Below are 56952 nucleotides of genomic sequence, written 5' to 3'. Positions count from 1 at the left end.
TCCTGCAGCTGCGAGAAGGTGATGTCCCGCGCCTCGGACGAGTCCGGGCCGTCGTCGGGCACGACGTGCAGGGCCACCTTGTCGCCCTTGCCGTTCTCGACGTGCCGGTCGACGCAGTTGTAGCAGGCGTTGAGCTTCCCGCCGACGAACCACTTCGCGTAGGGCAGGTTCCAGTCGAGAACCGTGTCGAAGGGCTCGAACCAGCTGATCTTGTCCTTGGCCTGCTCGCTCCAGAACTCCTGGAGGTCCTGCTCCAGCATCTCCGGCCGCACGTTGGCCGTCTTCGACAGCTCCGAGTCCGGCGGGTAGGTCTTCCCCTCCTGGCTGGTGGTCGCTTCCGACATCCGCGTGTGCCTCCCGGTCGTCGTCACGGGCACCGGTCGGCGCCGTCGACGCCTGGTGCCCCTTGCTGTGTGCGTACCGTCACGCACATCCCTGCCCGAGGCAACGGTGCGATCGGAGAGGTCGCGGCCAGGGTGGCGATGATCGACTGCGGCTGCAGTGTGACGATCACGTGCGTGCCCCGACACGACCTCCCCGAATCGGACATCGCTGTCACGGAGGGTGTCGTCGTTCCTGATGCCCGAATGTGGCGTGGCTTACGCACGGCTTTGGGGCGAATGGGGTTCACGGTGGACCGGGTGGCCGCGCTCCTCGGACCGGCGGCGCGTGCCGCGCTCGACCGCGGCGAGACCACACCGGCCCGCCGCGCGGTCCGGGACGCCGGCGACGCGGGAACGCTGATCCGGCTGTTCCTGCTGGGCGACGCCGTGCCGCGGGACGAGGCAGCGGAGGCGCTGGAGCCCGTGGACGTCGGCGAGGCCGTCTCCGCCGGGCTGCTCAGCGACCGGGACGGGCAGGTCTCCGCTGCGCTGGACCTGCGCCCGCACGGCGACGCGGCCGTTCCGGATGCCGGAACGTGGTGGGTGCTCTCGGACCTCGAGGTCGATCCCGCCGGCCGGACCGCCGACCGCGAACACGTCCTGGGCACCGGCGCGGCGTCGCTGTCACTGGCGCGGGCGACGGTCCGCCGCCCGGTCGACACGCTCCTGGACGTGGGCACGGGGTGCGGGGTGCAGGTGCTGCACTGCTCCGGACACGCGCGCCGGATGACGGGCACGGACGTCTCGGACCGCGCGCTGGACATGGCGCGGGTGACGCTCGCGCTCTCCGGCGTCGACGCCGAGCTCCTCGCCGGCCCGTGGCTCGAGCCGGTGGCCGGGCGCCGGTTCGACCAGATCGTCAGCAACCCGCCGTTCGTACCCGGGCCGCCGCAGGTGGACCACGTCTACCGCGACTCCGGGCTCGGCGGCGACGGGGCGAGCGCCCTGCTGGTGGGCCGGCTGCCCGGCTTCCTGACCGAGGGCGGCGTCGCCCAGCTGCTCGCCTCCTGGCTGATCACCTCCGACGACTGGACCGAGCGCCCGCGCACCTGGCTCGCGGAGGCGGCGGAGGCCGCCGCGCCGGGCGGGCTGGACGCGTGGGTGGTGCAGCGCGACGTCGCGGATCCCGCGCTGCACGTCGGGACCTGGCTGCGCGACGCGGGCGTCGACCCGGCCTCGCCCGAGGGCACGGCGCTCTCGGAGCGGTGGCTGGACTTCCTGGCCGGCGAGGGCGTTCACGCGATCGGGTTCGGGTTCGTGACCCTGCGCCGCACCGCCCCGGACGTCGCGGGCACGGTCGTCTGCGAGGACCTCCGCCAGTCCCACGACGACCCGCTGGGCCCCGAGATCGAGGCGTGGCTCGACCGCACGGCCTGGCTCGCCCGGCACCCCGGCGACACGCTGCTCGACACGCGGCCCCGGGTGCCGGACACCGTCGCCCTCGAGCGCGGGCTCGTCCCCACCGACGAGGGCTGGTCGGAGGTGGCGGCGACGCTGGTGCGCCTCGACGGTCCGCAGTGGCGCCACGACGTCGACGAGCTGGGCGTCGCCCTGCTGGCCGGGTGTCGCGGGTACCTGCCGCTACGCGACCTCCTCGATCTGCTCGCGCTGGCCCACGGCCGTGATGCCGACGAGCTCGCCGAGGCCGCCCTTCCCGTCGTCCGGGACCTGGTCCGGCACGGGATGCTGGTGTGGGAGTGAGGGTGACGTGCGGGCCGTCGTGAGCCGCGTGGCCTGGGCGCGCGTGACCGTCGAGGGCCCCGAGGGCGACGAGGTCGTCGGCGAGCTGGACGCCCCCGGGCTGCTCGTGCTGCTCGGGGTCCACCGCGACGACGGTCCCGACGCCCCGGAGACCATGGCGCGCAAGCTCCACGAGCTGCGCCTGCTCAGGGGCGAGCGCAGCGACGGGGAAAGGAGAGGCGACGAGCGCTCCTGCGCCGAGACCGGGGCCGGCCTGCTCGTCGTCAGCCAGTTCACCCTCTACGGCGACACCCGCAAGGGCCGGCGCCCCTCGTGGTCCGCGGCCGCACCTCCGGCAGTGGCGCGCGCGGCGGTCGAGGGGGTGGTCGAGGCGCTACGCCGGCGCGGGGCGCCCGTCGCGGAGGGGAAGTTCGGGGCCGACATGCGCGTTGTGTCCAGCAACGACGGCCCCTTCACGGTGCTCGTGGAGACGTAGCGCAGCCGCGCTCGGGCCGTCGGGTGGAGATCCGGAAGTCGTTGCCCGCAGGTGGCGCGCGCCATGCGTCGGGCACGCCACAGCGGGCACCCCACTGTTGTATCCCACGACGGGAACGAACGCCGTCCCCGACGCGTTCGACCAGATGTAGCGGCGCCACAGCACCTTCGCGCCGCGCAGGGAGGAAGCAATGACGGCGACACTCGCACCGCAGACCGGCCCCGAGGCGGCCACGCCGACCGGGTCTGCCGAGAGCGACCTCGACGCCCAGGGCCCTGCGGCGGACCTCGTCCGCGTCTACCTCAACGGTATCGGAAAAACCGCGCTGCTGACGGCCGCCGACGAGGTGGACCTGGCACGCCGCATCGAGGCGGGCGTCTACGCGGCGCACCTGCTCGAGCAGTCCGAGGACCTCGACCCCCAGCGCGCCTCCGACCTCCGGGCCGTGGCCCGCGACGGTCGGCGGGCCCGCGCGCACCTGCTCGAGGCGAACCTGCGCCTGGTCGTCTCGCTGGCCAAGCGCTACACGGGACGCGGCATGCCGCTGCTGGACCTGATCCAGGAGGGCAACCTCGGCCTGATCCGCGCCGTGGAGAAGTTCGACTACGCCAAGGGCTTCAAGTTCTCGACGTACGCGACGTGGTGGATCCGCCAGGCCATCACCCGTGGCATGGCCGACCAGGCCCGCACCATCCGTCTGCCCGTCCACCTGGTCGAGCAGGTCAACAAGCTCGCCCGGATCAAGCGCGACCTCCACCAGACCCTCGGCCGCGAGGCCACCCACGAGGAGCTGGCCGAGGAGTCGGGCATCGCGGTGGAGAAGGTCGCGGACCTCCTCGACCACAGCCGCGACCCGGTGAGCCTGGACATGCCGGTCGGCTCCGAGGAGGAGGCCCCGCTCGGGGACTTCATCGAGGACGCCGAGGCCACCGACGCCGAGTCGACGGTCATCTCCGGCCTGCTCCACGACGACATGCGCCGCGTCATCGCGACGCTCGACGAGCGGGAGCAGAACGTCATCCGGCTGCGCTACGGCCTGGACGACGGCCAGCCGCGCACGCTCGACCAGATCGGCCGGCAGTTCGGGCTCTCCCGCGAGCGGGTGCGCCAGATCGAGCGCGAGGTCATGGTCAAGCTCCGCGACGGCGACCGTGCCAGCCGGCTCAAGGCCTACGCCGCGAGCTGACCGCGCGACCCCGGTTCGGCGACGCACCGTGTCGGGATCGTTCCGGTCGGTGGCCCGAACTGCGCATTGACGGTGACTGGCCGGTAACGGCAGTCTGAGGCGCACGGGCCGGGTGTGATCCCACTCACGTGGGGTCCACCGGCTCGGCCACAATCCACGACGGCAGGTCGCAACCCGACCTCGCCTCGCGACGGGAGACCGGGACGGTCGGGGGCCGGCCCGGTCTTCCGGCTTTCCGGGGTCCGGGCTCCCACCGCCCTCAGGGCACCTGCCCGGTGAGCACCACCGGACGCCGGTCCAACGGGGCGTCGAGGGTCACTTCGAGCGGCGGGTAGAGCAGCTCGCGCGTGCACGGCCCGGGGCCGGTCGTGAACTGGACGACCCGCAGGACGACGCGCTCCGCGCCCTGCTCGACGACCTCCAGCCGCGCGTCCGTGCACCCACCCGCGCGTCCGTAGACGCCGAGGGTGCGGTCCCCTCGGGTCCAGACGAGCGTCGGCAGCCCCGCCGGCAGCGCCCCGGCGTCGACCCGCTCGACGGGGAGCACCGTCGTGCCCGCGGGCGGTGTCGCCACCAGCGGGTCCGGGGTCGCCGGGACGGGGCGGTTCGCCGGCGGCGCGCCGGTGGGGATCGTGGCCGCGGTCGGGGGGGCCGGCGTCTCCCCCGCCTCACCGCAGCCGGCGGCGAGCAGGACGACGGCCGCGAGCAGACCGAGGCGCAGGACCGGCGGGATCGCGAATGCGTGGCGCATGGTGCGTCCGACGGTAGGGCGCCGTCGTCCGCGGTGTGCTGCGCTCCCGTGAGCACTTTCGGGTGCTCTGGCTCGGAGGACGCGCTAGCGCAACCGGCGCGGCCCGGCGTCGCTGGGACCCGGCGGAGGGCCGAGCACCACGGTGACGCCGGTGGCGTGCGCCCCGCGCTCGGCGGCGAGCACCGGGTCGAGCACGAGCGAGCGGATCTCGGGAACGGCGTCGGCGAGCACGCCGATCCGGAGCACGAGGTCCTCGAGGGCGGGCAGGTCCGCCCGGCGGGCGCCCCGGTAGCCGTCGAGCAGCGGGGCGGCCCGGGGGGCGCGCACGAGCGTCGCCGCGTCCATCGTCGACAGCGGCGTGGCGCGGTAGGCGCGGTCGCCGAGCAGCTCCCCCACCACCCCGGCGAGCCCGAACGACACGAGCGAGCCGAACGACGGGTCGTCGCGCACCTCCACCACGCACGGGATCCCCGGCGGGGCCTGCACCTGGACGTACACCTCGTCGGAGCCCGAGAGCTCGACGAGCTGCTCGTAGGCGCTCGCGATGGCGGTGGACTCGGTGAGCCCCACGTGCACCCCGCGCAGGTCGGTGCGGTGTCGCCAGCTGCGATCGGCGGTCTTGAGCACCACCGCGCCGCCCAGCTCCCGCGCCACGGCGACCGCGTCGTCGGCCGAGCGCACCCGGCGGAACGGCGCCACGATCACCCCGACGCAGCGCAGCAGCGCGTCGGCCTGCTCGTCGGTGAGCAACGTGCGCGGGCCGGGCTCGATCGCCGCGACGAGCGTCTGCGCCGCCTCGAGGTCGACTCCGGACGGGACGACGAAGTCGCCGACCGGCCGCGAGCGCCACTGCGTGTAGCGCACCGCGCGGGCCAGCGCGAGCACCGCGCGCTCGGGGCTCGGGTACGACGGGATGCTGCCGCGCTGCGGTCCGCCGCCCTCGCCGTCGGAGACCGTGAGCACCTCGGGGACACCCTCGGAGGCCAGGAACGTCGAGACCACGGGCTTCTCGGCGCCGCGGACCGCGTCGGCGAGGGCCCGGGCGTGGTCGGTGGGGTCGGTGGTGATCGCCGGCACGAAGACGACGACCAGGGCGTCGCACTGGTCGTCGGCGAGGAGGTCGGCCACCGCCGCGCGCAGCTCCTCGGCGCCGCTGGACGTCCCCAGGTCGACCGGGTCCCGGGCGAGGAACAGGCCCTGGGCGAGCACGACGTCCGCGGCCAGCACGCCCAGCGCCGTGGAGTTGCCGACGATCCCGATCCGCGGGCCGGGCGGCAGGGGTTGGTGGGCGAGCAGCTGGGCGGCGTCGAAGAGCTCGTCGACCGAGTCGACACGGATCACCCCGGACTGGTCGAACACCGCGCCCACGGCGGCCTCGTCGATGGGCTGCGCGCTGCCCGCGAGGCCCGGCGCGGCGGCGACGTGGCGCCCGCTCTTCACCGCGATCACGGGCTTCGTCCGGGCGAGCCGGCGCGCGACCCGGGCGAACTTGCGCGGATTGCCGAACGTCTCGAGGTAGAGCAGGACGACGTCGGTGTCGGGATCGGTGTCCCAGTACTGCATGAGGTCGTTGCCCGAGAGGTCGGCGCGGTTGCCCGCCGAGACGAACGACGACAGCCCGAGGCGACGCTCGGCCGCGGCGGCGAGGATCTGGATGCCGAGCGCACCGGACTGACAGAAGAAGCCCACCCGGCCCGGCGGGGGCAGCCGCGGCGCGAGCGAGGCGTTGAGCGACACGTCCGCGGCGAGGTTGACGACGCCGAGCGCGCTCGGGCCCACCACCCGCATGCCGTTCGCGCGGGCGGCGGTGACCAGCTCGCGCTGCGCGGCGAGCCCCGTCGGGCCGGTCTCGCCGAAGCCCGAGGTGATGACGACGAGCCCCCGCACCCCCTTCTCGAGGCACGCGTCGAAGACGCCCGGAACCTCGTCCGGAGGGACCGCCAGGACCGCGAGGTCCACGTCGTCGGGGATGTCGGTGACGCTCGGGTACGCGCGCACCCCGCGCACCGACCGCGCCTCCGGGTGCACCGGGTAGACGGGGCCGGTGAAGCCGCCGCGCAGCAGGTTCGCGAGGACGACGTGGCCGATCTTCGTCTCGTCGGGCGAGGCGCCCACGACGGCCACCGAGCGCGGCGAGAGCACGTTGGCGACGCTGCGGGCCTCGGCGCGCTGCTCCCGCGCGAGCTGCACCTCGCGGGCCCGCGAGGTGGACGCGACGTCGAACTCCAGGTGCAGGGTCGACCCCTCGAGCGCGCGGCTGACCTCGAACCCGGCATCGCGGAAGACGCGGACCATCTGGTGGTTCTCGGTGAGCACCTCGGCGACGAAACGCGTGAGGCCGCACTCGCGGGCGGCCGCGGCGAGGTGCTCGAGCAGGATCGATCCGAGACCCCGGCCCTGGTGGTCGTCGCGCACGACGAACGCGACCTCGGCCGCCGTGGTCTGCGCGAGCCGCACGTAGCGCCCGATGGCGATGATCTCGCGACCGAGCCAGAGCACGAGGGCCACGCGGTCGTGGTGGTCGACCTCGACGAAGTTCTTGAGGTCGCGCTCGGGGATGTGCGGGTAGGGGCTGAAGTACCGGAAGTAGCGGGTGCGGTCCGACAGCCGGCCGTGGAACGCGACCACGTCGTCCGCGTCATCGGCCGAGATCGGGCGCAGGTGTGCCGTCGCGCCGTCGGAGGCCACGACGTCGGCCTCCCAGTGCGCGGGGTAGGGCGCGTCGGGCACCGCCCGGACCTCTGCGGTCGTGGCGTCGGGGTCGGCGATCTCGGTCATCCTCGCCCTCGTCGGGGTGTCAGTCGCGGGTGTCCGCCGGGTCCAGGCCGTGCAGGGGGAACACCGCGCGGCGGGTCTCGAGCAGGAACGGGTCGACCTCGACCTCGGTGAAGCCGCCCCAGCGCTCGAAGTCGGTGGGCGCTTCCTCGGTCATCGACGTCGGCAGCGGGCGCCGGGTCTTCTCGGTGGCGTACGACGTCCAGTCCGCAGGGATCGGGCGGTGCGGCTCGACGTCGCGGTCGAGGACGGTGGCCAGCAGGTGGGTCCAGGACCGGGGCACGGCGCGGAAGAGCCCGTACCCGCCCCCGCCGAGGGCGAGCCACTTGCCGTCGGAGTACTCGGCCGCGAGCTCCCGCAGCCGGCTGTAGATCGCGCGGTGGCCGTCGACGGTGAGCGACAGCTCGGCCAGTGGGTCCTCGTGGTGGGTGTCCACCCCGCACTGGGTGACGAGGATCTGCGGCCGGAAGGCGCCCAGCAGCGACGGGACGACGGCGCTGAACGCCCGCAGCCAGCCCTGGTCGCGGGTGCCGGGCGGCAGTGCGAGGTTGACCGCGGTGCCCGACGCCCGGCCGCTGCCGAGCTCGGAGGCGAACCCGGTGCCGGGCCACAACGTCCGCGGGTGCTGGTGCATCGAGATCGTCAGCACGCGGTCGTCGTCGTAGAACGCGGCCTGGACGCCGTCGCCGTGGTGGACGTCGGTGTCCAGGTAGCAGATGCGCTCGTAGCCGTGGTCGAGCAGCCACGAGATCGCGACCGCGCAGTCGTTGTAGACGCAGAAACCCCACGCGTGGTCGGCCATGGCGTGGTGCAGGCCGCCGGCGATGTTGATCGCGCGGTCGGCGCGGCCCTCGGCGATCTCCCGGGCCGCGGCGATCGAGGCCCCGGTGGCCAGGGCGCTCGCCTCGTGCATGCCCTCGAAGATCGGGTTGTCGGACGTCCCGAGCTGGTGGGCCATGTCCTCGCCGCGCTCCGGGGCGACCCGCACCGCGTCGAGGTAGCTGGCCACGTGGATGCGGCGCAGCTCCTCGTCGGGTGCCATCGTCGGGGCCAGCAGGTCGATGCCGTCGAGCACGCCCAGCGAACGCGCGAGACGCATCGTGAGGTCGAGGCGGACCGGGTGCAGCGGGTGCGACTCCGAGAGCTTGTAGCCCAGGAGGCTCTCGTCCCAGACCACGGCCACGCGGGCCGGGTCCACCGTCGGCGCTCCGGAGCTGGTCACGTGGCGACGGTACCGGGGCCGGTCTCGACGGGCCGTCCCGTCCCGCACCAGTGTGACCAGCTCCCGACGTAGAGCCCGGCGGGATCCGCGGGTGTCCGCAGGCCGGCGTGCTCGAGACCGAGCACGAGCATCGCCGCGCTGACCCCGGAGCCGCAGTAGGCGCCGACCGTCCCCGCGTCCTCGACCAGCGGGCGCAGCACCGACGCCGCGTCGTCGGCCGCGCGCCAGTGGCCGTCGTCGCCGATGAGCGCGGCGGCCGGCAGGTTCTCGGCGCCGGGCACGTGGCCCGCGACCGGGTCGATCGGCTCGGTCTCGCCCCGGAATCGCTCGGCGGAGCGCCCGTCGAGCAGGACGGCGTCGCGCGCCGCGGCGACGTCGGCCGCGCCGGAGGCGGTGAGCACCGGCATTGCGCCGGCGTCGACGCGCAGCGTGCCGGGGCGGCGCACGCCCCCGCCGACCGTCGAGACCTCACCGCCCGCGGCCACCCACGCCGGCCATCCGCCGTCGAGCACCGCGACCCGGTCGGGCCGGATGCCCGCCCAGCGAAGCACCCACCAGGCCCGCGACGACGCCATCCCGTCGCCGCCGTCGTAGACGACGATCTCGGAGTCGTCCACGGCGCCGGCGCGCTGCAGGGTCTCCTCGAGCACGTCGGGGTCGGGCAGCGGGTGGCGCCCCGCGGGGCCCGGCGGGCCGGCGAGCTCGGTGTCGAGGTCGACGTAGACGGCGCCGGGGATGTGCCCGGCGTCGTGCTCGACGAGGCCCGGCGGGTCCTCGCGGGCGGCGGCCTTGCGCTCCTTGGCGTTGCGGGGTGGCGGCCGCAGCGTCCACCGCACGTCGAGCACGACCGGGCGCCCCGCAGGGCGCTCGAGGGCGTCCCGGAGCCAGCCGACTCCGACGACGGGGGTGGGCAGGGGACCCGACTCGGTGTCCATGCGTCGATCGTGCCCTGTGGCACCACCTCGCCGCCGTATCGGTGTCGGACACCGTCGGTACTATTGGTGAGCGGAAAGGGGTGTGCATGAACGACCTCATCGACACCACCGAGATGTATCTCCGGACGATCTACGAGCTCGAGGAGGAAGGGGTCGTCCCCCTCCGAGCCCGCATCGCCGAGCGCCTGGAGCAGAGCGGTCCCACCGTCAGCCAGACCGTCGCCCGCATGGAGCGCGACGGTCTGGTCCACGTCGCGGGCGATCGTCATCTCGAGCTCACCCCCGGCGGCCGCGCCAAGGCGGTGGCCGTCATGCGGAAGCACCGCCTCGCCGAGCTGCTGCTCGTCAACGTCATCGGGCTCGAGTGGGAGCACGTGCACGTCGAGGCGTGCCGCTGGGAGCACGTCATGAGCGACGCCGTCGAGCGCAAGCTCTTCACGCTGCTCGGCGAGCCCTCGGTGTCGCCGTACGGCAACCCGATCCCCGGTCTCGAGACCCTCCGCACCAGCGACGGCGAGGAGCCCGCGGCCCCGACGCGCACCCCCACCCCCGACGAGGCGGGTCTCGTGCGGCTCGACGAGTTCGCCCGCGGCGGCGGCGGCAAGGTCGAGGTGCGCCGCATCGCCGAGCACATCCAGCTCAACGAGCAGCTCATGGCCGAGCTCAAGAGCGCAGGCGTCCTGCCGGGCAGCGACGTCGACGTCGTGGCCATCCCCCGCTTCGGCGACGCCGTGGGCGTCGGCCACAAGGGCTCGAGCGCGCAGGTCGACCCGCTGGTGGCCCACGCCGTGCTGGTGCGCGCCCAGTAGCTCCTCCCCCCGCCGGGCCCACGCCGGGGGCCCGGCACACTGGCCGTCATGACGCTGGTGGTCACGGGGGGCGCGGGGTACGTGGGCAGCGTGTGCGCCCGGTACCTGCTGGACGCGGGCAACGACGTGGTGGTGGTCGACGACCTGTCGACGGGGCACCGGGACGCGGTGCCCGAGGGCGCGCGCCTCGTGGTGGGCGACGTCGCGGAGGTCGCCGACGAGGTGCTCGGCGGGGGTGACGTCGACGGCGTCGTGCACTGCGCGGCGCGCTCGCTGGTGGGCGAGTCGGCCGAGAAGCCCGCGAAGTACTGGCACGGCAACGTCGTGACCACCGTCGCGCTGCTCGACGCCCTGCGGCGCCACGACGTGCCGCGGCTGGTGTTCTCCTCGACCGCGGCCACCTACGGCGAGCCCGAGGGCTCCCCGATCACCGAGGACGCGCCGACGCGCCCGACCAACACCTACGGCGCGACGAAGCTCGCCGTCGACCTCGCGATCGGCAACTACGCCGCGGCCTCGGGCGGCGCGCTCCGCGCGGTGAGCCTGCGCTACTTCAACGTCGCCGGGGCCCACGGCACCGACGGCGGCGCCGACGGTGGCGGCAGCACCGCCGCGCTGGGCGAGCGGCACACCGTCGAGACCCACCTCATCCCCCTCGTCCTCCAGGTCGCCCTCGGGCAGCGCGACGAGATCGCGATCTACGGCGACGACTGGCCCACCCCCGACGGCACCTGCGTGCGCGACTACATCCACGTCGACGACCTCGCCGAGGCCCACGTGCTCGCACTGGACCTGCTGGCCCGCGGCGACGGCGGGACGGGCGGGCACCTCGTGTGCAACCTGGGCAACGGGCAGGGCTTCTCCGTGCTCGAGGTGATCGAGGCCTGCCGCCGGGTGACCGGCCACGCCATCCCGGCGCGCGTGGCGCCGCGGCGCGCCGGCGATCCGGGCGTGCTCGTGGCGTCCTCGGCCCGGGCCCGCGCCGAGCTGGGCTGGAAGCCCACCCACACCGACCTCGACGGCATCGTCGCCGACGCCTGGGCCTTCGCCCGGGCGCGGGCCTGAGACGGCCTCACTCCGTCCGACCTCTCAGCCGCGCTCCCGACTCGGCGCTGGCCTCGCGGATGATCGTGCGCACCGCGTCCGGCCCCGCGCCCGACGCGAGCAGGGCCTCGACGAGCCCGGTGAGCCGGTGGCCCGGGTCGGCGCGGCGCGCGCGCTCGAGCGCCACCCCCACGAGCGCCGAGCCGCCGCGCGCGAGCAGCCCGCAGGCCAGCAGGATCGCGGGCTCGGCGACCTCGGGCGCCGGGACGGCGCGCACGAGCAGCGTCCAGAGCTGCTCGGCGGCCGCGGCGATCGCCTCGTCGGGGTCGAGCGCCCAGCCCATCACGGTGTCCCGGACGTCCGGGTCGGTGAGGGCCACCGCGGCGCGCGCCATCTCCGCGTCGCCGAGCACCCGGCCGGCGGCCACCTCGTCGCGTGCGGCGACGACCGCGTCGAGATCCCGGCGTGCGGCCGCCGGGCCGCCGAGCTCCCGGTCGAGCGCGGCGGCCTCGAACTCCGCGGCGAGCAGCTCGGGCATCCGGTGGTGCGATCCCGCCGGCGCCAGCGACGCCTCGAGCTCGTCGCGCGACGCGTAGGTGACCTGCCCGAGCCAGGCCGCCGCGGCCGCGAGCGGGGAGTCCTCGGTGGGCGCGACGGCCCCCCGGCAGTCGCACGGCGTGTAGCACCGCCACGGCGCCCCGGCGGCGATCTGCGGCACCCACAGCCGTGAGGGCACGGCGACCCCGCGCCGGGTGAAGGCCTCCCGGACGGCGTCGGCGACGTCGAGCCGGGGTGGCTCGCCGTCGCCCGGGCCGGAGGCGACGACGATCACCGCGATCTCGACGGGCCCGGTGGGCACCACCCGGGCCGCGCACCCCTCGACGACGACCTCCACGTCGTCGGGAGCGGGCAGGTCGGCCCGGGCGACGACGCCGAGCCGTCGCCGCCGTCCGCCCCCGTGGACGGCGACGATCACCACGGACTCCACGGGGCGGAAGCCGAGCAGGTGCGGGACGGCGGCGATGAGCTCGCCGGGTTCGTGCAGGCGGAGTCGGAGGGGGCCCGGGGCGTCGGGCGGGGCGTCGGATCGAGGGCGGCCGGGGCGGTGGTCGGTGCTCACAAGGGTTCGGACGCAGCGGCGGTTCCGCCGGATCCATCGGGTTCCCGGGGCCTGTGGACAACTGCTCTTCTCCGGACCGTCACGCGATCCGCTTGCCGGGGCCCCGGGCGGCGGCGAGGGTGGGGCCGTGCACCCCGTGGATCCCCCGACGGACGTCTCGCCCGACGTGACCGCGGGGCCCGACACCTCCCACGACTACGACCTGCTCGTGATCGGCTCCGGTCCTGGCGGGCAGAAGGCGGCGATCGCGGCCGCCAAGCTCGGCAAGCGGGTCGCGGTCGTCGAACGGCGCGGCATGATCGGCGGCGTCTGCACGCAGACCGGCACGATCCCGTCGAAGACCCTCCGTGAGGCGGTCCTCTACCTCACCGGCTACGCGATGCGCGGGCTCTACGGGGAGAGCTACCGGGTCAAGCAGGACATCACCGTCCAGGACCTGCTCGCGCGCACCAACTTCGTCATCGGCCGCGAGGAGGAGGTGATCCGCGCGCAGCTGCAGCGCAACCGGGTCGACCTGCTCAGCGGCGCCGCCCGGTTCGTCGACGAGCACGCCGTCGAGGTCGTCGGGGACCCGCGGGGCGAGCGCAGCGACGGGAGGAGATTCCGCGGGGAGCACCAGACGGTCACCGCCGCGAAGATCGTCGTCGCCACCGGCACCCGGCCCGCGCGACCCCCGCAGGTCGAGTTCGACGAGCGCCGCGTCGTCGACTCCGACGGCATCCTCGCGATGGAGCAGATCCCGGCCAGCATGGTCGTCGTCGGCGCCGGGGTGATCGGCATCGAGTACGCCTCGATGTTCGCCGCGCTCGGGACCCGCGTGACCGTCGTCGAACGCCGGCCCCAGATGCTCGACTTCTGCGACGCCGAGGTCGTCGAGTCGCTGAAGTTCCACCTGCGCGACCTCGCGGTGACCTTCCGGTTCGGCGAGGAGGTCTCCGGGGTCTCGGTGTCCGAGCGCGGCACCGTGACGACACTCGCGAGCGGCAAGAAGATCCCGGCCGAGACGGTCATGTACTCGGCGGGCCGGCAGGGCGTCACCGATCAGCTCGCGGTGGAGCGCGCCGGGCTCGAGGTGGACGACCGCGGCCGGCTCAAGGTCGACGAGCACTTCCGCACCGCGGCGCCACACATCTACGCCGTCGGCGACGTCATCGGCTTCCCCGCGCTCGCCGCGACGTCGATGGAGCAGGGCCGGCAGGCCGCGTACCACGCGTTCGGCGAGCCCGTGCCGTCGACGAGCGCGGTCTCGCCGTTCGGGATCTACACGATCCCGGAGGTCAGCTACTGCGGGGCCACCGAGGCCGAGCTCACCGAGCAGTCCGTCCCCTACGAGGTGGGCATCTCGCGCTACCGCGAGCTCGCGCGCGGCCAGATCGTGGGCGACGACTACGGCATGCTCAAGCTGCTGGTCTCCCCCGACACCCACGCGCTGCTCGGCGTGCACGTGTTCGGTACCTCGGCCACCGAGCTCGTCCACATCGGCCAGGCGATCATGGGCTGTGGCGGCACGGTCGACTACCTCGTCGACGCGGTCCTGAACTTCCCGACGCTCTCGGAGGCCTACAAGGTCGCCGCCCTCGACGCCACGAACAAGATCCGTGCCCTCGAACAGTTCGCCTGAGCCCGGCTTCGCGCGCCACGCCTTCGTCCTCCCCCGCGCCCCCGACGGCGGCGACGCGGTCTACCTCGCCGGCAACTCCCTCGGTGCCCAGCCGCGCGCGGCGCGGGACGCGGTGCTCGCGGCGGTGGACGAGCAGTGGGCGCGGGTCGGGGTCGCGGGCTGGGAGGACAGCGGCTGGTGGGCGACGCCGCAGCGCCTCGGCGACCGGGTGGGCGCGCTGGTCGGCGCCGCACCCGGGCAGACGGTGGTCGGCGACTCGACGTCGGTGCAGCTCTTCGGGGCGCTGATCGCCGCGGCCCGGCTCCGGCCGGGACGCTCGGTGCTGCTCTCCGACGCCGGCCACTTCCCCACCGACCGCTACCTCGCGACGTCGGTGGCGCGACTGACGGGGCTGACGCTCGTCACCGCGTCGCCGGACGCGATGGCCCCGGACGCCGACACCGCCGTCGTGGCCGTGCCCGCCGTCGACTTCCGGACCGGTGAACGGTGGGACCTCGCCGCGATCGTCGACCGTGCGCACGCGGCCGGCGCGGTGGTGGTGGCCGACCTGTCGCACGCCGTCGGCGTCCTGCCCGTGGACCTCGACGGCCTCGGCGTCGACCTGGCCGTCGGCTGCACCTACAAGTACCTCAACGGCGGCCCGGGCGCGCCTGCCTTCGCCTACGTGGCCGCCCGGCACCACGACGTCCTCGACCCGCCGCTGACGGGCTGGACCGGGCACGCCGAGCCGTTCGCGATGACCGAGGCGTGGACCCCGGCACCCGGGGTCGGGCGCCTGCGCGTGGGCACGCCGCCGATGCTCTCGATGCTCGCCCTCGACGGCGCGCTGTCGGTCTTCGACGGCTCCGACAGCCCTGCCCTCCCGGGCGTCCACGCCGCGTCCCTGGCGCTCGGCGACGCCTTCCTCGAAGCGCTGCCGGCCGGGGTCGACGTGGTGACCCCGCGGGAGCACGGGCGCCGGGGCGGGCACGTCGCCGTGCGCGTCCCCGACGCCGAGGGCCGGTGCGCGGCGCTGGCCCGGCGGGGGGTCGTCGTCGACGCCCGCCCGCCGGACCTGCTGCGCTTCGGCTTCGCCGCCCCCTACGTCACGCTCGACGACGCCCGCGTCGCGGCGCGGGAGCTCGCGGCGCTGCTGTGAGGCGGGGCCGTCAGCTCCCGGTCGGGAACCGCAGGATCGCGCCGACGCCGTCCTGCAGCGACGTGCCGCCGCCGAGGACCTGCACCTGGCCGCCGAGGGCGCCGACGGCGCGCAGCAGGACCTGCTCCGCGGGCCGGGCGACGGGCTCGGTGTCCGAGATCTCGGCAAGGTTCGCCGGATCGGTGGAGATGGCCTCCGGCGACGACCCCGCGTAGAGCTCGCCGGGCACCTCCTGACCGTCGACCAGCAGGAGCGTGTCCACCGCGCCGGTCCGCGCGGCCTCGAGCACCGGCTCGAGGCCCTCGACCGCGTTGGCGTGGCCCTTGCCCTCCTCGAAGCGCTGACGCACGCCGGACTCGCGCTCGGTGGCGATCTCCCCGGTGACGGTCAGCAGGGCGTCCTCGAGCGCGTCCTCGGAGGCGCCGGCGGCACGGCTGCCGGCCTCGATCTCGCGGGTGATGCCCGCGAGGTCGCCGGTCAGCTCCTGGCGCACCGACGAGCGCCCCTGGATCTCGCCCGCGATGACGATGACCTCGGGCCGGAACTGCGAGGCGGCGCTGCGCAGCCCCTTCACGACCGCATCCGCGTTCTCGTAGGACGCCATCTCGTGGCGGTTCTGGCGGGTCCGGTTGCCGGGGCCGCCGCCGCGGGCCTTGTGGACGGTCTCGATCGCCTGACCCTGGACGGTCTCCTCGGAGAGCTCGCGCGCGCCCTCGCTGTTGTCGGCGATCACCTGGTAGATGTCGCCGCCGGTCTGGTCGACCACGGCGAGCAGCACGCGCACCGAACCGGTCTGGCTGCGGTAGTACCGGCCGAGCTCGGGCAGCGGCGACCACACGGCGATGTCGCCGGCGGCGTCGACGGCCTCGACCTCGTCGTCGAAGAGGATGCCGTCCGCCGAGGCCACGAGGACGCGGCCGACCTCGGTGATCGAGCCGGCGCGCTCGCCGCCGAGCTCGTCGTCCAGCGCGGCGAGGGTCTTGTCGTCGGCGCCGGCCTGCTGGAGCTGCTTCGACAGGTCGCGCCAGCGCAGCTCGACCTGCTTGGCCGAGTTCTCGCCGGCCTGCACGGCCTCCAGGTAGACCGTCGCGAACGGCCCCGGCCGCTCGAAGATGTCTCGAGTACGCGACAGGTCCATCCGGTGTTCCTCCTGCTCCACCCCGCCCTGTCAGGGGTCGGGGACATCGATTGCGTTACCTCCCGACCTACCCTCTCGACCCTTCCGCCATGCGTGCTCGCGGGCCGTGCGGTAAGCCCTGCGGCGTGCGGGAGATTCCGGTCGACGAGGTGGCCGACATCGTCCGGCGATTGTGCATCGAGGCCAACCACGAGCTGCGCGGCGACCAGGTCGATGCGCTGCGGCGGGCGCGGTCGCGGGAGGAGTCGCCGATCGGGAAGGAGGTCCTCGACCGGCTGCTCGCCAACGCCGAGGTGTCCGCCCGCGAGCGGATCGCGTTCTGCCAGGACACCGGCTATGCGGTCTGCTTCCTCGAGATCGGGCAGGACGTGCACTTCACCGGCGGCTCCCTGGCCGCGGCGCTCGATCGCGGCGTCGCCGAGGGCTACCGCGACGGCTACCTGCGCGCCTCGCTCGTCCGCTCGCCGGTCGACCGCACCAACACCGGCGACAACACCCCGGCGATGGTCCACTACGACCTCGTGCCCGGTGCCGACGTGCGCCTGACCCTGCTGGTCAAGGGCGCGGGCTGCGACAACATGTCGGCGCTGCGGATGCTCACCCCCGCCGCCGGGGTCGAGGGCATGAAGCGCTTCGTCGTCGAGACGATCGAGGCAGCGGGCCCGAGTGCGTCGCCGCCGGTGACCGTCGGGATCGGGATGGGCGGCACGTTCGACCGCGCCGCGGTGCTGGCGAAGAAGGCGCTCACCCGTGAGCCCACCGGCTCCCCCTCCCCCGACCCGCGCCTGGCCGAGCTGGAGGCCGAGCTCGTCGACGCGATCGACGCCACCGGGATCGGACCGGCCGGTTTCGGGGGCACGGTGACGACCCTCGCCGTGCACGTCGAGGCCTACCCCACCCACATCGCCGCCTTCCCCGTCGCGATCAACCTCGACTGCCACTCCCACCGCGTACGGACGGTGACCCTGTGACGGACGCCGACGGTGCCGGCGTGGGGGCCACGCCGACGTCAGACGCCAGGAGATCCCCCACCTCGATCTCCCTGCCCCTCGCCGCCGACACGGTCCGTGAGCTGCGCAGCGGGGACTCGGTGCTCCTCTCGGGCCCGCTGGTGACCGGCCGGGACGCCGCGCACGCCCGGTTCGCCGCCGCGATCGAGGCGGGCGAGGACCTCCCGTTCGACCCGGCCGGCGAGACCCTCTACTTCGTCGGCCCCACCCCGGCCCGTCCCGGCCACGCGATCGGCGCCGCCGGGCCGACGACCGCGTCGCGGATGGACGCCTGGTCGCCGCTGCTCGTCGAGCGCGGGCTGCGCGCGATGATCGGGAAGGGCCGGCGCTCCGACGCGGTCAAGGTCGCGATGCGCGAGCACGGCTGCGTCTACCTCGGCGCGATCGAGGGCACCGCGGCCCTGCTCTCGCAGTGCGTCACGTCGTCGGAGGTGATCGCGTACTCCGACCTCGGCGCCGAGGCGGTGCACCGGCTCGAGGTTCGCGACTTCCCCGCGCTCGTCGTCAACGACCTCCACGACGGCGACCTGTACGTCGACGGACCCGCCCGGTGGCGCCGCGCGAGCTCATGATCGTGGGGGCTTTCCTGACGTCGAACGCCAGCATGGCCCCCAGGCTGACAACGACGAGAGAGGTGGCGCAGCATGCAGTACGACGCGGTCCTGGCCGAGACGATCGGCATCCGGGGGCACGCCGACGACGAGATCGAGGCCTACACGGCGCGGCCGATGGACGGCAGGCCCCGCGGCGGCATGATCGTCATCCACCACATGCCCGGGTACGACGCCGCCACCAAGGAGATCACGCGGCGGTTCGCGACCATGGGCTACCACGCGATCTGCCCGAACCTCTACACGCGCGAGGCCCCGGGCGCCGCTCCCGACGACGCCGCCGCCACCGCGCGCGCCCAGGGCGGGGTGCCCGACGAGCGCTTCGTCGGTGACGCCGCCGGCGCCGCGCGCTGGCTGCGCTCGCTGCCCACGAGCAACGGAAGGGTCGGCGCGATCGGGTTCTGCTCCGGCGGGCGCCAGGCCGTCCTCGCCGGTATCGAGGTCGACCTCCAGGCCGCGATCGACTGCTACGGCGCCTTCGTCGTCGGCGCGCCCCCCGAGGGGTTCCCGTTGCAGGTCAGCCCGTTCGGCCACCGCATCCCCGAGCTGCGCGCGCCGCTGCTCGGCCTGTTCGGCAACGAGGACGCGCACCCCTCCCCCGACCAGGTCGACGAGCTCGAGAAGCTGCTCCAGGAGGCCGGCAGGACCTACGAGTTCCACCGCTACGACGACGCCGGGCACGCGTTCTTCTCCGTCGACCGCCCCAGCTACCGGGTCGCCGCCGCCGTCGACGGCTGGGAGCGCATCCGCGACTTCCTCGCACGACACCTCACCCCTGCGGGGGCGTGAGCCGCATGTGCACCTACAGCACCGAGAAGCTCGCGCTGGCGAAGTCCAGCGGCAAGGGGCCCGACGGCTGGTTCCCGCTCGAGACCGCCACCGTCTACTACGACCATCCCGTCCACGCGCCCGACGAGCACACCGTGAACATCGACTTCCTCAACCCCGGCCGTGGTCCGGGAGCGCGGGTCGCGGTGGAGCTGAGCCTGGACTCGGCGAAGGAGCTGCTCGCCGCCCTCGCGGTCACGGTGGAGCGCGCCGCCGAGCACTAGGACCCTTCCGTCCCTTCTCGAGCGCCTTGCGCTGCCGACAGTCGCGATATATCGTTAGTGTGTCGCGATCGAACACTGAAGGAGGAGCGACACGATGACCCACGAGACGCCCGGCGACAGCTGGAACGAGGGAGAACGCGGGCACGGCCCGCACGGACACCGGAGCCATGGTGGGCACGGTCCCCACGGCCGCGAGCGGCGTCGCCACGGCGGGTTCGCCCGTGCGGCGATGTTCGGTGGAGACGCGGGCGACCCCCGCGAGCGGTTCCGCCGCGGGAAGCGCGGAGGCCCCTTCGGTCGGCCGGGCTTCGGCCCCGGGGGCTTCGGAGGCCCCGGGGGCGGACCGGGTGGTGGCTTCGGCGGCCCCGGCGGCTTCGGCGGCCCGCGCGGCGGCGGCCGTGGACGACGAGCGCGCGGTGACGTGCGCACGGCGGTCCTCGCACTGCTCGCCGAGGAGTCGATGCACGGCTACCAGATCATCCAGGAGATCGCCGAGCGCTCCGGCGGGGCATGGCGCCCCAGCCCGGGCTCGGTGTACCCGACGGTGTCGCAGCTGGCCGACGAGGGCCTGGTGCGCACCGAGAAGGCCGAGGGCCGGTCGGTGATCCACCTGACCGACGCGGGCCGCACCTACGTCGACGAGCACCGCGAGGAGCTCGACGCCGTGTGGAACACCGCCGCGGCCGAGGACGGCTTCGGCGCACTGCGCGAGTCGGTCGGCCTCGTCATGGGCGCCGTCTCGCAGGTCGCCCAGGTCGGCCGTGAGGAGCAGGTGACCGAGGCGGTCCGCCTGCTCGACGACACCCGTCGCCGGCTCTACCTGCTCCTCGCCGGTGAACCAGCCGGCGAACCCGCGGGCGAGCCGACCACTCCGGGCGGCGACGCCGACCCGAGCGGGAGCGAGACGGGCACGGCCGGGTGACCGTCACACGGCCGCAACACGGGGGTGACGTCGCGTCACACCGCGGCCCTAGGCTTCCGGTCCCGCTGACGACGAGACCGAGGAGGTCGGAGGACCGGCCGTGTTGCTCCGCCGCCCACCGTCCGGCCCCCCCCTCGCCCGGCCCCGTCCTGCGGGACGTGCCGGGCGAGCGATGGGCCCTGCAGTACCGGACCGTGCACGGGTACCGCCGTGCGTTCCGGATGGCCGGCTCCGGTCCGGTGCTGCTGCTCATCCACGGGATCGGCGACGACTCGTCGACGTGGGGTCCCCTGCTCGACGACCTCGCCCGCGACCACACCGTCCTCGCCCCGGACCTGCTCGGGCACGGCGGCTCGGACAAGCCGCGCGGCGACTACTCGGTCGCGGCGTACGCGAACGGGATGCGCGACCTGCTCGGCGTCCTCGACGTCGACCGCGCCACCCTCGTCGGGCACTCGCTCGGCGGCGGGGTGGCCATGCAGTTCGCCTACCAGTACCCCGAGCGCACCGAACGGATCGTGCTCATCGGCGCCGGCGGGGTCTCCCAGTCCGTGAGCCCGGCCCTGCGCGCGGCCTCGTTGCCCGGCGCGCAGCTCGTGCTCGGGATGCTCGGGCTGCCCGGCATGCGCACCCAGACCGAGGCGGTGATGTGGGCGCTCGCCCGCCTCCACCATCCGCTGGGCCACGACGCCGAGGACCTCGTCCGGCTCGTCGACGCCCTCCCCGACGCCACCAGCCGCAGCGCGTTCCTGCGCACCCTGCGGGCCGTCGTCGACTGGCGAGGCCAGGTGGTCACCATGCTCGACCGGTGCTACCTCACCGCGGGGATGCCGACGCTCCTGCTGTGGGGTTCCGACGACATGGTCGTCCCGGTCGAGCACGCGCAGCTCGCGCACGACGCCATGCCCGGCAGCGAGCTGCAGGTGTTCGAGGGCGCCGGGCACTTCCCGTTCCACACCCACCCGGGCGAGGTCCTGCGCGCGATGCGCACGTTCCTCGACGGCACCGCCCCCGCCCACTGGAGCGCCGCCGAGTGGCGCGAGCTCCTGCGCCACGGCCGGAACGACTGACCCTCGGGCTCCTCCCCCGTCCTCTCTCGGAGAACATCAGATCACCCACGAGCGTCGGGGTCCGGCGATGGGTGAGGATGGTCGCGTGAGCTCCCCCGCGACCACGGCCAGCCCGGACGGGACCCCCGACGACCCCTACCTGTGGCTCGAGGATGTCACCGGCGACGAGGCCCTGACCTGGGTGAAGGAGCGCAACGCCGAGTCGTTGGACGTCCTCACCGGGGGCGAGCGCTTCGCCGAGCTGCGCGACGGTCTGCGCGCGGTGCTCGACGCCGACGACCGCATCCCCTACGTGCGACGCCGAGGCGCGCTGCTCTACAACTTCTGGCAGGACGCCGACCACTCCCGCGGGCTCTGGCGGCGCACCACGCTCGAGAGCTACCGCAGCGGCGACCCCGATTGGGAGCTGCTGCTCGACCTCGACGCCCTCGGGGCGGACGAGGACGAGAACTGGGTCTGGGCGGGCGCCGCCGTCCGCTACCCGGACTACGACCGCGCCCTCGTCCAGCTCTCCCGCGGCGGCGCCGACGCCACGGTGGTGCGCGAGTTCGACCTCGCCTCGAAGACCTGGGTCCCCGACGGGTTCACGCTGCCCGAGGCGAAGAGCCGCGTGGGGTGGATCGACGCCGACACCGTCTTCGTCGGCACCGACCTCGGACCCGGTTCGCAGACGACGTCGGGCTATCCGCGGGTGATGCGCCGGTGGCGACGCGGTCAGCCCGTCGCCGAGGCCGAGATCGTGTTCACCGCCGACGAGACCGACGTGTCGGCCTTCGCCTCGCACGACCACACCCCGGGCTTCGAGCGCGACTTCGTCGGGCGCAGCCCCGACTTCCACACCACCGAGGAGTTCCTGCTGCGCCCCGACGGGTCGCGGGAGCTCATCGATGTGCCGCCGGACGCCGACACCGACATCGAGCGCGAATGGCTGGTGGTGCGGACGCGCTCGCCGTGGGAGGTGGGGGGCGTCGAGCACGCGGCGGGCTCGCTGCTGTGCTTCGACTTCGAGGGCTACCTCGCCGGCGACCGGTCGGCGCGGGTGCTCTTCGCCCCCACCCCCAGCCGCTCGCTGAGCTACCACGCCTGGACGAAGAACCACCTCGTCCTCGCCGTCCTCACCGACGTCGTCACGCGTCTCGAGGTGCTCACCCCCGACCAGGACTGGGCGCGCCGCGAGCTGCCCGCCGGGCCCGCTCTCGGCTCGGTCGACCTCATCGGTGTCGACCCCGACCAGAGCGACGAGTACTTCCTCGACACCGACGGCTACACGCAGCCCTCGACGTTCCTGCGCGGCGAGCTGGGGCGCGACACCGACCCGGAGCCCGAGGTCCTGCGCACGGCGCCCGCGCGCTTCGACGCGAGCGGGCTCGAGGTCCGGCAGTTCTTCGCGACCTCGGACGACGGCACCCAGGTGCCGTACTTCGTGGTCGGCCGGGTCGCCGACACCCCCGGCCCCGCGCTGATGACCGGCTACGGCGGCTTCGAGATCGCCCTGACGCCGGGCTACAGCGGGATCATCGGACGGGGCTGGCTCTCCCGCGGCGGCACGTACGTCGTCGCGAACATCCGCGGCGGCGGCGAGTACGGGCCGACGTGGCACACCTCGGCGCTCGGCGAGCACCGCCACCGGGCGTACGAGGACTTCGCGGCGGTCGCCCGCGACCTCGTCGAGCGCGGGATCACGACCGCGTCGCAGCTGGCGATCCACGGCGGCAGCAACGGCGGCCTGCTCATGGGCGTGATGCTGACCCGCTACCCGGAGCTGTTCGGGGCGATCGTGGTGATGGTGCCGCTGTTCGACATGCGCCGGTTCCACCTGCTGCTGGCCGGGGCGTCGTGGATGGCCGAGTACGGCGACCCGGACAAGCCCGAGGAATGGGCGTGGATCGCGCGGTACTCGCCGTACCAGAACCTGCGCGCCGACGAGGCCTACCCGCCGGTGCTCGTCACGACCTCGACCCGCGACGACCGCGTCCACCCCGCCCACGCGCGCAAGGCCGTGGCCCGGATGCGCGAGCAGGGCCACGACGTCGAGTACTACGAGAACATCGAGGGCGGCCACGGCGGCGCGGCCGACAACGCCCAGCGCGCGTTCCAGTGGGCGCTCGTCTTCGAGTTCTGCTGGCGGCAGGTGGGGTGAGGGTCCCGATCCTCAGCGGTCCCGCTCACCAGAGGTCGCGCGTGTACCAGTGGGCGGCGTAGGGGTTGGCGTTGTAGGGCTCGGTCTCGACGAAGCCCTCACGGGCGTAGAGCGCGCGGGCCTCGAGGAGGTCGTCGGCGGTGTCGAGGACCAGCCGGCGCAGCCCGGCCTCCCGCGCGAGTTCGGTGAGGTGGTGCAGCAGGCGCGTGGCCAGGCCCTGGCCGCGCACCTCGGGGTCGACCCACATGCGCTTGATCTCGCCCGCGCCCGGCGGGACGTCGGCCCCCTCGAACCGCAGGCCGGCGCAGCCGACGACCCGCTCGCCCTGCTTCGCGACGACGAGGACGCCCGACGGCGGGGCCAGCACCAGGGGGTCGTCGGCGAGGAACTGCTGCGACCACGACGGCTCGGGCGCCTTCTCCGGCCAGCGGCGGGCGAGCTCGTCGGCGTAGGCGCGCAGGGCGATCAGCCCGTCGGGCGAGTCGGGGCGCACGGCCGTCAGGACGATCTCCACGTCCCCATGCTGGCGCACGTGAGTGATCCGGGTCGTCGGGGCGGCCCGGATCACTCACGTGGCGTCAGCCCTCCCAGTCGACCAGCTGCACGATCACGCGGTTGGGGTCGCGCACCTGGAAGGCGCGCTCGCCCCACGGCTCGACGGTCAGGGGCATCGTGATCGTCACGCCCTCGGACTCGAGCCGGGCCAGCTCGCCCTCGAGGTCGTCGACGACGAACGCGAGGATGAGCCCCGCGGCGTGCTCGTCGCGCTGATCGGTGGGCAGGGACTCCAGCCCGGTGCGCAGGAAGACGACGGACATGCCGGCGTCCTCCCGGGCCAGCGACACGAAGCCGTCGGCGGTCATGACCTGCTCGAAACCGAAGTGCTCGACGAGGAAGGCCCCCGAGGCCTCGGGATCGGCGACGTTGAGGGAGACGGCGGACGCACTGATCTTCATGGACCCTCTTTCTCCGTACGCTGTACACCGTACGTTGTACACGAAGAAGTGAGAGGGTGTCGCCGATGAGCGCCGACCCCGCCCGCACGCTCGCGCTGCTGTGGCGCACCGAGCCCCCGGCCACCCGCGGTCCCCGGCGCGGCCTGGATCTCGACGCGGTCGTGCGCGCCGCCACGGCGCTCGCCGACGCCGGCGGCGCGGACGGGCTGGCGCGCCTGACGATCCGCGCCCTGGCCACCGAGCTCGGCGTCGCCCCGATGACGATCTACACCTACGTCCCCGGGCGCGACGAGCTCGCCGACCTCGTCGTCGACGCCGCCTACGCCGCCATGCCGCGCGAGGACACCGCCGGCCGCCCCTGGCGCGCGCGCCTCACGGCGGTGGCCGAGGAGAACCGTGCGCTCTACCGCGCGCACCCGTGGGCGGCGCGTGTCGACCCCCGTCGTCCCGTGCTCGGGCCCGGCGAGACCGCGAAGTACGAGCACGAGCTGGCGGCCTTCGACGGCCTGGAGGACCTCGACGACGTCGACCGCGACGCCGCGCTGACCTTCCTGCTCGACGTCACCCGCGCCGCGGCACTCCCGGACGACGGAACCTCCGACGACGCCGCCTGGTGGGCCGCGCGGGCCCCGGTGCTCGCCGAGGTGCTCGACCCCGAGCGCTACCCCCGCGCCACCCGGGTCGGCACCGCCGCCGGCGCCGCGCAGGGCTCGGCCCGCGATCCCGACCGCGCCTGGCGGTTCGGGCTCGCCCGCGCGCTCGACGGGCTGGCCGCCGTGATCGAGTGACGGGGCTCAGGGCGTGAGCACGTGCCGGTCCCGGCCGGCGCCGATGCCCATGAGGACCGTCGGCACCACGAGCACCGCCATCACCACGAGCGGGACCGTCCACCCGTCGGTGAGGTCGTGCAGCGCGCCCAGACCGAAGGGGCCGACGGCCGCGAGCGTGTACCCGATGCCCTGCGCCATGGCCGAGAGCTCGGCGGTGTGTGCGGTGTCCGGCGAGCGCAGGGTGATCAGGAGCAGCCCGAGGGCGATGTTCGAGCCCTGCGCCACCCCGAGCAGCACCATCCAGAGCGCAGCGAGCGTGCCAGGCGCGAGGATCAGCCCCGCGTAGCCGGCGACGTAGAACAGGCAGGTCGCCGTGACGAGCGCACTCTGGCTGGGGCGGCGCATCGCCAGCGAGGGCATCGTCGCCGAGAAGACGAGGCCCACGATCCCGGCCAGCGAGAGCAGCAGGCCGGCCTCGGCCGGACTCCGCCCGGCGTCGACGTAGATCGTCGGGATCCATGCCGACGTCGCGTAGAACTGCAGCGACTGCAGACCCATGAACAGCGTGACCTGCCACGCCAGCGGGTCGCGCAGCAGCCCGCGACGCATCGCCGCGGCCTCCCCCAGCGGGCTCGACGGCACCGTGCGACGGCGAGCGCGGGGGACCCAGACCGCCAGCGTCACCAGCGCGAGCAGGCCCCACAGCCCGAGCGTGTACCGCCAGTCGAGGCCGGTGACCCGCTGCAGGGGGACGGTGACGGCCGCGGCCAGCGCGCCGCCGCCGGTCAGGACCATCGAGTACGCGCCGGTCATCGCGCCGGTGCGGTGCGGGAAGTCGCGCTTGACCAGCGTCGGCAACGACACGTTGCCCACCGCGATGGCCGTCCCGACGAGCACGCTCCCGACGAGGATGACGGCGAGCACGTCCACCAGGCGCAGCGCGATGCCCGCGGTGAGCACGAGCAGCGCCGCCACCATCAGGCGCTCGAGTCCCCAGCGACGCGCGAGGCGCGGCGCGATCGGCGCGAGCAGACCGAAGCAGAGGACCGGGAGGCTGGTCAGGAGCCCCGCGACGCCGCTCGAGACGCCGAGATCGTCGCGCGCCTGGTCCACCAGCGGCGCCACCCCGACCACGGGCGGCCGCAGGTTCGCCGCGAGCAGGAGGACGGCGAAGGCGGCGAAGGCGCCGCCGCGCCGTGCCGTCGTCGCGGTCGCGACGGGCGCGCTCACGACCAGCGCCGGGCGACCTCGTCGGCCCACGCCTGCCCCTGCGCCCGTCCGGCCCGCGCCGAGGCCGGCATGGCGGACGGGTCGAGGACGTTGGTGCCGAACGCCGCCAGGGACGTCTCGTCGGCGAGGATCGCGAGCGCGTCGGTGTCGGGGTGGCTCTCCTGCCGGCGCTCGACCTCCTGGGTCACCGAGGGGAACGGGCCACCCGCCGGCGGGTCGAGCGGGGCGACGACGAGGACGCGGTCGGCGGCGCCCTGGATCTCGAAGCCGTCGTCGTCGGCCCGGGCCACGTGCACGATCGACGCGATACCACCGTCGATGTAGCGCCGCTTCGCCGCCGTCATCGGCGGCCACACGCCGGGCACGGCGCAGCTCGCCGCGACGGCGTCGACCAGCTCGACACGGGCGTCGCAGGTGAAGACGGCCAGCTCACCGGTCTCCGCGTCGACCGCGGAGATCCGCAGGTCCGTCTTCGGCCACTTCTTCACCGGCAGGCGGGCGTCGATGATCGCGCGCCGCTCGGACTCGGGCGGGGTGTCCGCCGCGAGCGCCCAGGCGCCCATCCGCGCCCGCATCTCCCCCGCGTCGCGGGCGCCGTCCATCGCGGCGACGAGCTGGGCGCCGAGGGCCTCCATGTCCAGCGTCGCGGGCGGGCCGGAGGTGCCTGACGCCTCTCCGGCGAGGTGCTCCTCGTGCACGGCTGCGAGGTCCACGCCCGTGGTGAGGAGGGTCCCGACGATGGAGCCGGCGGAGGTGCCGACGACCCGGTCGGCCAGCGACAGGTCGACACCGCCCTCGGCGAGGCCGACGAGGACGCCCACCTCCCAGGCGATCCCGGCGAGTCCCCCTCCCCCGAGGACGAGGGCGCGGATGGGGCCGGGGTGAGCGTCGTCGGTCACGGCGACACCCTCCACCGCGTAGCGCCGACGCGCACGAGAGGGTTCCGGAGATCACGCCGGCGGCAGCTGCACCTCGAGGTCGTAGAGCCGGGTCGTCTGGTCGGTGTTCTGGTTGTCGTCGCTGACCAGGAGCACCCGCAGGGCCCCGTCGAGCGTGCGCCCGAGCACCGTCATCCCCTCGACGTTGTCGAGCAGCGGGTTCGCCTGGGCCTGCTGTGCCGGCGCACCGAGGGTCGGGCAAGCGCCGAGGTCGGCGAGCGGCGTCCGGACGAGGGTGTCGCCGCGCGGGGTGGCGAGGGCGAGGTGCACGGTGTTGCCGACCCCCGGGGTGAAGGACCGTTCGACGACGAGCAGCCGGCCGTCGCCGGTGGCCGCGAGCTCGGCGCCGACGTGACGAGACGCGTGCCGTCGGCGTCGACGGCGAGGGCCTCGGCGTCGAGCGGGCGCCCGTCCTCGTCGAAGAGCGGCACGGCGCCCGTCGGCTCGCGGCTCCGCGGGTCGAGCGTGAACAGCACCGATCGGTCGCTCAGCACGAGCAGGTCGCCGTCCCGGTCGACGGCCAGCCCGGACAGCCCGGTGGGCGGGTAGGTCCGCCGCGTGCCGTAGGACGCGCCGTCGAGGGCGTCCGAGAAGCCGGTGATCGCGACGGCGGGCGAGCAGGGCTGCGGCGCGACCTGAGCGGCGGGCGCCCCGGGCGCACCCCGCGAGCAGGAACAGCAGGACCGCGAGTGCCGCCGCTCTGGCCATGCGTGCACCGTGCTGCACCGGCGTGAGCGCCGCGTGGCCGCCGGTGATCGAAGAACCGATACGGACACTCAACGTCTGCGACGGCACTTCGCTGACATTCCTCAGCCCCCGTCGCGCTTCGACTCCGCCTCCGCGACGCGCTCGATCACCGTCAGGACGCTGTCGGGGTTGAGCGACATCGAGTCGATGCCCTGCTCGACGAGGAACTCGGCGAGGTCGGGGTGGTCGCTCGGGCCCTGGCCGCAGATGCCGACGTAGCGGTCCTTGACGTGGGCGGCCTCGATCAGCATCGTGATCATCTTCTTGACCGCGGGGCTGCGCTCGTCGAACAGGTGCGTGAGCCGGTCGTCGTCACGGCCGATCCCGAGGGTGAGCTGGGTGAGGTCGTTCGACCCGATGGAGAAGCCGTCGAAGCGGTCGGCGAACTCGTCGGCCTGCAGGATGTTCGACGGGATCTCCGCCATCACGTACACCTGCAGGTCGTCGCGGCCCCGCTCGAGCCCGAACTCCGCCATGGTCTCCAGGACCCGGTCGGCCTCCTCCGGCGTGCGGCAGAACGGGACCATGACGATGACGTTGGTGAAGCCCATGGACGTGCGGACGCGGTCCAGGGCGCGGCACTCCAGCGCGAAAGCCTCGCGGTAGTCGTCGCTGTAGTAGCGCGAGGCCCCGCGCCACCCGAGCATCGGGTTCTCCTCCTCGGGCTCGAACTGCGTCCCGCCGAGGAGCCCCGCGTACTCGTTGGTCTTGAAGTCCGAGAGGCGCACGACCACCGGCTCGGGGTACTGCGACGCGGCGATCGTCGCGATCCCGCGGGCGAGGTGGTCGACGAAGTACTCGGCCTTGTCCGGCCAGCCCGCGGTCAGCTCCTCGATCTGCTGCCGCGCGTCGTCGTCCTCCACCTGGTCGAGGTGCAGCAGGGCCAGCGGGTGGGCCTGGATGACGTTGTTGACCAGGTACTCCATGCGCGCGAGGCCGATGCCGTGCGCGGGCAGGCGCCACCACTGCATCGCCGCGGCGGGGCTGCCGATGTTCATCATCACGCGCGTGCTCGTCTCCGGCACGGCCTCGAGGTCCAGCTCGCGCTCGGAGAACGCGAGGATCCCGTCGTAGACGTGCCCCTCGTCGCCCTCGACGCACGACAGCGTGACCTCGCGGCCCGCGGCGAGCCGCTCGGTGGCGTCCTGGGTCCCGACAATGGCGGGCACTCCGAGCTCGCGGCTGACGATGGCGGCGTGCGAGGTGCGGCCACCGCGATCGGTGACGATCCCGGCGGCTCGCTTCATGATCGGCACCCAGTCCGGGTCGGTCATCTCGGTGACCAGCACCTTGCCGTCCTCGAACGAGTCCACGTCATCGGCCGACGCGATCACCTGGACCTCGCCCGCGGCGATCGCCTGGCCGATCGCGAGCCCGGAGACGAGCACCTCGCCGGTCTCGTCGAGGTGGAACGTCGACAGCGTCCCGGCGCCGGCGCGCGACTGCACGGTCTCGGGGCGGGCCTGGACGACGTACAGCTCGCCGGTGCGCCCGTCCTTCGCCCACTCGACGTCCATCGGGCGCTCGTAGTGCTTCTCGATCGTCACGCCCCAGCGGGCCAGCGTGAGCACCTCGTCGTCGTCGAGGACGAGCGCACGGCGCTCCTCGTCGTCGGTGTCGACGTTGGTGGTGGGCTCGTCCCCCGAGTCGGTGTAGACGAGCTTGCGCTCCTTGGCCCCGACGGTCCGGGCGAGGATCGGCGTCAGCTCCTCGCGGTCGAGGAACGGCTTGTAGACCGTCCACTGGTCCGGGGTGACCTCGCCGCCGACGACGTTCTCGCCGAGGCCCCAGGCGCCGTTGATGATCGCGGTGTCGGGGAAGCCGGTGTCGGAGTCGATCGTGAACATGACCCCGGCGGACCCGAGGTCGGAGCGCACCATCTTCTGCACGCCGATGGACAGCGCGACGTCGGTGTGCTCGAAGCCCTGCTCGACGCGGTAGCTGATGGCGCGGTCGGTGAACAGCGACGCGTAGCAGTCCTTGCAGGCCGCGAGCAGCGCGTCCGCCCCGGTGATGTTGAGGTAGGTGTCCTGCTGGCCGGCGAAGCTGGCGTCGGGCAGGTCCTCGGCGGTGGCGCTCGAGCGCACGGCCACGTCGACGTCGTCGGTCTCGTGGCGCGTGCCCAGCTCGGCGTAGGCCGACCGGATCGCCTCGGCCGTGGCGTCGGGGAACTCGGCGGCGTCGAAGAGCCCGCGGATCGCCGCCCCGGCGTCCGCGAGCTCGCGCTTGCCCTCCGAGAGCTCGCCGAGGACGGTCGCGATCTGCTCGTCCAGGCCGTTGGCCTCGAGGAACGCGCGATAGGCCGACGCCGTCGTCGCGAAGCCACCGGGCACGCGGATGCCCACCTCGGCGAGGTTGCCGATGAGCTCACCGAGCGAGGCGTTCTTGCCCCCGACCTCCTCGACGTCGCCGGACCCCACCGTCTCCAGCCACCGGACCTCGTCCGCCACCGTGTCCTCCTCCGTCGCGGCCGGGCGCGCCGCCGCTCCCATAACGGCAGCGCACGACCGATCGACCGGAGTAGTCCCCCCTCGGGGCACCCGCAGAAACCACGGAGCGATTCAGGACGGTGCGCGAACCAGCCGGGCGACGAGGCGCTCGATCTCCGCGTCGGGGTCCGCGGTCAGCCCCGTGTGCACCGGGCCCGGTTGCAAGACCGTGCTGCGCGGGGCGATCAGCCAGCGGAAGCGCTCCCCCGGCGACAGCACGCCGGCCGGACCCTCGCCGCGCACCGCGCCCTCCCAGGCGGCCACCGCGTCGCGCACCGCCTCCAGGTCGGCCGACGGGGCGAGGGCGTGCAGGCGGTCGGCGTCGAGGTGTGTCCGGACGGCGAGGTGCTCGCGGTGCCGGCAGTAGAGCAGCACGCCGACGTTGACCAGCTCGCCGCGCTCGATGTCGGGCACTACGCGCAACAGGGCGTACTCGAAGGTGTCGCGCTCGCTCATCGCGGCACCCACGCCTCGCGCGCCGCGAGCCGGGCGAGCAGGTGCTCTGCGTAGGCCTCCCGCGGGACGTCGTCGACCCACTCGTCCGGGACGCGGGCGACGGCCTCGTCGAGCAGCGCCCGGTCCACGCGCTCGGCCAGCTCGGCGTCGGCCTCGGCTCGCGCCGTTGCGGCGGGGGCGAGGACGTGGTCGGACAGGTCGTACGGGCGGGCGACGACGGCCGCGGCCCGGGTCCAGGAGTGGTGGAAGTACAGGCAGGCGCCGTGGTCGATCAGCCACAGCTCGCGGTGCCAGCGCAGCAGGTTCGGGTTGCGCCACGACCGGTCGACGTTCTCGACGAACGCGTCGAACCACAGCACCCGCGACGCCTCGAGCGGGTCGACCCGGTGCGCGACGGGATCGAACCCGAGGGCACCGGGCAGGAAATCCATGCCGAGGTTTCCCCCGCCGCTGCGAGCGAGCAGCTCCTGGACCTCCCAGTCGGGCTCCGCACGGGCGATGACGGGGTCGACGCCGAGGACGACGAGCTCGGGCACCCGCAGCCCGAGGCGCCGCGCGATCTCGCCGGCCACGACCTCGGCGACGAGCGCCTTCGGGCCCTGGCCCGCCCCGGTGAACTTCGCGACGTAGGTGCCGAGATCGTCGGCCTCCACCAGCCCGGGCAGCGACCCGCCCTCGCGCAGCGGGGTCACGTACCGGGTGGCTGTGACCCGGCGCAGGTCGGACACCCGCTCATCCTTCATGGGCTGCCGCTGGAGGGGCCACCCCGATCCGACGCAGGAGGAACAGGCAGGCGACGGCGATGTCGTTCCACGCCGTCTCGTCCGCGGCGCGCTCCCAGTCGATCTTCTCGCGCAGGGCGCGCGCGGTCGGCAGCACCTTGGACAGGTCGGAGGCGTGCTCGTTGAGCGCGGCGAGCTTGCCGATGAGCAGGTCGGTCGCGTCGACCACCGGCATCGACACCGAGAGGACCTCCTGCTCCACGGCCCGCCCGAGCATCGCGTCGCCGACCGGCACCCCGGCGATGCGGAAGAGGACGTCGACGAGGGCGCCATCGCTGACGACCTTGAACAGCCAGTCCTCCGGCGGCCGGCACACCTCGAGCCCGGCCTCGGCGAGCGCCGTCATCGCGTCCTCGGCGTCGGTCTCCGCGACGACGAAGTCGACGTCGTTGGACGGCTCGGGCCCGCCGAGCGCCCACGCGGCGTATCCGCCGGCGAGCGCGAACCGCAGTCCGCCCGCGCGCAGCGAGACGGCGACGCGCTTGAGGGCCTCGCGGCGCGCCACACCGTCCGGATCGGTCACTCGGGACCCCTACCCGAGATGATGTTGCCCGAACCAGGGAACCTGGGACCCGTGCGACTGGGGAGCTGGAACGTGCTGCACGGCGCTGCGACCGCCGAGGGGCCGGTCGACCTCGACCGCTTCGCCTCCGCGGTCGCCGGCCTCGACGTCGACGTGCTGGGGCTGCAGGAGGTCGATCGCGCCCAGCCGCGCTCGGGCGGCGCGGACCTCACGACCGTGGCGGCGGAGGCCATGGGCGCGGTCGAGCACCGCTTCGCGCCGACCCTGCACGGCGTCCCGGGCGCGTGGGGCCCGGACGGCACCGCCGACTCCCCCGCCTACGGGATCGCGCTGCTCTCCCGCCTGCCGGTGGTCGACTGGCGGGTGGTGCCCCTGCCGCGCCTGTCCCACCGCGTGCCGCTGGTGGTCGGGCACCCGCGTCACGTCGTCGTCGTCCGCGACGAGACGCGCGTCGCCGTCGCCGCCCGTGTCGTCGGGCCGCACGGGCCGGTGACGGTCGTGACGACGCACCTGACGTTCATCCCGGGCTGGAACCTCGTGCAGCTGCGCCACCTCGTGCGCGCCCTGCGTGACGAGGAGCCGCTGGTGGTGACCGGCGACCTCAACCTCGGCGTGCGGCGGGCCCGCCTCGGCAGCGGGCTCGAGGGCCTGGTCCGCGGGGAGACGTTCCCCGCCGACCTCCCCCGCCGCCAGATCGACCACCTGCTCGGCCGGGGCGTCGTCGCCTCCGCCCCGCGCGTCCACCACCCGCCGCTCTCCGACCACCGCGCCGTGTGCGCGACCGTGGTGCCCGCGGGCTGAGGGTCGCACCGCGAGGGGCGCCCGGCAGATGTTCTGCCGGGCGCCCCTGGCGGAGCCGGGGAGCGGGCTGGTGGGGACGGGCGTCAGCTGCAGCCGCTGGTGGAGCCGCAGCCCTCGCAGACGTAGCAGGAGCCGGCAGGCCGCATCTTCGTGCCGCAGGTGAGGCAGAGCGGTGCGTCGGCCGCCTTGCCCTGCTGCAGCTCGAGCAGCTCGGTGGAGCTGCCGACGGAGACGTCGGCCCGGCGGCGGTCCGGGGCCTCGGTCTTCTCCGTCGAGATGTCCAGCGACGTCCGCAGCGCCTCGACGTCCACCGGGTCCGCCGCCGGGGCCGCGGGGGCACCGGTGCCGTACTCGGTGGCCGCCACCTGGGCCGAGCGCTCGTCCGCCGAGAAGATGCCCAGCTGGGCGCGCTTCTCGTAGGGCAGGTGGTCGAGCGCGACGCGGCGGAACAGGTAGTCGACGACGCTGGTGGCGATGCGAACGTCCGGGTCGTCGGTCATGCCCGCCGGCTCGAAGCGCATGTTGACGAACTTGGAGACGTAGGTCTCCAGCGGGACGCCGTACTGCAGCGCGATCGAGATGGCCATCGAGAACGCGTCCATGACGCCGGCCAACGTCGAGCCCTGCTTGGACATCTTGACGAAGATCTCGCCGAGGCCGTCGTCGGGGTAGCTGCCGGCGGTCATGTAGCCCTCGGCGCCGGCGACGGTGAACGACACCGTCTGGCTCGGCCGCTTCTTGGGCAGCCGCCTGCGGACCGGACGGTGGTCGGCGGCCGCGACCTCCTTGCCGGTGGTCGCCTCCTTCGTGCTCCCGCTCGTCTTGCCCGTCGAGAGCGGCTGGCCGACCTTGCAGTTGTCGCGGTAGATCGCGAGCGCCTTGAGCCCCAGCTTCCAGGACTCGAAGTAGATCTCCTCGATGTCCGCCACCGTCGCCTGCTCGGGCATGTTGACGGTCTTCGAGATCGCGCCGGAGATAAACGGCTGGACCGCGGCCATCATCCGCACGTGGCCCATCGGGGCGATCGAGCGCGTGCCCATCGCGCAGTCGAACACCTCGTAGTGCTCCGGGCGCAGGCCCGGGGCGTCGATCACGTGGCCGTGCTCGGCGATGTACTCGACGATCGCCTCGCTCTGCTCCGGCTGGTAGCCCAGCAGGTCGAGCGCGCGCGGGATGGTCTGGTTGACGATCTGCATCGAGCCGCCGCCGACCAGCTTCTTGAACTTGACCAGCGAGAAGTCCGGCTCCACCCCGGTGGTGTCGCAGTCCATCATGAAGCCGATGGTGCCGGTGGGGGCGAGCACGCTGGCCTGGGCGTTGCGCCAGCCGTCGCGCGCCCCGACCTCGAGACCGTGCTGCCACTCACGGGTGGCCGCGTCGCGGACGCGGGCGTCCTCGCGATGCACCGTGCGGATCGTGTCGTTGGCCGCGGCGTGCTTGCGCATGACCCTGCGGTGGGCGTCGGCGTTGCGGGCGTAGCCCTCGTAGGGGCCGACCGCGCCGGCGAGCTCGGCCGAGCGCCGGTAGGCGGTGCCGGTCATCAGCGAGGTGATCGACGCCGCGAGCGCGCGGCCGCCCTCGGAGTCGTAGGCCCGGCCGGTGGCCATCAGCAGCGCGCCGAGGTTGGCGTAGCCGATGCCGAGCTGGCGGAACGCGCGCGTGGTGTCGCCGATCGCCTCGGTGGGGAAGTCGGCGAAGCAGATCGAGATGTCCATCGCGGTGATGACCAGCTCGACCGAGCGCACGAAGTCGTCCACGCGGAACGTGTTGTCGTCGCCGAGGAACTTCATGAGGTTCAGCGACGCGAGGTTGCAGCTGGAGTTGTCCAGATGCAGGTACTCCGAGCACGGGTTGGACGCGGTGATGCGGCCCGACTCCGGCGAGGTGTGCCAGTCGTTGATCGTGTCGTCGTACTGCAGGCCCGGGTCGGCACACTCCCACGCGGCCTCGGCCATGCTGCGGAACAGCGACTTGGCGTCGACGGTGTCGATCACCTCGTTGGTCATCCGCGCCCGCAGGCCGAACTCCGAGCCGGACTGCACCGCGCGCATGAACTCGTCGGAGACGCGCACCGAGTTGTTCGCGTTCTGGTACTGCACCGAGGCGATGTCGGACCCGCCGAGGTCCATGTCGAACCCGGCGTCGCGCAGCACGCGGATCTTGCGCTCCTCGTCGCGCTTGGTGGCGACGAACTCGGCGACGTCGGGGTGGTCGACGTCGAGGACGACCATCTTCGCCGCGCGGCGGGTGGCGCCGCCGGACTTGATGGTGCCGGCCGAAGCGTCGGCACCCCGCATGAACGAGACCGGGCCCGACGCGGTGCCGCCCGAGGAGAGCAGCTCCTTCGACGAGCGGATGCGGGAGAGGTTCAGGCCGGCGCCGGAGCCGCCCTTGAAGATCAGCCCCTCCTCGCGGTACCAGTTGAGGATCGACTCCATGGTGTCGTCGACCGAGAGGATGAAGCAGGCGCTGACCTGCTGCGGCGAGCTGGTGCCGACGTTGAACCACACCGGCGAGTTGAAGCTGAAGTACTGGTGCAGCAGCATCCAGGTGAGCTCGTGGGAGAACACCTCGGCGTCGGCGGGGGTGGCGAAGTACCCGTGCCGGGTGCCGGCCTCGGTGTAGGTGCCCACCACGCGGTCGATCAGCTGCCGCAGGCTCGACTCGCGCGCCTCGGTGCCCATCGCGCCGCGGAAGTACTTGCTGGTGACGATGTTGACCGCGTTGAGCGACCAGGACTGCGGGAACTCGACGCCGCGCTGCTCGAAGTTGACCGAGCCGTCGCGCCAGTTCGTCATCACCACGTCACGGCGTTCCCAGACCACGTCGTCGTAGGGATGGACCCCCGCAGTGGTGTGGACACGCTCGATCGTCAGGCCGCGCCGGGGCGCAGCTGTGCCCGACTCCTCGGACGTGGTGCCGACGGTCTCGGTCATCGATGTCATCCCTCTGTTCGTCGTTCCGCGACGGTCCGGGGACGCTTCCCCACGTTCCGACCCCGCCACGATGCTTCCCCGACCGCTAGTCCCCGGCTCGTGCGCCGGCCCCTGCTCCCGCCCCGTCCTCCGTCGTCCCCGGTGCTCCCGCATCCTCGCCCCGACCCCCGACAGCGCCGGCCCGCGTGGCGCGCAGGTCCGCGATCTCGGCCTCGAAGTCGGCCGCCGACGAGAAGTTCCGGTAGACGCTGGCGAACCGCAGGTAGGCCACCTCGTCGAGCTCGCGCAACGGGCCCAGGATCGCCATGCCGACCTCCTGGCTGGGCACCTCCGCGGTGCCCGACGCGCGGACCGACTCCTCGACCCGGTGCGCCAGCTGCGCGAGGGCGTCGGTGTCGACCGGGCGCCCCTGGCAGGCGCGGGCCACGCCGCGCACGACCTTCTCCCGGCTGAAGGGCTCGGTGACCCCGCTGCGCTTGACCACCGCGAGCACCGGCTCCTCGACCGTGGTGAAGCGCTTCCCGCACGTCGAGCACGACCGGCGGCGCCGGATCGCCTGACCCTCGTCCGCCTCACGCGAGTCGACGACGCGGGAATCGGTGTTCCGGCAGAACGGACACCGCATGCCGACACCCCCTCCCTCGTCGCGCGCGGCCACCGGCGGAGTTGTCCCCAACCCCCGCACCGGGACCCGGCCCCCACCCCCGTCCCTGGGGACGGAACTGGGGATTACCGGGCCCGATCCGTGGATCGAAGGCCCTCACCCGTGGATCGACCACCGTCGTGCGGTGGATGACCCTGTGGAGAGTCTGACCACCGTGTGCACAAGCTGTGGACTAACTACACCAGTGTAACCACTAGATGTTGGGGTGGGACGGTAGCGACGCGCGGACGCGCCCCGCAACTCCCCGGACGGCCCACGCGCCCCCGGGCGCCGAGCGGACGTCGGGTCCGGACGGGCGGACGGAGGCGGGGCGGCCGGTGCCCGAGTGGGTGATGACGGGGGCGCGGCACCCCCCGGACGTGATCCGGTCGCGCGATCAGGCCACGCTGACGGCCGTCGGAGTGACCGACGACGACCGCGAGGACGGCCTGATCACACGGATGCCCGGGCACGCCCGAGGGCGACGTGGCACGTCGACGCAGGTCGCCGGGCGCGCAAGGGGCCCCGGCGGCGACCGGCCTCACCCCGCGGCCGCGGGGACCGGCACGACGAGGGGGCGCCCGGGGGTGAGGGCGGAGCCGTCGGGGCCGCCGAGCTCGTTGAGCTCGCGGATCCGGCCGGCGACCGCGTCCGCGTCGGACCCGGGCGCGACGCGACCGGCGACGTCGGACAGCGACTCGCCGGCGCCGACGACCGTCACGGTGGTGCCGGCCGGGGCGGGAGCGGCGGCGGCCCCGCCGAGCGGCATCGCGAACCCGGCGAGCACGCCGAGCAGCACCCCCAGCACGACACCGAGGACCGCGACGGCCACGATCCGCCGGCGCCGCAGCACCGCCGGGGCGACGGGGGCGTCGACCGCACGCGCGGTACGGGCGGGCGTGGCCCCGCCTCCGGCGACCCGCGGACGGGTGGGCGGCAGCACGGCCGGGCCGCGCCGACCGGCCGGGCGCACCGGGCCCCGGGCGTCCTCGGGGCGCGCCGGCCGCGTGCCCGCGGGCTGCGGCCGCGCCACGGACCTCCCGACGGAGCCGGCGGACGCGGCGGACCCCGTCCCCCGACCCGACACCTCGACGTCGCAACGGTCCCGCGCACCGGTGGTCCCCACGGACATGTCGACCTCCTCGCCTCGCACACGCGTTCGATCGAACGCCTGTGCGATGTCTAGCATCGACCCCCGACAACGTCGACGGATCGCCCGGCGTGTCGTTCGAACACGTGTTTGATCCTGTCGGTGCTCGGCGCTAACTTCGCAGCGCAACCCCGCCACGCGGGCGCGGCGTCCCCTCGACGCCGGACACGACATCGGAAAGGACACGGTCATGGCACGTACGCCCCAGGGCCCACGCGGGCCCGAGGAGTCGGGGGCCACGGCCGACGCCGTCGTCGCCGCGCGGGTGCACCCGTTCCCCGAGCCCGCCGACGCCGACGCGTCGCCCGGCCTGACGCCGCGGCAGCGCAAGGTCCTCGAGGTCATCCGCGACCACGTCGAGCGCCAGGGCTACCCGCCGAGCGTGCGTGAGATCGGCGACGCGGTCGGGCTGACCTCCACGTCGTCGGTCGCCCACCAGATGCGCACCCTGGAGAAGAAGGGCTACCTCCGGCGCGACCCCAACCGCCCGCGTGCGCTCGACGTGCGCCTGCCCGAGGAGCTCGAGGGCGCCGACACGGCCGATCACACCGAGGAGATCCGCGCGGACCGGCCCGCGCCGACGTTCGTGCCCGTCGTCGGTCGCATCGCCGCCGGTGGGCCGATCCTCGCCGAGCAGGCCGTCGAGGACGTCTTCCCCCTGCCGCGCGAGCTGGTCGGCGAGGGGTCGTTGTTCCTCCTGCGCGTCGCCGGCGACTCGATGGTCGACGCCGCGATCACCGATGGCGACTGGGTGGTCGTCCGCCAGCAGCCGGTGGCCGACAACGGCGAGATCGTCGCCGCGATGATCGACGGCGAGGCCACGGTGAAGACCTTCAAGCGCAAGGACGGCCGGGTCTGGCTGCTCCCCCACAACGTCGACTACGAGCCCATCCCCGGCGAGGACGCCACCGTGCTCGGCAAGGTCGTGGCGGTCCTGCGGCGACTCTGAGCGGTGTCGCCGGTGATGGCGTCGACGAGGGACCCGGCGCGCGATGCGGACATGACCGTCATCCTCGCCGGAGGCACCGACGTCGCTGCTACCGGGAAGAGCGCCGGCGCACCACGGCCACGACGGCGACGAGCGCGAACACCCCGAGGGCGACGGCGACGACCACGCCGATGCTGGTGAGCGGCTCCGGGAGGCCGGCGCGCTCCGGGGCCGGCCTGCCGGCGGACGTGGCCGGCGTGCCCTCGGTCGCCAGCGTCGTCGCGCCGGGCACGGCGAGCAGGGGCGCCGGCCGCTCGCCCGACGGCGTCTCCCCCGTCGCCAGCAACGTCCCGTCCGGGGTGAAGGCCAGCGCCTCGCCCTGGACCTCGCCGGACAGCGGGACGCGCACCGGCGGCGACGCCAGCGCGGTGACGACGTCCTCGGCGGTCGCGGTGCCGCCCGGCGCCGGGTAGAGCCAGGCGTCGGTGTAGGTGCGCAGCGCGACGACCCGGCCGTCGGCGGAGATCGCGCCACCGGTGTAGGTGCCCGAGCCGACGCTGGTGATCGCCTCGCCGGGCACCACGACCTCGCCGGCCCGCCGCAGCGGCCCGGGTTCATCGGAACCGTCCGGGTGCCGCTCGGCCACGTACACCCCGCTGCGCCCGCTGAGGTCCTTGGTGACGATCACCGGGCGGTCGTCGCCGGGCACCAGCAGCGACTCGGCGTCGTGGACGCCGTCCGGGTAGGCGAACCGCGCGACGGTCTCCTCCCCACCGGGCGCCAGCCGCAGCACGGCCACCGAGCTGCGCCGACGACCGTTGTCGCCGATGTCGGCGATCCAGAGGGTGCCGTCCGCGCCGCGGGCCAGGTCCTCGACGTCGCGGCCCTGCTCGGGCACCTCACGCTCGCCGACCACGGCGCAACGGTCGTCGAGCACGTAGACGGTGCTCGCGTTACCGCTGTCGTTGACGACCGCGTAGGTGCCCCCGGGCTCGGCGACGAGCCCGGACGCCTCGGCCAGCCGCTCGTCGTCCAGCGTGCAGCGGACCTGGGGCTCCGCCAGCGCCACCCCGGGCACGAGGAGGCCGGCGGCCGCCAGCAGGACGAGCAGGACCCGCCTCAGGGCACGTGTGCCGGGTCGACCGCCGAGCGCCGCAGCGACGACGCGAGCTCCTCGGAGACCCGCGCGTGCAGCACCGTGCCGTCGGCGGTGTGGCGCTCCGCGAGCACCTCACCCTCGCCGTGGGCCCGCGCGACCAGCGCGCCCTCGGTGTACGGGAGCACGACCTCGAGCTCGACGTCCGGGTGCGGCAGCTCCTCGGTGAGGCGGGCGCGCAGCCGGTCGAGGCCCTCGCCGGTGGTCGCCGAGACGAACACCGCTCCGGGCAGCGCCGCGCGCAGCTGCGCGAGCGCCATCGGCTCGGCGGCGTCGACCTTGTTCACCACGAGCAGCTCGGGCGGCTTCGGGCCCTCGAGCTCCCCGATCACCTCGCGCACGGCCGCGATCTGGTCCTGGGCCGAGGGGTCGGACCCGTCGACCACGTGCAGGAGCAGGTCCGCCCCGCCGACCTCCTCCAGCGTCGAGCGGAAGGCGTCGACGAGCTGGTGGGGCAGGTGGCGCACGAAGCCGACGGTGTCGGTGAGCGTGACCTCGCGGCCGTCCGCGGTCTCCCAGCGCCGGGTGGTGGGGTCGAGGGTCGCGAACAGCGCGTCCTCGACCAGCACACCCGCGTCGGTGATCGCGTTGAGCAGGCTGGACTTGCCGGCGTTGGTGTAGCCGGCGATGGCGACGGCGGGCACGGCGCGCGCCTGCCGGCGTCCGCGCTTCGTCTCGCGGACCGTGGACATGTCCTCGATCTCGCGGCGCAGCTTGGAGATCCGGCGGTGGATGCGCCGGCGGTCGGTCTCGAGCTTGGTCTCACCGGGACCACGGGTGCCGACGCCGCCACCACCCGCGCCGCCGCCACCACCGGCGCCACCGCCCTGGCGGGACAGCGACTCGCCCCAGCCCCGCAGACGGGGCAGGAAGTAGCGCAGCTGGGCCAGCTCGACCTGCGCCTTGCCCTCCTTGGAGCGGGCGTGCTGGGCGAAGATGTCGAGGATCAGCGCGGTCCGGTCGACGACCTTGACCTTGAGCTTCTCCTCGAGCTGGCGCAGCTGCCCGGGCGAGAGCTCGCCGTCGGCGATGACGGTGTCGGCGCCGGTGGCCTGCACCGCCTCGCGGAGCTCGGCGACCTTGCCGGAGCCCACGAACGTGCCCGGGTCGGGATTCTTGCGGCGCTGGATGAGGCCGTCGAGGACCTCGGAGCCGGCGGTCTCGGCCAGGCGGGCCAGCTCCACGAGCGAGGCCTCGGCCTCCCGCGAGGTGCCCTCGGTCCACACGCCGATGAGCACGACGCGCTCGAGGCGCAGCTGCCGGTACTCGACCTCGGTGACGTCGGTGAGCTCGGTGGACGAACCGGTGAGCCCCGGGACACGCCGGAGGGACGAGCGCTCCTCGAGGTCGAGCGCACCCCCGGTGGGCTCCTCGGGAGACCCGTCGGGGCCCGGATCCGGAGCCAGGGGGTCGAGCCGGATGTCGCTGGCGCGGTCGCGACGGGCGCCCCGGACGAGGGGCGACGTCGATGCGCGGGGGTCCTGCGGTGCGGGTTCTGTCATGTTGCGACCCATGGTTCCACGACCGGCAACGCGAAAACCACCGCGCGCTCAGGTCGCCGCGGGCACGGGAGCACCCCAGGTGCCGTGAGCGACGAGCTCGGCGGGGCCGGTGAGGGTCGTGGTGGCCCCGTCGACGCCGACGACGAGCGTGCCGCCCGGGGTGTGGACGGTGACCGCTCCGGTGCCCCGACCCGCCGCGTGCAGTGCGGCGACGGCCCCCGCGACGGTGCCGGTGCCACACGACCGGGTCTCGCCCGAACCGCGCTCGTGCACCCGCAGACGCACCGCCCCCTGCGTCAGCGGGGTGAGCACCTCGACGTTCACGCCGTGTGGAAAGAGCGAGGCGTCGAACCGCGGCGGTCGGGCCAGGTCGAGGGCGTCGAGGTCGACGCGGTCGGCGGGGGCCACGCAGGCCAGGTGCGGGTTGCCGACGTCCACCGCGACGCCGGTGAGCTCGACCCCGTCGACGACCGTCGAGGACCCGGGCCCGATGAGGGCCGGTCCCATGTCGACGGTGACGGGGCCGGTGTGGTCCACGGTCACCCACCGGGTGCCGGCGCGGGTCGCGACGGGGTGCGTGCCGGGGGCGACGAGGCCCGCGTCGACGAGGTGGCGGGCGAACACCCGCACCCCGTTGCCGCACATCTCGGCGAGCGAGCCGTCACCGTTGCGGTAGTCCATGAACCACGTCGCCGCGCCGGCGTCGATCCCGGCCAGGGCCGCGGCGGACGAGTCGGTGCGCGCGACGCGCAGGACCCCGTCGGCGCCGATGCCCCGCCGGCGGTGGCACAGGGCGCGCACCAGCGCGCCACCGCCCGCGTCCAGGTCGATCGCGCCGTCGGGGTCGGGGAGCACGATGAAGTCGTTCTCGGTGCCGTGCCCTTTGACGAACTCCACGCTCCCCAGGATATCGACACGCCAAGCCTTGCGTGACGTGCAAAACAGCCTGCTCTGCAAATCTACACATACTGCAAGTTCAGCGTAGTGTCGTCCCCGTGACCACGGGACTGCGCGAGCGCAAGAAGCTCCGGACCCGGCGCGAGCTCGGCACGGCCGCGCTGGATCTCGCGGTCCGGCACGGGCTCGCCGAGGTCACCGTCGAGCAGATCGCCGAGGCTGCCGAGGTCTCGCCGCGGACGTTCTTCAACTACTTCTCCTCCAAGGAGGAGGCGGTCGTCGCCGCCGGCGTCGAGCGCGCCCGGGACCTGGCCGACCGCCTCGCCGCGCGCCCGGCCGACGAGCCGGTGATGACCTCGCTGCGGGTCGTCGTGCGCGAGTCGCTCGGCGAGACCGCCCCGCCCAAGGAGTGGGTCGCCCAGGTCCGGCTCGTGCGCGCCAACCCCGCGCTGCTTCCCCACCAGCTCGCGGCCCACGCCCAGATCGAGCACAGCCTGCGGGTCGTGCTGGCCGAGCGCACCGGCCTCGCCCCGGACGACCTCCACCCGGCGCTGACGGCCGCCGCGGTGATGGCGGCCATCCGGGTCGCGACCGACCGCTGGCTCGGTTCCGACGAGCACGACGACCTCGGCGACGTCATCGACGAGGCCCTCGACCTGCTGACGACCGGTCTGCGCCACCCCTCCCGGGCGCCCTGACGCGGCCCGTCCACCCGCGCCGCGTCCACCACCCCCGCTCCCCGTCCGGAGAACTCTGATGTCCGCACCCACGACGGCACCGGCCGCCGCGCCGGAGACCCGTCACGTGCTCGTGGCGCTGTCGGGCCTGCTCATGGCCCTGTTCGTCGCGATCCTGTCCTCGACGATCGTGTCCAATGCGCTGCCCCGGATCCTCGCGGACCTCGGCGGGTCGCAGGCGCAGTACACGTGGGTGGTCACCGCCTCGCTGCTGGCGATGACCGCCTCGACGCCGATCTGGGGCAAGCTCGCCGACCTCTTCTCGAAGAAGCTGCTCGTCCAGATCGCGATCACGGTCTTCATCGTCGGCTCGATGCTCTGCGGCCTCACCACGAACACCGAGGCGCTCATCGGCTTCCGCGTCCTGCAGGGCCTCGGCATGGGCGGGCTCATGGCCCTGGCCCAGGTCGTGATCGCGGCGATCATCCCGCCCCGCGAGCGGGGCCGGTACTCCGGCTACCTCGGCGCGATCATGGCCGTGGCGACGGTCGGTGGCCCGCTCATCGGCGGCGTCATCGTCGACAGCATCGGCTGGCGCTGGTGCTTCTACGTCACCGTCCCGATCGCCGTGGTGGCCCTCGTCGTCCTGCAGCGCACGCTGACGGTGCCGACGGTGCGGCGCGAGGTCCACATCGACTACCTCGGCGCCGTCCTCATCGCCGCCGGCGTCTCGGCCCTGCTCGTCTGGACCTCGCTCGCCGGCAAGCAGTTCGCGTGGGGCTCGTGGGCGTCGGTGGCCTGGGTCGGCGGCGGCGTCCTCGCCCTCGTGCTCGCCGTGGTCGTCGAGTCGCGGGTCCGCGAGCCGATCGTCCCGCTGCACCTGTTCCGCAACCCGACGGTCACGCTGGCCACCGTCGCCGGCCTGTGCGTCGGCGTCGCGATGTTCGGCTCGACGGTCTACCTCAGCCAGTTCTTCCAGCTCGCCCGCGGCGCGTCGGCCACCGAGGCCGGCCTGTTGACCCTGCCCATGATCGGCGGGCTGTTCCTGGCCTCGACGATCGTCGGGCAGCTGATCACCCGCTACGGGCGCTGGAAGCCCTACCTCGTCGGCGGTGGCGTCCTGCTCACCGTGGGACTCCTCGGCGAGGGACTCCTCGTCAGCGCGACGGTGTCCTACCCGGTGCTCGCTGTGTTCATGGCGATGGTCGGCATCGGCGTCGGCGCCACCCAGCAGAACCTCGTGCTCGCCGTGCAGAACCAGGTCGCCATGAGCGAGATGGGCGCCGCCAGCTCCACCGTCGCGTTCTTCCGCTCGCTCGGCGGTGCCGCCGGCGTGGCCGCGCTCGGCGCGCTGCTGAGCACCCAGGTGACGACCTCGATCACCCAGGGGCTCGGCGCCCTCGGCCTGCCCGCCTCGGCCACCGGCCAGATCCCGAACCTCGCGACCCTGCCCGAGCCGGTCCGAGGCGTGATCGAGAACGCCTACGGCGACGCCATCGCGAGCGTGTTCCTGGCGGCCGCCCCGCTGGCGCTCGTCGCCCTCGTCGCGGTGCTCCTCCTGCGCGAGGTCCCGCTGCGCACCACGATCGACGTCGAGGAGGTGCCGGCGGCCGGGCCCGCCGTCCACGACCCGGACACCGCCCCCGCCCCGCTGCACCGCCCGACACTCGCCGGCGTGGTCCGTCGGGGCGAGCACCCGGCGCCGGGAGCCGTCCTCACCGTCGTCGACGCCGACGGGCAGCAGCTCGGGCGGGCGGTCGCCGGCGGCGACGGGTCCTACACGGTCGACACCCAGGACGCCGGACGCCCGCACCTGCTCGTCGTCCAGTGGCACGGCGCCCCGCACGTCGAGGCCCTCGGCGGCGCCACCGGGCCCCAGTACCGCGACGTCGCGCTCCCCCGCGCCGCGTCCGGGCGCCACGCCCTCAGCCGCACCTGACGACGTACCCCGTGCTCTACGGGTGGCTCCCGGTGGCCCGGTGGAGGGCCAGGACCGCCTCGGCGTCCGCCACGCCGGCGTCGAGCCAGGTGATCCGCTCGTCGCGCCGGAACCACGACCGCTGGCGCCGCACCAGCCGGCGGGTGGCGACGATCGTGCGGCGCCGGGCCTCGTCGAGATCGATCGTCCCGTCGAGGTGCTCGAGCACCTCGCGGTAGCCGACGGCCCGCGAGGCCGTCGGCCCGTCGCGCAGCCCGCGCGCGGCGAGCGCGCGGACCTCGTCGACGAGTCCGGCCGCGAGCATGCCGTCGACGCGGACCTCGATCCGCTCGTCCAGGACGGCGGTCTCGCGGTCGAGCCCGACGAGCAGGGCGTCGTGGCGGGGGGCGCCCGGCCGGGGCAGGCTCGCCGCGAACGGGAGGCCGGTGAGCTCGACGACCTCGAGGGCGCGGACGATCCGCCGGCCGTTGCTCGCGAGGATGCCGCGGGCGGCGTCGGGGTCGCGGTCGGCGAGCCGGGCGTGCATCGCCGCCGGCCCGACCGTCGCGAGCTCGGCGTCCAGCCGCGCGCGCAGCGCAGGGTCGGTGCCCGGGAAGCGCAGGTCGTCGAGCACCGCCTGGACGTAGAGACCCGACCCGCCCACGACCAGCGGGATCCGGCCCCGCTCCCGGACCGCGTCGACGGCCGCCCGGGCGTCGCGCTGGTACGCGGCGACCGTGGCGGTGTCGGTGACGTCGAGGACGTCGAGCAGGTGGTGGGGCACACCGCGGCGCTGCGCGGGCGGCAGCTTGGCGGTGCCGACGTCCATGCCGCGGTAGAGCTGCATCGCGTCGGCGTTGACGACCTCCGCCCCGGCACCCCGGCGGTCGAGGGCGGCGGCGAGATCCAGCGCGAGGTCGGACTTGCCGGTCGCCGTGGGGCCGACCAGGGCGATCGGGCGGATCATCCCGCGGATGATCCCAGACGGGGGATCACAGACGAGGGATCACAGACGAGGGATCCCGGACGGGGGATCACAGACGAGGGATCCCGGACGGGGGATCACAGACAGGCCCCGGACCCGCGGCACCCCGCCGGGCCGAAGGGAGTTCCTGCGCGGCCTCCGGACCTGCTTGAATGCCCGGACGCCGAGGAGCGGGAGGTGTCGGCGGGAGATGACCGACGAGCAGGCCCGGGGCGCCGTGGACACCGCGGCTCCCGGCGGCGCGGCCCAGCCCACGATGACGCCGCCCACGGTGACGCCCCCGGCGGCCCCTGCGGCCACCACCCCGCCGGCCACCCCCGCACCCACCCCGGACGGGGCACCGCCCACGTTCCCGTCCGTCCCGGCGGCGGCCGGCGATCCGGGTCGATGGGGGCGCGTGGACGACGAGGGCACGGTCTGGCTGCGGGTCGAGGGCCCCGACGGCGCGGTGACCGAGCGGGCCGTCGGCTCGTGGCAGGCAGGCGACGCCACGGAGGGCCTGGCCCACTTCGCGCTGCGCTTCGACGACCTGCGCACCGAGGCCGACCTGCTCGTCCGCCGCCTGACCTCCGGGCGTGGCGAGGCGCGCGCGACGCTGCGCAGCGCCACCACCCTGCGCGAGCGCCTCACCGACGCGGCGGTGGTCGGTGACGTCGCGGGGCTCGCCGCCCGGCTCGACGCCGTCGTGGCCGCCGCGGAGCAGGCCGACGAGGTCGAGCGCGCGGCCCGCGCCGGGGCCCGCGAGGAGGCGGTGGCCCACAAGGAGGCGCTGATCGCCGAGGCGGAGGCGCTGGCCGAGGAGACCACGCGCTGGAAGCACGCCGGCGACCGCTTCGCGGCCATGGTCGAGGAGTGGAAGGCCGTCACGGGCATCGACCGGCGCACCGACGACGCGCTCTGGAAGCGCTTCTCCCGGGCCCGCGAGACGTTCGCCCGCCGCCGCGGCGCGCACTTCGCCGAGCTGGACCGCGCGCGCACCGCGGCGAAGGCCCGCAAGGAGGAGCTGGTCGCCGAGGCGGAGGCGCTCACCGACTCCGAGGACTGGGGCCCCACCGCCGGGCGCTACAAGGAGCTCATGGCGGAGTGGAAGGCCGCCGGGCGCACCAGCAAGGACGCCGACGACGCGCTGTGGGCGCGGTTCCGCGGCGCCCAGGACACGTTCTTCGCCCGCCGCTCCGAGACGTTCTCCGCCCGCGACGCCGAGTTCATCGGCAACGCGACGGCCAAGGAGGCGCTGCTCGCCGAGGCCGCGAAGATCGACCTCTCCGACGTCGACGCGGCCCGCGCGGCGCTGCGCGACGTCCAGGAGCGGTGGGACGCGATCGGCAAGGTCCCCCGCGAGCGGGTGCGCGAGTTCGCCGCACGTCTCAAGGAGGTCGAGGACCGGGTGCGTGCCGCGGTCGACCGCCGCTGGCAGGCGGCCGACCCGGAGACCGAGGCCCGGGTCGCGCAGTTCCGCTCGCGCGTCGAGGGGTACGAGGCGCAGGCTGCCAAGGCCACGGCCGCGGGCGACCACCGTCGGGCGAAGGAGGCGGAGCGCCAGGCCGCCCAGTGGCGCGAGTGGCTCGCCGCCGCGGAGCAGGCGACCCGGTAGGGCTACCGCCGCGAGAAGGCGTACCCCGCCCAGCGGCCGGTGAGGACGATCATCGCCAGGAGGGCGAGCCAGAGCCCACCGCCCGGCCCCGAGCCGGCCGAGGTGTTCTGCGACCAGATCGCCCACAGGCCGGTGACCGAGGTGATCGCGCACCCGGCGGCGGTGACGAAGACCAGCGGCCAGCGGGCGGTCAGCAACGTGACCGCGGTGCCGACCACCCCGAACACCACGGCGAGCGTGCCGAAGAGCCGGGGCAGGACGGTGACGCCCGGGCGGCCGAGCACGACCTCCCAGCCCGAGGCGCCCAGACCGGTCCACGGCAGCACGGCGGCGAGCAGCAGGACGAGCACGGCGACGGCGGCGACAAGGGCGCCGGCGCCGAAGTCGACCCGCGCGTCCCGCGGCGGCGGGCCGTCGGTGCGAGGCGGGCCGGTGTGGGGATCGGTGGTGCGGGGATCGGTCACCGTCAGACCTCCGTGAGGGTGGCCGGGTGCCCCGGCGCCGCAGAGCCCGGCCCGTCCGGACCCGCCCCGCAGCCGGTGGCGGGCGTGGCCGGAGAGGGGGGTGGCCCGAGCGTGGGCAGGCCGAGACCCGTGGTGCGCGGGGTCGTCGGCCGCTGCCCGGCGGCGTGGGCGTCGCCGGCACGCGTGCGCCGGTGGGTGAGGACGTCACCGTCGGCGACGATGTGGTGCGGCGCGCCGTAGGTGGCCCGCACGGTGACGACGTCGCCGGGGCGCACCGCTCCCTCGACGGTCGGGCTCCGCTGCGCTCCGTCTCCGAGGGCGACGGCGGGTCCGACCGGGGTGAAGTGCACGAGCCGCCCGTCGCGGGCGCGTCCGCTCATGCGGCGGGTTACCCCGTCCTTGCGGCCCTCACCGGTCGAGACGACGAGCTCGAGCTCCCGGCCGACCTGCTCGCGGTGCAGCTCAAGGGAGATCCGCTCCTGGAGGTCGACGAGGCGGTCGTACCGCTCCTGGACGACGGCCTTGGGCACCTGGTCGGGCAACGTCGCCGCGGGCGTGCCGGGGCGCGGCGAGTACTGGAACGTGAAGGCCTGCGAGAACCGCGACTCCTCCACCACGCGCAGCGTCCCGGCGAAGTCCTCCTCGGTCTCGCCCGGGAAGCCGACGATGATGTCGGTGGTCAGGGCCGCGTCGGGCATCGCCTCGCGGACCTCGGCGACGATGTCGAGGTAGCGCTTCGCCCGGTAGGAGCGGCGCATCGCCTTGAGCACGCGGTCCGAGCCGGACTGCAGCGGCATGTGCAGCTGCGGGCAGACGTTCGGCGTCTCGGCCATCGCCGCGATGACGTCGGAGGTGAAGTCGCGGGGGTGCGGGCTGGTGAAGCGCACCCGCTCGAGACCCTCGATCTCCCCGCATGCCCGCAGCAGGTCGGCGAACGCCGTCCGTCCCGTCGCCCTGTCGGAGAACCCGACCCCGTAGGCGTTGACGTTCTGACCGAGCAGCGTCACCTCGAGCACGCCCTCGGCGACCAGCGCCTCGACCTCGGCGAGGATCTCGCCCGGTCGGCGGTCGACCTCCTTGCCGCGCAGCGAGGGCACGATGCAGAACGTGCAGGTGTTGTTGCAGCCCACCGAGATCGAGACCCAGCCCGCGTAGGCGGAGTCGCGGCGCGCCGGCAGGTGCGACGGGAAGGTCTCGAGCGCCTCGAGGATCTCCACTTGCGCCTCGCCGTTGTGGCGGGCCCTCTCGAGCAGGGCGGGCAGGGACCCGGTGTTGTGCGTGCCGAACACGACGTCGACCCAGGGGGCCTTGCGGACCACGGTGTCGCGGTCCTTCTGCGCCAGGCAGCCACCCACGGCGATCTGCATCCCGGGCCGGCGGGCCTTCTCGGGCGCGAGGTTACCGAGCTGGCCGTAGAGCTTGTTGTCGGCGTTCTCGCGCACCGCGCAGGTGTTGAACACGACGAGGTCCGCGCCGTCGGCGTCGGGCGTGTGCTCGTAGCCCGCCTCCTCGAGCACCCCGGCCAGGCGCTCGGAGTCGTGCACATTCATCTGACATCCGTGGGTGCGGATGTGGAAGCGGGGCCGGGTTCCGGCGCTCATCCCTGCGGTCATCACCGCCCAGGGTAGGCGCCCGTCACTTGCCGAGCCGCTCCGCGTCGAACTCGTCGACCCTGCCCACCGTCGCGCGGTTGACTCCCCACAGCACGACGCCGAGGAGGATCAGGATGCCGCCGAACAGGTACTCCTTCGGCGGGCGCCCGGAGAAGGGGCTGGCGAGGAACGCGCACAGCACGGCGGCGACCACGGGGACCGCCGTCGGCGTCCGGAAGTGCTGGTGGTCCACGGGGTCGCGACGCAGCACGAGGACCGCGATGTTGACGATGGTGAACACGACGAGCAGGAGAAGGGACGTCATGCTGCCCAGCTCGGAGATGTCGAGCAGCAGGACCAGGATGATCGCGAGGCCGCTGGTGACGACGATGGCGAACCACGGGGTGCGACGTCCCGGGTGCACCTTGGCGAACGCGTTGGGGATGATCCGCTCGTTCGCCATGCCGTAGAGCAGCCGGCTGGCCATCATCATGTTGATCAGCGCCGTGTTCGTCACCGCGAACAGCGTGATGGCGGCGAACACGATCGCCGGGAAGGCCGGCGAGGCGGTCTGCACCACCGTCAGCAGGGCCCCGCTCTCGGCCTCCGCGAGCTGGTCGGTGGGCACGAGCGTCGAGGCGATCACCGCCACGACCAGGTAGATCGTCGCGGTGAACCCCATCGCCAGCAGCATCGCGCGGGGGAACGTCTTCGGCGGGTCGACGGTCTCCTCGGCCATGTTCACCGAGTCCTCGAAGCCGACCATGGCGAAGAACGCCAGCGCGGTGGCCGAGGAGATCGCCAGCAGGACGGCGGGCTCGGAGAAGATCGAGCTCTCCGGGGCCGACGCCGCGAACTCGGTGAGCCGCGAGGGGTCACCCAGCCCGTTGAGCACCGCGTAGCCACCGAGCACGATCACGATGAGCAGGCCGAGCAGCTCGATCGTGGTGAGCACGACGTTGACCTTCACCGACTCGCCCACGCCGCGGAAGTTGATCGTCGCGAGCATCAGGAGGAAGGCGACGACCACCAGCGGGGTGACCCAGCTCGGCAGCTCGCCGACGATCGTCTCGAGGTTCCGCCCGCCGAAGGCCTGGGCGGCCGAGGCCGCGGAGGTGATCCCGAGCACATCACCGTGAAGGCGACGAGGAACGTGAGGAAGGGCCGCCGGAAGGCCTGGTGGGTGTAGAGAGCGGCGCCCGCGGCGCGGGGGTACTTGCCCACCAGCTCGAGATAGCTGAACGCCGTCATGAAGGCCACGACGAAGGCCAGCAGGAACGGCAGCCACAACGCCCCGCCGACCCGTTCCGACACGGTGCCGGTGAGGGCGTAGATCGTCGTGCCGAGGATGTCGCCGATGATGAAGAAGACGAGCAGCTTGGGGCCGATCGCGCGGGCCAGGCTCGTACCGCCGCCCGATCCACCCCCGGATCCGTCGGTCGTCGTGGCGTTCACGGTGTCGTCGGTCACGGGGGCATGCTGCACCATGACGCGATGACCCGGGCCCTGCGACGCCGCACGGTCCTCGGCGCTGGTCTGGGTGCGGCGGCGCTGCTCGGCGTCGGGTGCGCCCCGCCCGACAGGACGCCCGTCGTCGTCGCCACCGGCGGGCCGCAGGGTGTCTACCGGCGCCTCGGCGAGGCGATGGCCGAGCTCTGGCGGGTCGACCCCGGGGTGCCGACGGGGGTCCTCGGCAGTGAGGGCTCGGTCGACAACGTCGGCATGCTCGTCTCCGGCCGGGCGCGGGTCGCGTTCTGCGCCGCCGACGTCGCGGTCGACGGCGCGGTCGACGGCGCCCGTCCCCGCCACCCGCTGCAGGCGCTGGCCCGGGTGCACGACGACGCGATCCACGTCGTCGTCCCGGCGGAGTCGCCGATCCGCCGGCTCGCCGACCTCGCGGGACGCCGGGTCTCGGTGGGCGCCCGCAACTCCGGCGTGCTCGTCGTCGCCCCGCGCCTGCTCTCGTCGGTGGGCCTGACCGCCGAGCGGGACATGCGGGCGGTGATGCTCGGGCTCGACGAGTCGGCGGCAGCGCTCGCGCGCGGCGAGATCGACGCCTTCTTCTGGTCGGGCGGAGTGCCCACCGCCGGCGTCGACCGGCTCGCCGCCGTGCGCCCGGTCCGCCTGCTCGACCTCGGTGAGGAGACCGTGCGGCTGCGCACCCGGTACCCCGTCTACGACGTCACCACGGTCCCGGCGGGCACCTACGGGCTCGTCGACCCGGTCAGCGCGGCCTCGGTCCGCAACGTCCTGCTCGTCACCGGCGACATGGCCCCGGACCTCGCCGAGTCGCTGACCCGCGCGCTCCTCGAGGGGCGCGAGGCCCTCGCTGTCGCCGATCCGGCCGGTCGCAGCATCGACCCCCGCTCGGCGATCGGCACCCAGCCGGTCGCGCTGCACCCCGGGGCCGTTGCCGCCTACCGGGCGGTCAAGGGGCTCTGATCCACGGCCGGCCGGGACGCGGCGGCCCCGGAGGCGGCGACCCCGGAGACGGGGATACCGGGGACGGGGGCATCGGAGACGGGGGCATCGGAGACGGGGGCATCGGAGACGGGGGCATCGGCCGAGCCGGCCGCCGCGTCGGCCCGCTCGTCATCCGCCGCGGGCGCCGCCGCCGGCGGCAGGCGCAGCACGACGCGCAGGCCCCCGTCCTCGGGCAGCTGCAGCAGCAGCTCGCCCCCGACCCGCTCGGCCGAACGGGCGGCGATGGCGAGCCCGAGGCCGGTGCCGGTGCTGCCGTCCTGGGCCGGTGAGCGCCAGAACCGGTCGGTAGCGCGGGCGAGCTCGCCCGGGTCGATCCCGTCGCCGTGGTCGCGCACGCCGATCTCGACCCAGCCGTCGACCCGCGCCGTGGAGAGCTCGACGTCGGTGCCCGGCGGGGCGTACTTGAGCGCGTTGTCGAGTACCGCGTCGAGGACCGCGACCACCGAGTCCACGTCGGAGCGCGCCACCAGCCCGCCGGGGCCGAGGCGGCGCAGGGACAGGCTCTCGTGCTCCGCGAGCACGCTCCAGGTGTCCGCCCGCTCGTCGAGCACCGGGTCGATCGGCATCGGCACCGGCTGCGGCGGACGGCCCTCGGCGCGCGCGAGCGCCAGCAGCGCGTCGAGCACCGCGGCCAGGCGATCGGTCTCCTCCAGCGCCGCGCCGTGTTCGTCGCGCAGGGCAGCCAGCGCGTCGGGGTCGACGCGGACGTCCGGTGCGGCGAGGGCGGCGCCGACGTTCTGCAGCCGCAGCCGCAGGGCGGTCAGCGGGTTGCGCAACTGGTGGCCGGCGTCGGCCACGAACGCGCGCTGCGACTCGAGCGCGTGCGTCACGCCCACGGCCATCTGGTCGAAGTGCCGGGAGAGCCGCCGCAGCTCGGGCGGGCCGTGGTCATCGCCGACCGGGCGGGGCGCCCGGCCCGCCCGCACGGCCGCGGCGACCTGGGCCGTGCCCGCGTCGAGGCTCTCGACGGGGGCGAGGATCCAGCGCACGAGCGGGAGCGCGAGCCCGGCGGCGACGGCGAGCGCCACGAGCGCCGCCCCGGCCAGCGCCGCCCAGGCGCGCAGCGTCTCCCACCGCGCAGGCGCCGTGGGCGAGACCGTGACCGCGGCACCCCGCACCTCGCCGCCGACCAGCACGGGCTCGGCGAGCAGCATCGGCGCGGTGTCCCAGGGCCACACGGTGTCCGGGGGCTCGGAGCGCTGCCCCACCAGGGCGAGCTGCACGCGCGCCACGGTCGCGTCGGACACCTCCGGTCGCGACGCCGTGAGCACCCGGCCCTCGCGGTCGAGCACCACCGCGGCGACCCCGTACAGCTCGTCGTAGCGGGCGAGCTCCCCCGCCAGCGCCCCCGGCTCGTCGTCGGTGACCGCGCGCTGGGCCAGGGCCGCGAACCGGGTGGTGTCGCCCAGCCGGTCGGCGAACAGCCGCGACGTGGCCGCCGACGCCGCGGCGCCCGCCAGCGGCGCGCCGAGGCCCACGACCAGCAGCCCCACGAGGACCCCGAAGACGACGAGCAGCCGCGTGCGCACCCCTCAGACCCCGCTCCGGCGGTCGGCCCCCGCGGTCAGCCGGTACCCGACCCCGCGCACCGTCGCCACCATGCCGGGGCGGGCGAGCTTGGTGCGCAGGGTGGCGACGTGAACGTCGAGCGTCCGGTCGGCGCCCGGCCAGCGGCGGCCCCACACCTCGGCGACCAGCCGGTCACGGGTGCACACCGCGCCGTCGGCCTCGGCGAGCAGGGCGAGGACGGCGAATTCCTTGCGGGAGAGCGCGACCTCCTCCCCGTCGACGGTCAGCGCGTGCCGGGCCCGGTCCAGCACGACGCCGTCGCCGAGCTCCGCCACGGTGGCGGGGGTCCCACCGGTGGGGGGCACGACGCCGCGACGGCGGCGCACGGCGTGGATGCGGGCGACGAGCTCCCCGACGTCGTAGGGCTTGACCAGGTAGTCGTCGGCGCCGTGGTGCAGCCCGAGGATGCGCTCGTCGACCCGGCCGCGGGCGCTGACCACGATCACGGGTACGTCGCCGGCCTCCCGGATGCGCCGGCACACCTCGAGGCCGTCGACGTCGGGCAGACCGAGGTCGAGGAGCACGACGTCGGTGCCGGCGAGGTGCGGCAGCACGGCGAGCCCGCGCGAGACCCGCTCCACCTGCATCTCGTGGCGCTCGAGGGCGGCGCGCAGGGCCGCGGCGACGCGGTCGTCGTCCTCCACCACGAGCACTCGCACTGCCGCGCTCCTCCCGGCCCACCTCCCCCGGTGTCACCGACGTTACGGGGTGGCCCGGTAACCCTAAGTCTTCCTCAAGAGCGTGGACGCCCGGTTCGGCGCCCTGGCACGTTCCGCACCACCGGGTCGGTGGCACAGCGAGGAGGACCGGTGGCGATGAGTGACCAGAGCGCTCCGGGCGCAGCGAGCTCCAGCCCCCCGATGGTCCGCATGGCCGGGGTCAACAAGCACTTCGGCGACCTGCACGTCCTCAAGGACATCGACCTCGAGGTCGCGCGCGGCGAGGTCGTCGTCGTGCTCGGCCCGTCCGGGTCGGGCAAGTCGACGCTGTGCCGGGCGATCAACCGGCTCGAGCCGATCGACGGCGGCACCGTGGAGATCGACGGCACCCTGCTGCCCGAGGAGGGCAAGGACCTCGCCAGGCTGCGGTCCGACGTCGGCATGGTGTTCCAGCAGTTCAACCTGTTCGCCCACCTGACGATCCTCGACAACGTCGTGCTGGCCCCGACGCGCGTCCGCGGCGTGTCCAAGGCCGAGGCACAGGAGCGCGCCCGCGCGCTGCTCGACCGCGTCGGCATCGCCGAGCAGTCGAACAAGTACCCCGCCCAGCTCTCCGGCGGGCAGCAGCAGCGGGTGGCCATCGCCCGGGCGCTGGCCATGGAGCCCAAGGTGATGCTCTTCGACGAGCCCACCTCCGCGCTCGACCCGGAGATGGTCGGCGAGGTCGTCGAGGTCATGGCGGGCCTCGCCAAGGACGGCATGACGATGGTCGTGGTGACCCACGAGATGGGCTTCGCCCGCCGGGCCGCCCACCGCGTGGTGTTCATGGACGACGGCGAGATCGTCGAGGACACCACCCCCGACAGCTTCTTCTCCCGGCCCGCCACCGAACGCGCCCGCGACTTCCTCGGGAAGATCCTCACCCACTAGAACGGAGCCGTCATGAGACGCCTCGTCTCCCTTCGGACCCTCGGCGTGCTCCTCGCGGTCGTCGCGCTCGCCTTCGGCGCGGCGTGCGGCCGCGAGGGCAGCCCCGGCGGCCAGCCCGTGGCGGGCTCGCCGGTGGCCCAGAACGTCCAGGTGCCCGGATCGCCGGTGTTCGCGACGATGCAGCAGCGCGGCCGCCTGGTGCTGGGCGTCAAGAACGACCAGCCCGGGCTCGGCATCCAGGACCCGACGACCGGCCAGTACACCGGCTTCGACATCGAGATCGGCCGGATGGTCGCCGCGGGCCTCGGCTTCGGCCCCGACCAGATCGACTACCGGGTCATCCCGTCGGCCGCTCGCGAGGACGCGATCTCGCGCGGCGACGTCGATCTCTACGTCGGTACCTACACGATCAACGACAGCCGCAAGCAGCGCGTGGGCTTCGCCGGGCCGTACTTCGTCGCCGGGCAGGACCTGCTCGTCCGCGCCGACGACCAGTCGATCACCGGCCCGCAGACCCTCCAGGGCAAGCGGGTCTGTTCGGCGACCGGCTCGACGCCGATCCAGCGAGTGCGCCAGCAGAACCTGACCCAGAACGTGGTCGAGTTCCAGAACTACTCGCAGTGCGTCGACGCCCTGCGCGGCGGCCAGGTCGACGCCGTCACCACGGACAACGCGATCCTGCAGGGCTACGCCGCACAGTCGCCCGACCAGCTGCGTGTCGTCGGGGTGACGTTCTCCGAGGAGCCGTACGGCATCGGCATGAACCGTGACGACGCGGCCCTGCGCAACAAGGTCAACGACCTGCTGGCGGCCGCCGAGGCCGACGGCACGTGGACCCGTCTCTACAACGAGACGCTGGGCCGTTCCGGCATCCCGGCGCCCCAGCCCCCGCCCATCGAGCGCTACTGAGGGCTCCGCACTCGTGAGTGATCCGGGTCGTCATGGCGACCCGGATCACTCACGTGGCGAAGCCATGGAGGCCACACGTGGACGTCCTGTTCGGCAACCTCGGCGAGTACCTCGGCCGCTTCGGCGGCACGATCGGGCTGTTCGTCATCTCGGCGATCGTGTCGCTGATCCTCGGCGTCGTCCTCGCGGCGATGCGGGTCAGCCCGGTCCCCGCGATGCGCGCGACCGGCACGGTCTACGTGACGCTGCTGCGGAACACGCCGCTGACCCTCGTGCTGTTCTTCTTCGCGCTCGGCTTCACCAAGCTGTTCTTCTACCTACCGTTCTTCCTGCTCGCGGTCATCGGGCTCTCGCTCTACACGGCCGCGTTCGTGTGTGAGGTCGTCCGCGGCGGGATCAGCACCGTGCCCGAGGGCCAGGCCGAGGCGGGGCGCGCCCTGGGGCTCGGGTTCACCCAGATCCTCGGGCTCATCGTGCTCCCGCAGGCGGTGCGCTCGGTCATGCCGCCGCTGACCAGCGTGCAGATCGCCCTGCTGAAGAACACCACGGTCGCGGCCGGCTTCTCGGTGTTCGAGGCCGGCGGGTTCTACCGCGCGATCAACGAGCGGGGTGGCTCGACGCTGGTGGCCCTGCTGTGGGTCGCGCTGGGCTTCATCGTCCTCGTCCTCCCCCTGACGGTGCTGCAGCGCCGGCTCGAGATGCGCTGGAGCGTCAGCCGATGAGCGCACCCACCGCCGTCCTCTTCGACGCTCCCGGTCCCCGGGCACGGGCCCGCAACACCGTCGCCGGCATCGTCACGCTCGCCGTCGTCGCGGCGATGATCGGCGTGATCGTCTGGCGGATGGCCGCCACCGGGCAGCTCGACGCCCGCGTGTGGGAGTGGCTCCTCTACGAGAACGTCCAGCTCGCCCTGCTCGACGGCCTGGTCAACACCCTGCGGGCCTTCGCGTCCGGAGCGGTGCTCGCCATGCTCCTGGGCGGGCTCCTGGCGCTGGGCCGGCTCTCGGACCAGCGCTGGCTGAAGTCCGTCTCCGGTGGGGTGGTGGAGCTCTTCCGCGCCGTCCCCCTGGTCGTGCTGATGTTCCTCTTCTACTACGGCATGCCGTCGATCGGGATCACCGTCTCGACCTACGCGGCCGTGGTGCTGGGCCTGACGCTCTACAA

Annotated in this window: 52 protein-coding genes and 2 pseudogenes (2 of these 54 running past the window's edge); 25 read left to right on the top strand and 29 right to left on the bottom strand. The window is 74.1% G+C overall.

The annotated features are described in order from the left end of the window. Positions 1-344 carry the 5' end (the start) of an acetate--CoA ligase gene (gene acs / locus PH189_RS13195; protein ID WP_274189248.1) on the bottom strand. It extends 1597 nt beyond the left edge of the window, so the window shows 344 of its 1941 coding nt (coding positions 1-344); its start codon is at positions 342-344; its stop codon lies off the left edge, out of view. Between the two features lie 243 nt (positions 345-587). Between acs and PH189_RS13190 the strand changes: the two genes are divergently transcribed. The 3 genes from PH189_RS13190 (at position 588) to PH189_RS13180 (ending at position 3745) form a co-directional block, all read left to right on the top strand. Next, positions 588-2084: a DUF7782 domain-containing protein gene (locus PH189_RS13190; RefSeq protein WP_378014959.1), complete on the top strand. Its 1497-nt coding sequence runs from the start codon at positions 588-590 to the stop codon at positions 2082-2084. A gap of 7 nt (positions 2085-2091) precedes the next feature. Then, positions 2092-2559, top strand: coding sequence for a D-aminoacyl-tRNA deacylase (gene dtd, locus PH189_RS13185; protein ID WP_274189246.1), 468 nt, complete (start codon positions 2092-2094; stop codon positions 2557-2559). Positions 2560-2749: 190 nt separating this feature from the next. Further along, the gene (locus PH189_RS13180) at positions 2750-3745 is read left to right on the top strand and encodes a sigma-70 family RNA polymerase sigma factor (RefSeq protein ID WP_274189245.1); all 996 of its coding nucleotides are present in this window, start codon (positions 2750-2752) and stop codon (positions 3743-3745) included. Between the two features lie 259 nt (positions 3746-4004). Here PH189_RS13180 and PH189_RS13175 read toward each other — a convergent pair whose 3' ends face one another. From PH189_RS13175 to PH189_RS13160, 4 genes are all read right to left on the bottom strand, one after another. Further along, entirely contained in the window at positions 4005-4496 is a 492-nt protein-coding gene (locus PH189_RS13175; protein ID WP_274189244.1) for a hypothetical protein, read from the bottom strand. An 84-nt stretch (positions 4497-4580) separates the two neighbouring features. Further along, complete coding sequence (locus tag PH189_RS13170; protein WP_274189243.1) at positions 4581-7274, bottom strand: bifunctional acetate--CoA ligase family protein/GNAT family N-acetyltransferase; 2694 nt, start codon at positions 7272-7274, stop codon at positions 4581-4583. A 19-nt stretch (positions 7275-7293) separates the two neighbouring features. Further along, the gene (locus PH189_RS13165) at positions 7294-8493 is read right to left on the bottom strand and encodes an acetoin utilization protein AcuC (RefSeq protein ID WP_274189242.1); all 1200 of its coding nucleotides are present in this window, start codon (positions 8491-8493) and stop codon (positions 7294-7296) included. After that, positions 8490-9428, bottom strand: coding sequence for a sulfurtransferase (locus PH189_RS13160; RefSeq protein ID WP_274189241.1), 939 nt, complete (start codon positions 9426-9428; stop codon positions 8490-8492). The genes PH189_RS13165 and PH189_RS13160 overlap by 4 nt, the downstream gene beginning before the upstream one ends. 86 nt (positions 9429-9514) lie before the next feature. Between PH189_RS13160 and PH189_RS13155 the strand changes: the two genes are divergently transcribed. Together PH189_RS13155 and galE are read left to right on the top strand one after the other, a co-directional pair. Continuing rightward, on the top strand, positions 9515-10237 hold the full coding sequence (locus PH189_RS13155) for an iron-dependent transcriptional repressor DtxR (RefSeq protein ID WP_274189240.1): 723 nt from the start codon (positions 9515-9517) through the stop codon (positions 10235-10237). 48 nt (positions 10238-10285) lie between these two features. After that, the gene (gene galE, locus PH189_RS13150) at positions 10286-11302 is read left to right on the top strand and encodes a UDP-glucose 4-epimerase GalE (protein WP_274189239.1); all 1017 of its coding nucleotides are present in this window, start codon (positions 10286-10288) and stop codon (positions 11300-11302) included. Between the two features lie 7 nt (positions 11303-11309). Here the strand turns inward: galE and PH189_RS13145 are convergent, their stop codons facing one another. Then, the gene (locus PH189_RS13145) at positions 11310-12401 is read right to left on the bottom strand and encodes a DUF4192 domain-containing protein (RefSeq protein ID WP_274189238.1); all 1092 of its coding nucleotides are present in this window, start codon (positions 12399-12401) and stop codon (positions 11310-11312) included. A gap of 136 nt (positions 12402-12537) precedes the next feature. On the opposite strand from PH189_RS13145, the gene sthA reads away from it, so the two are divergent. Both sthA and PH189_RS13135 read left to right on the top strand, forming a co-directional pair. Continuing rightward, positions 12538-14022, top strand: a complete 1485-nt coding sequence (gene sthA / locus PH189_RS13140; protein WP_274189237.1) for a Si-specific NAD(P)(+) transhydrogenase — start codon at positions 12538-12540, stop codon at positions 14020-14022. Beyond that, positions 14000-15160, top strand: a complete 1161-nt coding sequence (locus PH189_RS13135) for an aminotransferase class V-fold PLP-dependent enzyme (protein ID WP_274189236.1) — start codon at positions 14000-14002, stop codon at positions 15158-15160. Before sthA ends, PH189_RS13135 begins: the two co-directional genes overlap by 23 nt. A gap of 10 nt (positions 15161-15170) precedes the next feature. On the opposite strand, the gene PH189_RS13130 is transcribed toward PH189_RS13135, so the two are convergent. Next, positions 15171-16298 carry a baeRF2 domain-containing protein gene (locus PH189_RS13130; RefSeq protein ID WP_274189235.1) on the bottom strand — a complete coding sequence of 376 codons (1128 nt, stop codon included), beginning with the start codon at positions 16296-16298 and terminating at the stop codon, positions 15171-15173. Positions 16299-16423: 125 nt separating this feature from the next. Here PH189_RS13130 and PH189_RS13125 point away from each other — a divergent pair, with 125 nt between their 5' ends. The 7 genes from PH189_RS13125 (at position 16424) to PH189_RS13095 (ending at position 23103) form a co-directional block, all read left to right on the top strand. Next, positions 16424-17269, top strand: coding sequence for a fumarate hydratase (locus PH189_RS13125; protein WP_274189234.1), 846 nt, complete (start codon positions 16424-16426; stop codon positions 17267-17269). After that, positions 17266-17880 (top strand): fumarate hydratase C-terminal domain-containing protein, encoded by a 615-nt coding sequence (locus tag PH189_RS13120; RefSeq protein ID WP_274189233.1) that lies wholly within the window; start codon positions 17266-17268, stop codon positions 17878-17880. The genes PH189_RS13125 and PH189_RS13120 overlap by 4 nt, the downstream gene beginning before the upstream one ends. A 72-nt stretch (positions 17881-17952) precedes the next feature. Continuing rightward, positions 17953-18708 (top strand): dienelactone hydrolase family protein, encoded by a 756-nt coding sequence (locus PH189_RS13115; protein ID WP_274189232.1) that lies wholly within the window; start codon positions 17953-17955, stop codon positions 18706-18708. Between the two features lie 5 nt (positions 18709-18713). Next, positions 18714-18971, top strand: a complete 258-nt coding sequence (locus PH189_RS13110; protein WP_274189231.1) for a DUF6295 family protein — start codon at positions 18714-18716, stop codon at positions 18969-18971. A gap of 94 nt (positions 18972-19065) precedes the next feature. Beyond that, entirely contained in the window at positions 19066-19893 is an 828-nt protein-coding gene (locus PH189_RS13105; protein WP_274189230.1) for a PadR family transcriptional regulator, read from the top strand. Positions 19894-20114: 221 nt separating this feature from the next. Next, positions 20115-20963, top strand: coding sequence for an alpha/beta fold hydrolase (locus tag PH189_RS13100; RefSeq protein ID WP_274189325.1), 849 nt, complete (start codon positions 20115-20117; stop codon positions 20961-20963). Positions 20964-21030: 67 nt separating this feature from the next. After that, positions 21031-23103, top strand: a complete 2073-nt coding sequence (locus tag PH189_RS13095; RefSeq protein ID WP_378014958.1) for a prolyl oligopeptidase family serine peptidase — start codon at positions 21031-21033, stop codon at positions 23101-23103. 25 nt (positions 23104-23128) lie between these two features. Here the strand turns inward: PH189_RS13095 and PH189_RS13090 are convergent, their stop codons facing one another. Beyond that, the gene (locus PH189_RS13090) at positions 23129-23617 is read right to left on the bottom strand and encodes a GNAT family N-acetyltransferase (protein ID WP_274189228.1); all 489 of its coding nucleotides are present in this window, start codon (positions 23615-23617) and stop codon (positions 23129-23131) included. Between the two features lie 64 nt (positions 23618-23681). After that, positions 23682-24059, bottom strand: coding sequence for a VOC family protein (locus PH189_RS13085; protein ID WP_274189227.1), 378 nt, complete (start codon positions 24057-24059; stop codon positions 23682-23684). Between the two features lie 65 nt (positions 24060-24124). Here PH189_RS13085 and PH189_RS13080 point away from each other — a divergent pair, with 65 nt between their 5' ends. Further along, complete coding sequence (locus PH189_RS13080) at positions 24125-24847, top strand: TetR/AcrR family transcriptional regulator C-terminal domain-containing protein (RefSeq protein ID WP_274189226.1); 723 nt, start codon at positions 24125-24127, stop codon at positions 24845-24847. A gap of 6 nt (positions 24848-24853) precedes the next feature. On the opposite strand, the gene PH189_RS13075 is transcribed toward PH189_RS13080, so the two are convergent. From PH189_RS13075 to PH189_RS13045, 8 genes and pseudogenes are all read right to left on the bottom strand, one after another. Next, positions 24854-26059 carry a CynX/NimT family MFS transporter gene (locus tag PH189_RS13075; RefSeq protein WP_274189225.1) on the bottom strand — a complete coding sequence of 402 codons (1206 nt, stop codon included), beginning with the start codon at positions 26057-26059 and terminating at the stop codon, positions 24854-24856. Further along, a complete protein-coding gene (locus PH189_RS13070; RefSeq protein WP_274189224.1) occupies positions 26056-26958 on the bottom strand; it encodes a patatin-like phospholipase family protein in 903 nt (300 codons plus the stop codon). The genes PH189_RS13075 and PH189_RS13070 overlap by 4 nt, the downstream gene beginning before the upstream one ends. A 51-nt stretch (positions 26959-27009) precedes the next feature. Beyond that, positions 27010-27477 (bottom strand): esterase-like activity of phytase family protein, encoded by a 468-nt coding sequence (locus PH189_RS13065; RefSeq protein WP_378014963.1) that lies wholly within the window; start codon positions 27475-27477, stop codon positions 27010-27012. Then, a pseudogene (locus PH189_RS30480) lies at positions 27370-27713 on the bottom strand (esterase-like activity of phytase family protein); the annotation flags it as partial. The pseudogene PH189_RS30480 and the gene PH189_RS13065, both read right to left, overlap by 108 nt. Before the next feature lie 93 nt (positions 27714-27806). Next, positions 27807-30194 (bottom strand): phosphoenolpyruvate synthase, encoded by a 2388-nt coding sequence (gene ppsA, locus PH189_RS13060; protein WP_274189222.1) that lies wholly within the window; start codon positions 30192-30194, stop codon positions 27807-27809. Positions 30195-30305: 111 nt separating this feature from the next. Next, positions 30306-30689 carry a DUF3037 domain-containing protein gene (locus PH189_RS13055; protein ID WP_274189221.1) on the bottom strand — a complete coding sequence of 128 codons (384 nt, stop codon included), beginning with the start codon at positions 30687-30689 and terminating at the stop codon, positions 30306-30308. Further along, on the bottom strand, positions 30686-31417 hold the full coding sequence (locus tag PH189_RS13050; protein WP_274189220.1) for a HipA family kinase: 732 nt from the start codon (positions 31415-31417) through the stop codon (positions 30686-30688). The genes PH189_RS13055 and PH189_RS13050 overlap by 4 nt, the downstream gene beginning before the upstream one ends. A gap of 4 nt (positions 31418-31421) precedes the next feature. Beyond that, positions 31422-31994, bottom strand: coding sequence for a nucleotidyltransferase family protein (locus PH189_RS13045; protein ID WP_274189219.1), 573 nt, complete (start codon positions 31992-31994; stop codon positions 31422-31424). 51 nt (positions 31995-32045) lie between these two features. Here PH189_RS13045 and PH189_RS13040 point away from each other — a divergent pair, with 51 nt between their 5' ends. Beyond that, complete coding sequence (locus PH189_RS13040; RefSeq protein ID WP_274189218.1) at positions 32046-32795, top strand: endonuclease/exonuclease/phosphatase family protein; 750 nt, start codon at positions 32046-32048, stop codon at positions 32793-32795. Between the two features lie 83 nt (positions 32796-32878). On the opposite strand, the gene PH189_RS13035 is transcribed toward PH189_RS13040, so the two are convergent. From PH189_RS13035 to PH189_RS13025, 3 genes are all read right to left on the bottom strand, one after another. Beyond that, entirely contained in the window at positions 32879-35731 is a 2853-nt protein-coding gene (locus PH189_RS13035) for a vitamin B12-dependent ribonucleotide reductase (RefSeq protein WP_274189217.1), read from the bottom strand. An 85-nt stretch (positions 35732-35816) separates the two neighbouring features. Continuing rightward, positions 35817-36356 (bottom strand): transcriptional regulator NrdR, encoded by a 540-nt coding sequence (nrdR, locus tag PH189_RS13030; RefSeq protein ID WP_274189216.1) that lies wholly within the window; start codon positions 36354-36356, stop codon positions 35817-35819. A gap of 559 nt (positions 36357-36915) precedes the next feature. Further along, the gene (locus PH189_RS13025) at positions 36916-37407 is read right to left on the bottom strand and encodes a hypothetical protein (protein ID WP_274189215.1); all 492 of its coding nucleotides are present in this window, start codon (positions 37405-37407) and stop codon (positions 36916-36918) included. A gap of 307 nt (positions 37408-37714) precedes the next feature. Between PH189_RS13025 and lexA the strand changes: the two genes are divergently transcribed. Next, the gene (lexA, locus tag PH189_RS13020; protein ID WP_274189214.1) at positions 37715-38473 is read left to right on the top strand and encodes a transcriptional repressor LexA; all 759 of its coding nucleotides are present in this window, start codon (positions 37715-37717) and stop codon (positions 38471-38473) included. An 88-nt stretch (positions 38474-38561) separates the two neighbouring features. Here lexA and PH189_RS13015 read toward each other — a convergent pair whose 3' ends face one another. Genes PH189_RS13015 through dapF form a run of 3 tightly spaced genes read right to left on the bottom strand, consistent with a single transcriptional unit; the run spans position 38562 to position 42016 of the window. Beyond that, complete coding sequence (locus tag PH189_RS13015) at positions 38562-39521, bottom strand: hypothetical protein (protein ID WP_274189213.1); 960 nt, start codon at positions 39519-39521, stop codon at positions 38562-38564. A gap of 50 nt (positions 39522-39571) precedes the next feature. Beyond that, complete coding sequence (gene hflX / locus PH189_RS13010; RefSeq protein WP_274189212.1) at positions 39572-41110, bottom strand: GTPase HflX; 1539 nt, start codon at positions 41108-41110, stop codon at positions 39572-39574. Positions 41111-41158: 48 nt separating this feature from the next. Further along, on the bottom strand, positions 41159-42016 hold the full coding sequence (gene dapF / locus PH189_RS13005) for a diaminopimelate epimerase (RefSeq protein ID WP_274189324.1): 858 nt from the start codon (positions 42014-42016) through the stop codon (positions 41159-41161). An 89-nt stretch (positions 42017-42105) separates the two neighbouring features. Between dapF and PH189_RS13000 the strand changes: the two genes are divergently transcribed. Beyond that, positions 42106-42705, top strand: coding sequence for a TetR/AcrR family transcriptional regulator (locus PH189_RS13000; RefSeq protein WP_274189211.1), 600 nt, complete (start codon positions 42106-42108; stop codon positions 42703-42705). 58 nt (positions 42706-42763) lie between these two features. Continuing rightward, positions 42764-44623, top strand: a complete 1860-nt coding sequence (locus PH189_RS12995) for an MDR family MFS transporter (protein ID WP_274189210.1) — start codon at positions 42764-42766, stop codon at positions 44621-44623. Positions 44624-44639: 16 nt separating this feature from the next. On the opposite strand, the gene miaA is transcribed toward PH189_RS12995, so the two are convergent. Then, positions 44640-45569 (bottom strand): tRNA (adenosine(37)-N6)-dimethylallyltransferase MiaA, encoded by a 930-nt coding sequence (gene miaA / locus PH189_RS12990; protein ID WP_274189209.1) that lies wholly within the window; start codon positions 45567-45569, stop codon positions 44640-44642. 274 nt (positions 45570-45843) lie between these two features. On the opposite strand from miaA, the gene PH189_RS12985 reads away from it, so the two are divergent. Continuing rightward, complete coding sequence (locus PH189_RS12985; RefSeq protein WP_378015049.1) at positions 45844-47181, top strand: DUF349 domain-containing protein; 1338 nt, start codon at positions 45844-45846, stop codon at positions 47179-47181. A 2-nt stretch (positions 47182-47183) separates the two neighbouring features. Here PH189_RS12985 and PH189_RS12980 read toward each other — a convergent pair whose 3' ends face one another. From PH189_RS12980 to PH189_RS12970, 3 genes and pseudogenes are all read right to left on the bottom strand, one after another. After that, a complete protein-coding gene (locus PH189_RS12980; protein WP_274189207.1) occupies positions 47184-47645 on the bottom strand; it encodes an Rv2732c family membrane protein in 462 nt (153 codons plus the stop codon). Between the two features lie 2 nt (positions 47646-47647). Continuing rightward, on the bottom strand, positions 47648-49258 hold the full coding sequence (gene miaB, locus PH189_RS12975) for a tRNA (N6-isopentenyl adenosine(37)-C2)-methylthiotransferase MiaB (protein ID WP_378015045.1): 1611 nt from the start codon (positions 49256-49258) through the stop codon (positions 47648-47650). Positions 49259-49280: 22 nt separating this feature from the next. Beyond that, positions 49281-50725, bottom strand: a pseudogene (locus PH189_RS12970) (APC family permease). 6 nt (positions 50726-50731) lie between these two features. On the opposite strand from PH189_RS12970, the gene PH189_RS12965 reads away from it, so the two are divergent. Beyond that, positions 50732-51679, top strand: a complete 948-nt coding sequence (locus PH189_RS12965) for a TAXI family TRAP transporter solute-binding subunit (RefSeq protein ID WP_274189206.1) — start codon at positions 50732-50734, stop codon at positions 51677-51679. Here the strand turns inward: PH189_RS12965 and PH189_RS12960 are convergent. Together PH189_RS12960 and PH189_RS12955 are read right to left on the bottom strand one after the other, a co-directional pair. After that, positions 51655-53250, bottom strand: a complete 1596-nt coding sequence (locus PH189_RS12960; RefSeq protein WP_274189205.1) for a sensor histidine kinase — start codon at positions 53248-53250, stop codon at positions 51655-51657. The two genes, PH189_RS12965 and PH189_RS12960, sit on opposite strands and share 25 nt — an antisense overlap. 3 nt (positions 53251-53253) lie before the next feature. Continuing rightward, positions 53254-53949: a response regulator transcription factor gene (locus PH189_RS12955; RefSeq protein ID WP_274189204.1), complete on the bottom strand. Its 696-nt coding sequence runs from the start codon at positions 53947-53949 to the stop codon at positions 53254-53256. A 201-nt stretch (positions 53950-54150) separates the two neighbouring features. Between PH189_RS12955 and PH189_RS12950 the strand changes: the two genes are divergently transcribed. The 4 genes from PH189_RS12950 to PH189_RS12935 all read left to right on the top strand — a co-directional run. Next, on the top strand, positions 54151-54879 hold the full coding sequence (locus PH189_RS12950) for an amino acid ABC transporter ATP-binding protein (RefSeq protein WP_274189322.1): 729 nt from the start codon (positions 54151-54153) through the stop codon (positions 54877-54879). Positions 54880-54891: 12 nt separating this feature from the next. Beyond that, positions 54892-55788 carry a glutamate ABC transporter substrate-binding protein gene (locus tag PH189_RS12945; protein WP_274189203.1) on the top strand — a complete coding sequence of 299 codons (897 nt, stop codon included), beginning with the start codon at positions 54892-54894 and terminating at the stop codon, positions 55786-55788. A 77-nt stretch (positions 55789-55865) separates the two neighbouring features. After that, complete coding sequence (locus PH189_RS12940) at positions 55866-56510, top strand: amino acid ABC transporter permease (RefSeq protein ID WP_274189202.1); 645 nt, start codon at positions 55866-55868, stop codon at positions 56508-56510. Next, positions 56507-56952: the 5' portion of an amino acid ABC transporter permease gene (locus tag PH189_RS12935; RefSeq protein WP_274189201.1), read on the top strand. The gene runs 412 nt beyond the window's last position; 446 of the gene's 858 nt are visible here — the first part of the coding sequence; its start codon is at positions 56507-56509; its stop codon lies beyond the right edge, outside the window. The genes PH189_RS12940 and PH189_RS12935 overlap by 4 nt, the downstream gene beginning before the upstream one ends.

This window comes from Actinomycetospora chibensis, assembly GCF_028737215.1.
Lineage (GTDB): Bacteria > Actinomycetota > Actinomycetes > Mycobacteriales > Pseudonocardiaceae > Actinomycetospora > Actinomycetospora chibensis.
The sequence above is the reverse complement of the archived record's forward strand: the minus strand, read 5'-3'. Positions and strand labels throughout refer to the sequence as shown.

What these genes read in the sequence shown, in the direction of transcription:
- nrdR (WP_274189216.1), bottom strand. Translation starts at nt 36,356, where the DNA reads ATGCGGTGTCCGTTCTGCCGGAACACCGATTCCCGCGTCGTCGACTCG.
- PH189_RS13115 (WP_274189232.1), top strand. Translation starts at nt 17,953, where the DNA reads ATGCAGTACGACGCGGTCCTGGCCGAGACGATCGGCATCCGGGGGCAC.
- PH189_RS13035 (WP_274189217.1), bottom strand. Translation starts at nt 35,731, where the DNA reads ATGACCGAGACCGTCGGCACCACGTCCGAGGAGTCGGGCACAGCTGCG.
- miaA (WP_274189209.1), bottom strand. Translation starts at nt 45,569, where the DNA reads ATGATCCGCCCGATCGCCCTGGTCGGCCCCACGGCGACCGGCAAGTCC.
- PH189_RS13155 (WP_274189240.1), top strand. Translation starts at nt 9,515, where the DNA reads ATGAACGACCTCATCGACACCACCGAGATGTATCTCCGGACGATCTAC.
- PH189_RS12965 (WP_274189206.1), top strand. Translation starts at nt 50,732, where the DNA reads ATGACCCGGGCCCTGCGACGCCGCACGGTCCTCGGCGCTGGTCTGGGT.
- PH189_RS13190 (WP_378014959.1), top strand. Translation starts at nt 588, where the DNA reads ATGTGGCGTGGCTTACGCACGGCTTTGGGGCGAATGGGGTTCACGGTG.
- PH189_RS13110 (WP_274189231.1), top strand. Translation starts at nt 18,714, where the DNA reads ATGTGCACCTACAGCACCGAGAAGCTCGCGCTGGCGAAGTCCAGCGGC.
- PH189_RS13100 (WP_274189325.1), top strand. Translation starts at nt 20,115, where the DNA reads ATGGCCGGCTCCGGTCCGGTGCTGCTGCTCATCCACGGGATCGGCGAC.
- PH189_RS12995 (WP_274189210.1), top strand. Translation starts at nt 42,764, where the DNA reads ATGTCCGCACCCACGACGGCACCGGCCGCCGCGCCGGAGACCCGTCAC.
- PH189_RS13130 (WP_274189235.1), bottom strand. Translation starts at nt 16,298, where the DNA reads ATGGACCTGTCGCGTACTCGAGACATCTTCGAGCGGCCGGGGCCGTTC.
- PH189_RS12950 (WP_274189322.1), top strand. Translation starts at nt 54,151, where the DNA reads ATGGTCCGCATGGCCGGGGTCAACAAGCACTTCGGCGACCTGCACGTC.
- PH189_RS12985 (WP_378015049.1), top strand. Translation starts at nt 45,844, where the DNA reads ATGACGCCGCCCACGGTGACGCCCCCGGCGGCCCCTGCGGCCACCACC.
- PH189_RS12945 (WP_274189203.1), top strand. Translation starts at nt 54,892, where the DNA reads ATGAGACGCCTCGTCTCCCTTCGGACCCTCGGCGTGCTCCTCGCGGTC.
- hflX (WP_274189212.1), bottom strand. Translation starts at nt 41,110, where the DNA reads ATGACAGAACCCGCACCGCAGGACCCCCGCGCATCGACGTCGCCCCTC.
- PH189_RS13085 (WP_274189227.1), bottom strand. Translation starts at nt 24,059, where the DNA reads ATGAAGATCAGTGCGTCCGCCGTCTCCCTCAACGTCGCCGATCCCGAG.
- PH189_RS13180 (WP_274189245.1), top strand. Translation starts at nt 2,750, where the DNA reads ATGACGGCGACACTCGCACCGCAGACCGGCCCCGAGGCGGCCACGCCG.
- PH189_RS13055 (WP_274189221.1), bottom strand. Translation starts at nt 30,689, where the DNA reads ATGAGCGAGCGCGACACCTTCGAGTACGCCCTGTTGCGCGTAGTGCCC.
- PH189_RS13105 (WP_274189230.1), top strand. Translation starts at nt 19,066, where the DNA reads ATGACCCACGAGACGCCCGGCGACAGCTGGAACGAGGGAGAACGCGGG.
- PH189_RS13095 (WP_378014958.1), top strand. Translation starts at nt 21,031, where the DNA reads ATGGGTGAGGATGGTCGCGTGAGCTCCCCCGCGACCACGGCCAGCCCG.
- lexA (WP_274189214.1), top strand. Translation starts at nt 37,715, where the DNA reads ATGGCACGTACGCCCCAGGGCCCACGCGGGCCCGAGGAGTCGGGGGCC.
- PH189_RS13175 (WP_274189244.1), bottom strand. Translation starts at nt 4,496, where the DNA reads ATGCGCCACGCATTCGCGATCCCGCCGGTCCTGCGCCTCGGTCTGCTC.
- galE (WP_274189239.1), top strand. Translation starts at nt 10,286, where the DNA reads ATGACGCTGGTGGTCACGGGGGGCGCGGGGTACGTGGGCAGCGTGTGC.
- miaB (WP_378015045.1), bottom strand. Translation starts at nt 49,258, where the DNA reads ATGACCGCAGGGATGAGCGCCGGAACCCGGCCCCGCTTCCACATCCGC.
- PH189_RS13170 (WP_274189243.1), bottom strand. Translation starts at nt 7,274, where the DNA reads ATGACCGAGATCGCCGACCCCGACGCCACGACCGCAGAGGTCCGGGCG.
- PH189_RS13160 (WP_274189241.1), bottom strand. Translation starts at nt 9,428, where the DNA reads ATGGACACCGAGTCGGGTCCCCTGCCCACCCCCGTCGTCGGAGTCGGC.
- PH189_RS13080 (WP_274189226.1), top strand. Translation starts at nt 24,125, where the DNA reads ATGAGCGCCGACCCCGCCCGCACGCTCGCGCTGCTGTGGCGCACCGAG.